This is a genomic window from Myxococcales bacterium, from assembly GCA_016720545.1.
In the GTDB taxonomy this organism is placed as follows: Bacteria; Myxococcota_A; Polyangia; order Polyangiales; family Polyangiaceae; genus JAAFHV01.
Window position 1 is genome coordinate 113,677 of record JADKKK010000010.1, and the last position, 57,065, is coordinate 170,741.

General features: G+C 72.2%; 48 protein-coding genes and 1 pseudogene (2 of these 49 only partly in view). 34 read left to right on the forward strand and 15 right to left on the reverse strand.

Annotated features, from left to right (window positions below):
- On the forward strand, positions 1-317 hold the final stretch of the coding sequence (locus IPQ09_19215; GenBank protein MBL0196311.1) for a hypothetical protein. Its footprint begins 376 nt before the window's first position; the window shows 317 of its 693 coding nt (coding positions 377-693); the start codon falls outside the window, past its left edge; it ends in the stop codon at positions 315-317.
- Positions 318-335: 18 nt separating this feature from the next.
- Here IPQ09_19215 and IPQ09_19220 read toward each other — a convergent pair whose 3' ends face one another.
- Positions 336-2,138 carry a glycoside hydrolase family 44 protein gene (locus IPQ09_19220; GenBank protein ID MBL0196312.1) on the reverse strand — a complete coding sequence of 601 codons (1,803 nt, stop codon included), beginning with the start codon at positions 2,136-2,138 and terminating at the stop codon, positions 336-338.
- A 188-nt stretch (positions 2,139-2,326) separates the two neighbouring features.
- Between IPQ09_19220 and IPQ09_19225 the strand changes: the two genes are divergently transcribed.
- Complete coding sequence (locus IPQ09_19225; GenBank protein ID MBL0196313.1) at positions 2,327-3,904, forward strand: hypothetical protein; 1,578 nt, start codon at positions 2,327-2,329, stop codon at positions 3,902-3,904.
- Between the two features lie 93 nt (positions 3,905-3,997).
- On the opposite strand, the gene IPQ09_19230 is transcribed toward IPQ09_19225, so the two are convergent.
- Together IPQ09_19230 and IPQ09_19235 are read right to left on the reverse strand one after the other, a co-directional pair.
- Entirely contained in the window at positions 3,998-4,726 is a 729-nt protein-coding gene (locus IPQ09_19230) for a DUF1109 family protein (GenBank protein MBL0196314.1), read from the reverse strand.
- On the reverse strand, positions 4,726-5,451 hold the full coding sequence (locus tag IPQ09_19235) for an RNA polymerase sigma factor (protein MBL0196315.1): 726 nt from the start codon (positions 5,449-5,451) through the stop codon (positions 4,726-4,728). Before IPQ09_19235 ends, IPQ09_19230 begins: the two co-directional genes overlap by 1 nt.
- Positions 5,452-5,516: 65 nt before the next feature.
- Here IPQ09_19235 and IPQ09_19240 point away from each other — a divergent pair, with 65 nt between their 5' ends.
- From IPQ09_19240 to IPQ09_19325, 18 genes are all read left to right on the forward strand, one after another.
- Positions 5,517-5,966 (forward strand): hypothetical protein, encoded by a 450-nt coding sequence (locus tag IPQ09_19240; GenBank protein MBL0196316.1) that lies wholly within the window; start codon positions 5,517-5,519, stop codon positions 5,964-5,966.
- Between the two features lie 48 nt (positions 5,967-6,014).
- Complete coding sequence (locus IPQ09_19245; GenBank protein ID MBL0196317.1) at positions 6,015-6,539, forward strand: hypothetical protein; 525 nt, start codon at positions 6,015-6,017, stop codon at positions 6,537-6,539.
- A gap of 299 nt (positions 6,540-6,838) precedes the next feature.
- Positions 6,839-7,465 (forward strand): cytochrome c3 family protein, encoded by a 627-nt coding sequence (locus IPQ09_19250; GenBank protein MBL0196318.1) that lies wholly within the window; start codon positions 6,839-6,841, stop codon positions 7,463-7,465.
- Positions 7,462-10,701 (forward strand): TAT-variant-translocated molybdopterin oxidoreductase, encoded by a 3,240-nt coding sequence (locus IPQ09_19255; protein MBL0196319.1) that lies wholly within the window; start codon positions 7,462-7,464, stop codon positions 10,699-10,701. The genes IPQ09_19250 and IPQ09_19255 overlap by 4 nt, the downstream gene beginning before the upstream one ends.
- A gap of 1 nt (position 10,702) precedes the next feature.
- A complete protein-coding gene (gene nrfD, locus IPQ09_19260; protein MBL0196320.1) occupies positions 10,703-12,160 on the forward strand; it encodes a polysulfide reductase NrfD in 1,458 nt (485 codons plus the stop codon).
- Complete coding sequence (locus IPQ09_19265; protein MBL0196321.1) at positions 12,160-12,744, forward strand: DUF3341 domain-containing protein; 585 nt, start codon at positions 12,160-12,162, stop codon at positions 12,742-12,744. Before nrfD ends, IPQ09_19265 begins: the two co-directional genes overlap by 1 nt.
- 14 nt (positions 12,745-12,758) lie before the next feature.
- Positions 12,759-13,412 (forward strand): cytochrome c, encoded by a 654-nt coding sequence (locus IPQ09_19270; GenBank protein MBL0196322.1) that lies wholly within the window; start codon positions 12,759-12,761, stop codon positions 13,410-13,412.
- Positions 13,409-14,827, forward strand: a complete 1,419-nt coding sequence (locus IPQ09_19275) for a hypothetical protein (protein MBL0196323.1) — start codon at positions 13,409-13,411, stop codon at positions 14,825-14,827. The genes IPQ09_19270 and IPQ09_19275 overlap by 4 nt, the downstream gene beginning before the upstream one ends.
- 17 nt (positions 14,828-14,844) lie before the next feature.
- Positions 14,845-15,666, forward strand: a complete 822-nt coding sequence (locus tag IPQ09_19280; protein ID MBL0196324.1) for an OmpA family protein — start codon at positions 14,845-14,847, stop codon at positions 15,664-15,666.
- Positions 15,667-15,694: 28 nt separating this feature from the next.
- The gene (locus IPQ09_19285) at positions 15,695-16,633 is read left to right on the forward strand and encodes an SCO family protein (GenBank protein MBL0196325.1); all 939 of its coding nucleotides are present in this window, start codon (positions 15,695-15,697) and stop codon (positions 16,631-16,633) included.
- 87 nt (positions 16,634-16,720) lie between these two features.
- A complete protein-coding gene (gene coxB / locus IPQ09_19290) occupies positions 16,721-17,674 on the forward strand; it encodes a cytochrome c oxidase subunit II (GenBank protein ID MBL0196326.1) in 954 nt (317 codons plus the stop codon).
- An 18-nt stretch (positions 17,675-17,692) separates the two neighbouring features.
- Positions 17,693-19,357, forward strand: a complete 1,665-nt coding sequence (locus IPQ09_19295) for a cbb3-type cytochrome c oxidase subunit I (protein MBL0196327.1) — start codon at positions 17,693-17,695, stop codon at positions 19,355-19,357.
- Positions 19,358-19,456: 99 nt separating this feature from the next.
- The gene (locus tag IPQ09_19300) at positions 19,457-20,188 is read left to right on the forward strand and encodes a cytochrome c oxidase subunit 3 family protein (protein ID MBL0196328.1); all 732 of its coding nucleotides are present in this window, start codon (positions 19,457-19,459) and stop codon (positions 20,186-20,188) included.
- A gap of 16 nt (positions 20,189-20,204) precedes the next feature.
- Entirely contained in the window at positions 20,205-20,588 is a 384-nt protein-coding gene (locus IPQ09_19305; GenBank protein ID MBL0196329.1) for a cytochrome C oxidase subunit IV family protein, read from the forward strand.
- A gap of 160 nt (positions 20,589-20,748) precedes the next feature.
- Positions 20,749-22,821, forward strand: coding sequence for a hypothetical protein (locus IPQ09_19310; GenBank protein ID MBL0196330.1), 2,073 nt, complete (start codon positions 20,749-20,751; stop codon positions 22,819-22,821).
- A gap of 104 nt (positions 22,822-22,925) precedes the next feature.
- The gene (locus tag IPQ09_19315; GenBank protein ID MBL0196331.1) at positions 22,926-23,933 is read left to right on the forward strand and encodes a hypothetical protein; all 1,008 of its coding nucleotides are present in this window, start codon (positions 22,926-22,928) and stop codon (positions 23,931-23,933) included.
- Between the two features lie 210 nt (positions 23,934-24,143).
- Positions 24,144-24,845 carry an iron-sulfur cluster repair di-iron protein gene (ric, locus tag IPQ09_19320; GenBank protein ID MBL0196332.1) on the forward strand — a complete coding sequence of 234 codons (702 nt, stop codon included), beginning with the start codon at positions 24,144-24,146 and terminating at the stop codon, positions 24,843-24,845.
- Between the two features lie 152 nt (positions 24,846-24,997).
- The gene (locus IPQ09_19325; protein ID MBL0196333.1) at positions 24,998-25,258 is read left to right on the forward strand and encodes a DUF2249 domain-containing protein; all 261 of its coding nucleotides are present in this window, start codon (positions 24,998-25,000) and stop codon (positions 25,256-25,258) included.
- A gap of 10 nt (positions 25,259-25,268) precedes the next feature.
- On the opposite strand, the gene IPQ09_19330 is transcribed toward IPQ09_19325, so the two are convergent.
- Positions 25,269-26,252 (reverse strand): sigma-54-dependent Fis family transcriptional regulator, encoded by a 984-nt coding sequence (locus tag IPQ09_19330; protein ID MBL0196334.1) that lies wholly within the window; start codon positions 26,250-26,252, stop codon positions 25,269-25,271.
- Between the two features lie 104 nt (positions 26,253-26,356).
- Entirely contained in the window at positions 26,357-27,649 is a 1,293-nt protein-coding gene (locus IPQ09_19335; protein ID MBL0196335.1) for an Ig-like domain-containing protein, read from the reverse strand.
- Between the two features lie 304 nt (positions 27,650-27,953).
- Between IPQ09_19335 and IPQ09_19340 the strand changes: the two genes are divergently transcribed.
- Positions 27,954-29,252, forward strand: coding sequence for a metallophosphoesterase (locus tag IPQ09_19340; protein ID MBL0196336.1), 1,299 nt, complete (start codon positions 27,954-27,956; stop codon positions 29,250-29,252).
- Positions 29,253-29,350: 98 nt separating this feature from the next.
- The gene (locus IPQ09_19345) at positions 29,351-30,397 is read left to right on the forward strand and encodes a hypothetical protein (protein MBL0196337.1); all 1,047 of its coding nucleotides are present in this window, start codon (positions 29,351-29,353) and stop codon (positions 30,395-30,397) included.
- Between the two features lie 70 nt (positions 30,398-30,467).
- On the opposite strand, the gene IPQ09_19350 is transcribed toward IPQ09_19345, so the two are convergent.
- Positions 30,468-31,292, reverse strand: a complete 825-nt coding sequence (locus IPQ09_19350) for an alpha/beta hydrolase (GenBank protein MBL0196338.1) — start codon at positions 31,290-31,292, stop codon at positions 30,468-30,470.
- A 63-nt stretch (positions 31,293-31,355) separates the two neighbouring features.
- On the opposite strand from IPQ09_19350, the gene IPQ09_19355 reads away from it, so the two are divergent.
- The gene (locus IPQ09_19355) at positions 31,356-32,813 is read left to right on the forward strand and encodes a DUF4403 family protein (GenBank protein ID MBL0196339.1); all 1,458 of its coding nucleotides are present in this window, start codon (positions 31,356-31,358) and stop codon (positions 32,811-32,813) included.
- Between the two features lie 69 nt (positions 32,814-32,882).
- Here the strand turns inward: IPQ09_19355 and IPQ09_19360 are convergent, their stop codons facing one another.
- Positions 32,883-34,157, reverse strand: coding sequence for a Glu/Leu/Phe/Val dehydrogenase (locus tag IPQ09_19360; GenBank protein MBL0196340.1), 1,275 nt, complete (start codon positions 34,155-34,157; stop codon positions 32,883-32,885).
- A 249-nt stretch (positions 34,158-34,406) separates the two neighbouring features.
- On the opposite strand from IPQ09_19360, the gene IPQ09_19365 reads away from it, so the two are divergent.
- Positions 34,407-35,777: a hypothetical protein gene (locus IPQ09_19365; protein ID MBL0196341.1), complete on the forward strand. Its 1,371-nt coding sequence runs from the start codon at positions 34,407-34,409 to the stop codon at positions 35,775-35,777.
- Here the strand turns inward: IPQ09_19365 and IPQ09_19370 are convergent.
- The 5 genes and pseudogenes from IPQ09_19370 to IPQ09_19390 all read right to left on the reverse strand — a co-directional run bounded on the left by IPQ09_19370 (position 35,752) and on the right by IPQ09_19390 (position 40,352).
- Positions 35,752-37,092 (reverse strand): Stp1/IreP family PP2C-type Ser/Thr phosphatase, encoded by a 1,341-nt coding sequence (locus IPQ09_19370; protein MBL0196342.1) that lies wholly within the window; start codon positions 37,090-37,092, stop codon positions 35,752-35,754. The two genes, IPQ09_19365 and IPQ09_19370, sit on opposite strands and share 26 nt — an antisense overlap.
- A gap of 92 nt (positions 37,093-37,184) precedes the next feature.
- Positions 37,185-38,571 (reverse strand): annotated as a pseudogene (locus tag IPQ09_19375) (sigma-54-dependent Fis family transcriptional regulator).
- A gap of 59 nt (positions 38,572-38,630) precedes the next feature.
- The gene (locus IPQ09_19380) at positions 38,631-38,888 is read right to left on the reverse strand and encodes a hypothetical protein (GenBank protein MBL0196343.1); all 258 of its coding nucleotides are present in this window, start codon (positions 38,886-38,888) and stop codon (positions 38,631-38,633) included.
- Positions 38,889-38,979: 91 nt separating this feature from the next.
- Positions 38,980-39,663 carry a hypothetical protein gene (locus IPQ09_19385; protein ID MBL0196344.1) on the reverse strand — a complete coding sequence of 228 codons (684 nt, stop codon included), beginning with the start codon at positions 39,661-39,663 and terminating at the stop codon, positions 38,980-38,982.
- Between the two features lie 116 nt (positions 39,664-39,779).
- On the reverse strand, positions 39,780-40,352 hold the full coding sequence (locus IPQ09_19390) for a hypothetical protein (protein ID MBL0196345.1): 573 nt from the start codon (positions 40,350-40,352) through the stop codon (positions 39,780-39,782).
- A gap of 2,893 nt (positions 40,353-43,245) precedes the next feature.
- Between IPQ09_19390 and IPQ09_19395 the strand changes: the two genes are divergently transcribed.
- The gene (locus IPQ09_19395; protein ID MBL0196346.1) at positions 43,246-44,124 is read left to right on the forward strand and encodes a hypothetical protein; all 879 of its coding nucleotides are present in this window, start codon (positions 43,246-43,248) and stop codon (positions 44,122-44,124) included.
- 8 nt (positions 44,125-44,132) lie between these two features.
- Positions 44,133-44,324, forward strand: a complete 192-nt coding sequence (locus IPQ09_19400) for a hypothetical protein (GenBank protein MBL0196347.1) — start codon at positions 44,133-44,135, stop codon at positions 44,322-44,324.
- Between the two features lie 104 nt (positions 44,325-44,428).
- Here IPQ09_19400 and IPQ09_19405 read toward each other — a convergent pair whose 3' ends face one another.
- A complete protein-coding gene (locus IPQ09_19405; protein ID MBL0196348.1) occupies positions 44,429-45,277 on the reverse strand; it encodes a hypothetical protein in 849 nt (282 codons plus the stop codon).
- 117 nt (positions 45,278-45,394) lie between these two features.
- Between IPQ09_19405 and IPQ09_19410 the strand changes: the two genes are divergently transcribed.
- Positions 45,395-47,203: a hypothetical protein gene (locus tag IPQ09_19410; protein MBL0196349.1), complete on the forward strand. Its 1,809-nt coding sequence runs from the start codon at positions 45,395-45,397 to the stop codon at positions 47,201-47,203.
- A gap of 934 nt (positions 47,204-48,137) precedes the next feature.
- Here the strand turns inward: IPQ09_19410 and tesB are convergent.
- Together tesB and IPQ09_19420 are read right to left on the reverse strand one after the other, a co-directional pair.
- On the reverse strand, positions 48,138-49,031 hold the full coding sequence (tesB, locus tag IPQ09_19415; protein ID MBL0196350.1) for an acyl-CoA thioesterase II: 894 nt from the start codon (positions 49,029-49,031) through the stop codon (positions 48,138-48,140).
- A 94-nt stretch (positions 49,032-49,125) separates the two neighbouring features.
- Positions 49,126-50,415, reverse strand: coding sequence for a homogentisate 1,2-dioxygenase (locus IPQ09_19420; GenBank protein ID MBL0196351.1), 1,290 nt, complete (start codon positions 50,413-50,415; stop codon positions 49,126-49,128).
- Positions 50,416-50,518: 103 nt separating this feature from the next.
- Between IPQ09_19420 and IPQ09_19425 the strand changes: the two genes are divergently transcribed.
- From IPQ09_19425 to IPQ09_19455, 7 genes are all read left to right on the forward strand, one after another.
- A complete protein-coding gene (locus IPQ09_19425; protein MBL0196352.1) occupies positions 50,519-51,331 on the forward strand; it encodes a hypothetical protein in 813 nt (270 codons plus the stop codon).
- Positions 51,332-51,421: 90 nt separating this feature from the next.
- The gene (locus tag IPQ09_19430) at positions 51,422-52,156 is read left to right on the forward strand and encodes a zf-TFIIB domain-containing protein (protein ID MBL0196353.1); all 735 of its coding nucleotides are present in this window, start codon (positions 51,422-51,424) and stop codon (positions 52,154-52,156) included.
- A 179-nt stretch (positions 52,157-52,335) separates the two neighbouring features.
- Positions 52,336-54,582: a protein kinase gene (locus tag IPQ09_19435; GenBank protein ID MBL0196354.1), complete on the forward strand. Its 2,247-nt coding sequence runs from the start codon at positions 52,336-52,338 to the stop codon at positions 54,580-54,582.
- Positions 54,583-54,725: 143 nt separating this feature from the next.
- Entirely contained in the window at positions 54,726-55,259 is a 534-nt protein-coding gene (locus IPQ09_19440) for a H(+)-transporting ATPase (GenBank protein ID MBL0196355.1), read from the forward strand.
- Positions 55,260-55,264: 5 nt separating this feature from the next.
- Positions 55,265-55,984 carry a hypothetical protein gene (locus IPQ09_19445; protein MBL0196356.1) on the forward strand — a complete coding sequence of 240 codons (720 nt, stop codon included), beginning with the start codon at positions 55,265-55,267 and terminating at the stop codon, positions 55,982-55,984.
- The gene (gene atpH / locus IPQ09_19450; protein ID MBL0196357.1) at positions 55,981-56,526 is read left to right on the forward strand and encodes an ATP synthase F1 subunit delta; all 546 of its coding nucleotides are present in this window, start codon (positions 55,981-55,983) and stop codon (positions 56,524-56,526) included. The genes IPQ09_19445 and atpH overlap by 4 nt, the downstream gene beginning before the upstream one ends.
- A 118-nt stretch (positions 56,527-56,644) precedes the next feature.
- Positions 56,645-57,065 carry the 5' portion of a F0F1 ATP synthase subunit alpha gene (locus IPQ09_19455; GenBank protein MBL0196358.1) on the forward strand. Its footprint extends 1,229 nt past the window's final position, so only the first 421 of its 1,650 coding nucleotides appear in the window; its start codon is at positions 56,645-56,647; the stop codon falls past the right edge of the window.

A 57,065-nucleotide genomic window follows, 5' to 3' on the forward strand; every position in this document is an offset into this window, starting at 1 on the left:
TCCAGCTCGCGCTCTCCTCCGGGCGGCGATCGTTCACGCTGTCGACCCGCGACCGCACCGAGCAGCGCGACGTGATGAACCTCATGGCTGGGGGCGTCGTCTACACGAACCTCTGCAACGCGACGACGTGCGCCTACGACGCCGCGACCAAGTCGTGGCGGAACGATCCGATCGAGGGCACCGTCAGCGTGAGCGCCTACGAGCCGCGAAAGGGCGCGCTCGAGGTGAAGCTCTCCGGCGTGGTGCTCCAGGCGGCGCAGGGGCGCGGGCTCTGTCGGCTCGACGGGACCGTGAAGGCTCGGCGGCTCGGCCGCTGATCGCGCTCACAGCCGCGCTCACTCGAGCGTCACCTCGAGCACGCTGAGCGCGTACGGAGCGACATCCGCCTGAACGGTCGGAGCCGCGCCCGTCGTGACGCGCACGCCTTGCCCCGCAGGGCGCGCGGTGAGGCCGGTCGTCGCCGCGTCGCGGTAGTCGAACACGCGCGTGGAGGCCACGCGCGCGGTCGCCGCGCAGCCCTCGAGCGCGAGCTCCGCGGTGAACGACGCGTCGACCGAGAAGTTCAGGAGCATGGCCACGAGCTTCTTCCCGGAGGCGTCGCGTGACACGTACACGCGCGCGCCCCGGTCCACGTCCTGGGCCACCGCCGCGAGCTCGTCTTGAAAGCGCGCCCCGTGATCGTCGAAGTCGCGGTAGGCGCGGAACGCCCAGTAGGCCGCCGAGCGATCCTTCGGGACGCGCCAGTAATACGCGGCGTCGACGCCGTACTCGGCGAACTTGCCGAGCGCCTCCGCCGCCGCGAGCGCGCCGCTCTGGTGGGGCTCGCCGCCGAAGTTCCACTCGCCGATCATGAGCCCTACACCGGGCGCGTTCTCGTCGACCCAGCGGCGCATGCGCGGCAGCAGCATCACCACGTCGCGGATCCACGACTCGTCGCGGTAGGTGGGGTCCCATAGTCCGCGGGTCTGCCGCAGGCGGAGCGCCGCCGTCGCCGGATCGGCCTTGTCGCTGAACACGCCGGTCGCCTGCGGGTAAACGTGCAGGTCGAACAGATCGAGGAGCTTCTTGCCCGTGCGCCGCTCGTGCTCCCGGACCTTGCGCAGGTAGTACGCGGAGAGCGGCACGTCGCCGTGCGCGAGCCTGTCGGGCTTTTGCTGGAAGCCGGCGACCGCGTCTTTCGCGGAGAACAAGTAGCCCGGCCACCCCCACTCGGCCGGGCCCGCGATGCGCGGCGTGGGGTCGGCCGCGCGCACCGCGTCGCCGTAACGGAACGTGCGGTCGAGCAGCTCGTCGTAGGTCACCGGCTCGGGGTGCACGTCGCGGTGGGTCGAGTTCCAGAGCGCCGGCTCGTTGTCGAGGATGTACATCGACACGTCCTCGCGGCCGGCGTCACGTGCGGCCTTGAGCTCGCTCACCCACTTGGCGACGAGCGCCGGCGGCGCGGCGAGGCTGGTGGTCTCGGGCGGTCCGGGCGCGAGGGGCTTGCCGGTCGGATCGAGGCCGTTGCCAGCGTCCGGCTTCTGCGGGTCGGCCTTCTGTTGTGGGCCGTGCTTGCGGACGGAGAACGTGTAGGAGGTCTTGTCCTTCGCCACCCACCCGAGCATCGGCACCGTGAACACCGACGTGAGGTGGTTGTCCTTGTTTTGCTTCAGGAATGTGTGGTGATTCGTGATGCCGTGGTTCTCCCAGAACCAGTCGTTCGCGCTGTTCCACGCGCCGATCTCGGGGTTGTAGCGAGAGGCCGCGTTGCCTCCCCAGCGCCGCGTGGTAGCGCCCATTCGGAAGCTCTGAGGCGCGGCCTCGCCGAGATCCCACGCGATGCCGAAAATCTGATCGCTGATCCTCCGCCCGGCCCGGTCGCAGCGCACCGCTGCGCGGACCGCGTGGCCCGGGCGCGGTGCGCTTGCCTCGGCGGACGCTGGCGCGGTCGCCCCGGGCTCTTGCGCAGGGGTCGCCGACGCTTGGAGCGCGGTGGAGCGGGCCGGGGTCGGTGCTGCCGTCGAGACGGCCGGCGCGACGTCCTGGGTGACGCGCGTCGGCGCGGCGTCCTGCGCGGCCGCGCGCGGCCTGCAAGCGCAGAGCCCCGCCGCGAGCAGGGGGAGCAGCAGGGCCACGGAGCGACGTCGCAGTGAGCGCATGACGGCGAGCATAGCCCGGCGCCCGCGGGGACGATCCGCGGGACGCCTCCCGCGCGCGTCGCCCCCAAAAAAATCGTCCGGAAAAGAAGTCGCGGGCGCAACGATCCCGGCTCGCCCGCCGAGAGCGAAACATTCCGAGGTAGGCCACCGCGAGCGGGTCGCGGGGTGCCGCCTCGCCGGAGGATGTCATGCGTCGATCGGTCGTTGCTCTCTTCACCCTCTCCACCCTGGTCGCTCACGTCGCCGTCGTCGCCGCCGCGCTGTCGGTCGCGGGATGCTCGAGCGCTCCGGAGGGACCCGAGGCGCTTGGAGTCCCCGCGTCGAGCGAGTCGGCTCCGGTCCCGGACGGGGGCGCGCAAGGGCGCACCGGGGAGCCGCCGCCCCCACCGCCGGCGGCGAAGGCCGACGAGCTCACCGAGGCGTTCGGGATCTTCGTCACCGAGAACGGCGCCGCGGACGCCGCTGGCACCCGCGCCGCGCCGCTCGCGAGCATCGGGGCCGCCCTTCTGAAGGCCAAGGCCGAGAAGAAGAGCGTCTTCGTCTGCGAGGGCAGCTACCCCGAGGCGCTCATGCTCGAGAGCGGCGTGTCGATCCGCGGCGGCCTCGACTGCTCGGGACCGGAATGGAAGCTCACGACTCGCCAGAGCACGCTCGCGGCGCCTGCGAGCCCCGCCGTCCGCGCCAGCGGCGTCGCCCTCCCCACGCGCGTCGACAACCTCGCCATCGTCGCGCCGAACGCGACGAGCCCCGACGCCGACCGGAGCTCCATCGGCGTGCTGGCGGTCGACTCGGCCGCGCTCACCTTCACGAACGGGCTCATTCGGGCGGGGGCTGCGCGGGCTGGTGTCGACGGCGTCGATCCAGCGAGGCTCTGGCCCCGGATCGTGCGCACCGCCACGACCGGTCTGCCGTCGGCCCCCATTTGTGTGGACTCCGGTCCGTTCAGCTTCTGCGACGCGCCTCGGTCGGGCGGCCTGGGCGCTCGCATCCAGTGCCTCGACGCTGCGGGCGCGCTGGTCTCCGAGTCGAGCGGAGACGACGGTGGCCACTCGGGAGTGTTCATCCCGCTCAGCGGGCACCCGTATTGGGCGAGCCAGAAGCCGGCGGGTGCCGCGACGGGCGGCTCCGGCGTGACGACCACCGTCCAGGGCACCGACGGGGCGCCGGGCGCGGGGGCGCTCACCGACGAAGGCTTCCTGCCGGGCGACGGGACCGCGGGCACCTCGGGAGGGCCAGGCGCCTGGGGTCGCGGCGGGCGGGGGCAGGGGCCGAGCGAGAGGGGGACGATGGGCGTGCGCTATTGGGGACGTTCGGGGGCGGGCGGGGGCGCGGGCGGCTGCGCGGGGCTCTCCGGGACCCCGGGGACCGGCGGTGGCGCGAGCGTGGGCGTGATGGCGCTGCGCAGCCCGCTGCGGCTCGTGTCGATGACCATCGAGTCGGGCGCGGGCGGCGCGGCGGGGAAGGGGACCTTCGGCAGCCCGGCCAGCTCGGGCCTCCGCGGGGGCGACGACCACGGCTCGAGCGTGCCGCTCCCGACCTCTCCAGGGTCGTTCGACGGTGAGGCGGGCGGCGTGGCGGGCGTGAGCGGGAACGGCGCGGCCGGCCCCTCCTACGGGGTCGTGCACCGCGGCGGCGCGCCGGTCCTCGTTGCCGTCCAGGTGAAGAACGGCGTGGGCGGCGCGGGAGTGCCGGCTCGCTCGGTGGGCGCGAAGACCCTCGCCGCGACCCCTGCGGGAGAGGCCGAGGGGGTCAAGGCGCTCCCGTAGTCGTTCAGCAGCGGGCGGCCATGTCGCGGTGTAAGTGTTCTAGATCGCTGTCCAATTCGACGAATGGCTCAGCGAGCCCGCGGCGTCCGGGCCTCAGGCCGGGCGCGGGCGAACTCGGAGCAGCGCGGCGCCGAGGCCAGCACCGGCGAGGGCGAAGAGCGCCATCGGGAGCACGTGCCCAATCGCCACGTGGGCGAACGTGTGGTGCGGGCAGAGCATCATCATCCCGGCGCCTCCCCACGCGCCCGACACCGCGCCAAACCCCGCGCCGCGGAGCCCCGGCGCGACCGGGTCGGAGCCCTGGAAGTACAGAAGCATCGCCCCTAGGGGCGCGGCCCCGAGCGCGCCCCCGAGCACCATGCAGGCCGTATGGGTCGACGAGGTGACCGCACCGGACCAGGTGTCGGGGAAGAAGAGCATCCCGATCGCCGAGACCGCGAGCGCGGAGAGCGGCGCCGCGGCGCCCAGGAGGCCGAGCGCGGGGCGCGACGGCCCGAGCGGCGAGCGACCCCAGAACGCGAGTGTGGTCGCCGCACACGCGACGAGCGCCCACCCCACGACCATGAGAACGGTGAGAGCGAGCGGTCGCCCCTTGGGCCCCACGCCGAGCGCGCCAAACAGCGCTACGGCGGGCAAGGCCGCGCCGAGCGCGAGCCGCCACCGCCGTCCGGCGCGCTCTCGGGTGGTCGAGGCGGGCTTCGCGCGTGCCGCGGCCAGCAGCTTCGCGCGCAGATCAGGGGCAGGGAGCGCGCCGGCGTGCTGGTCCCAGGGGACGGGGCGCGGCGGGGCCTCCTCGCTCGGCGCTCGCGATCGCGGGTCCATCACCGGCCCCCCTTGCCGACCTTGTCGACGTCGTCGAGGAGGTCGAACGGCGCGAGGGCTTCGCGGAGCCCTTCGTACGCCCGGTGGGTTCGGAGCTTCACGGCCGCGGGGGTCACGCCGAGGATGGCCGCGGCGTCCGCCACGCTGAGCCCCTCCTCGCGGATGAGCCGGAACGCCTCGCGTTGAAGCGGCGGCAGCTCTTCGAGCTTCGCGCGGAGGGCCTCCGCGATTTCCCGGGCCTCGGCGAGCGCTTGACCCGACGGCGCCGCGTTTTGCTCGGCCGATCGGCCCTCGTCGTACTCGTCGTGGAGGTGGTCGCGCTTTTGCCGCCGTGTCCCGTCGATGAACAGGCGCCGCGCGATGGCGTACGACCAGGGAAGCACGTCGGCGCCGGGCAGGAACCGACCCCGCGCGTCGTGCAGCTGTAGGAAGGTCTGCTGCAGCAGATCCTCGGCGCGAGCCTGGTCGCGGGTCAGCCGCAGTAGGTAGCGGTAGAGCCGCGGCGAGAGGTCGTCGTACACGTCGCCGAACGCGGCGTCGTCGCCGGCGCCGTAGCGGGCCATCGCGGCGCGCGCGCGCGCGCGACCCTCGTCCCCCGGCTCGTCCGTCGCCCCTCGCACGTCCCGCACGTCCCGCACGCGCCGCACCGTAGCGCCGGCGGGCTCTGCGAAGGGGAAAAAGGGGAGGCCGGCGCTCGAGGAGAGCGCCGGCGCGGGCGACCACATGCCCACGCTACGCACGCGCCTCCCAGCGGTTTCGCCCACACCGCGAGGTGCTAGGTTGCCGCGTCATGAGCGACCTCCGCGAACCGACCGCCTCGAACGCGTCGACCCCCCCGCTGACGCTGGAGCCCAAGGCCGCCGCGGTCGGGGCACCCCCGCGGGGGACCGCCAGGCGCGCGCGCCTCACCGGGCTCGACTGGGCGCTCACGCTGGTCGCCGGGAACACGTCTGTGTTCCTGCTCGGATTCTCGCTCGTCGCCGGACAGCGCCTTGGTGCGATGACCAGCGATCCCGCGCGCATCTCGTGGCTCACCTCGCTCGCGCTGCGCTGGTACGTGCCAACGGGCGCCGGTCTGGCGGTCGGGCTGTTGCTCCTCTCGGGGCTCTTCGCGCCCACCACGTCCGGCCGCCGGCCGCGGCTCGTCGGCGCGGCCACCGCCGGGACGCTGCTGTGCGGGCTGTGCGTGCTGGGCCTCTACCTGCCAATTCTCCAGCTCGCCGGCAGGGCCACGCCCTGAGGGCACACGGCGCTTGACGGCCGCGCGGGTGCCTCCTAACGAACCCGGGTGGTCAGCTTGCTCCCCTCGCGCCCCGACCGCCGCCTCGAGGGCGCGACGCGGCCGTCGGCCCTCGCCATCCTGGCCGCCCTGACGGCCCTCACCATCCTGGCCGCGCTGGCGCCGCTGGTCGGGTGCAGGCGCCGCGAGCCCGCGGAGACCTTCCACGGCGTCCGCCTGGGGATGACCCCTGGCGACGTCCGCGCCCGCTTCCAGCCGCCGACGACCCGGGCGGTCGCGACCTGGCGGTCCGTCCCCGGAGGCGAGGGCATGCTCGAGTACTCTGTGCCGGGTGGCGACGCCCCCAAGGTCCGCTTCGAGTTTCACAGCGGCATGCTCGTCGCGGTCCGCGCCAGCCTCGAGCCCGGCGACATCGCCAGCCGCGGCCCCCGTCGTGACCTCAACCCGGGGTCGGTCCTGGTGCGGGCGCCACGGGAACAGGGACAGGGGCAGGGTCGGACGGTCGAGGTGACCTGGCTGTCCCGCGACTGCCCTACCCACAAAATCGAGGCCGACCGGCTCTCGGAGCCCTGACCGGCGGGGCCCCGCGCCCCCATCCCGTCAGCGCGTCGCGGAGCGCCGCCACGAGGGCGCGCCCCAGCCCGGCGCGCGCAAACTTTGCGCGATCTGCGCAGCCATCTTTCACGAGTGCTTCTCGGCACTTGCAACTGCACGGCGGCACGTTCGATTTCCTTCCCGAACGCACTTGTACGTGGAGCCATGGCTCCTCTATAAGAGCGCCGCTATCCGGCGCCTCCGCGCCCGTGGGCGTACGCCCGTGGGCAGAAGGGCGCGAGCCTGGCCCTCCCCGCTCCCCGCAGTCTGGCACGCCTATGCAGATCTTCCCCCGATCGCTCAACAAGCTCCCGATGATCCTCGGCGCCGTAGGTGCCGTGGTCCCGGCGGTGCTGGTCCTCCTCGTTTGGTACTACCTCGGTCCCAAGCACTTCCAGGTGGGCTACGCGCCGGAGCAGCCGGTCCCCTACTCGCACCGGCTCCACGTCGGGCAGCTCGGCATGGACTGCCGCTACTGCCACACGAACGTCGAGAACGCCGCGAAGGCCATGATCCCGCCGACGCAGACCTGCATGGGCTGCCACGCGATGGTCAAGACCGACAGCGCGCGGCTCAAGCCCGTACGCGAGAGCTGGGAGAAGAACACGGCGGTGGAGTGGGTGCAGATCCACAAGCTCCCCGACCACGCCTTCTTCAACCACAGCGTTCACGTCGCGGTCGGCGTCGGCTGCGCCACCTGCCACGGTCGCGTCGACCGTATGGAAGTCGTCCGGAGCGAGGCCCCAATCAACATGGGCTGGTGCCTCGACTGCCACCGTAACCCCACGCCCAACCTTCGCCCGAAGGATCAGGTCACGAACATGGAGTGGACCCCCGCCGCGGCGGCCAACTGGACCGCGCCGCAAGTCAACCCGCCCACGCACTGCTCGGGGTGCCACCGATGAGCCGCCGTCCGCCTTTCCCCACCCCCGCCGCGACTGCCGACGGCACCAAGACCTTCTGGAAGAGCCTCGAGGCGAAGGCCGACCCTGCGGCGCGTGACGCGCGCGCCACCGCCGAGTTCCCCAAGGGATTCGACGAGGCCCGCGCCCTGGCGCAGGCCGCCGACGACCCTGGCTCGGTCGGGCGCCGCGGCTTCATGCTGTTCGCGGGGCTCTCGACCGCCGCGTTCGCGGAGGGCTGCGCCCGCCGCCCCGTCGAGAAGATCCTCCCCTACACGAAGGCGCCCGAGTACGCCCTCCCCGGCGTTTCGGAGCACTACGCCAGCGTGCGCGTGCAGCGCGGCGAGGCCCTCGGCCTCATCGTCGAGTCCCACGAGGGCCGGCCCACGAAGATCGAGGGCAACCCCGACCACCCCGCGAGCCGCGGCAAGACCGACCACTTCGCGCAAGCGAGCGTGTTCGACGTCTACGATCCCGATCGTATCCGCGCGCCGATGCACGCCCGCCGCGAGGGCACGCGCAACATCGGGCACGTCGCCGCGGGCTTCGCCGAGGCCGAACAGGCGCTCCAAGACGCCGTCAAGCTGCAGATGGCCGACGGCGGCCAGAAGCTCCGTGTGCTCTACCAGCCCGCCTCGTCGCCCACGTTCACGCGGCTCCGCGACGCCGTGAAGGCGCGCTTCCCCAAGGCGAAGCTCATCGCCTACTCGCCCGTCAACGACACCTCCGCCCGCGAGGGCGCGAAGCTCGCGTTCGGCGAGGCCCTCAACGTGGTCCACGACCTCTCGCAGGCCGAGACCATCCTCTCGCTCGACTCGGACTTCCTCGGCCTCGAGAGCGGCGCGGTCCGCAACGCACGCGGCTTCTCGGCGGGTCGTCGGCCGAAGTCGCCCACCGAGGGCATGAACCGCCTTTACGTGGTCGAGCCCGCGCTCACCGTCACCGGCTCGAACGCCGATCACCGCCTCCGCCTCGCGGCTCGTGACGTGGAGGGCTACCTCCTCGCGCTCGCGAAGGAGCTGAAGGCGCTCGGCGCCGGCGGCGACGCCCTCGCGCCGATCGCGGCCGAGTCCGACAAGGTCGACGCGAAGTCGATCCCCGCGAGCTGGCTCAAGGCCGTCGCGAAGGAGCTCTTCGCCAACAAGGGCAAGAGCGCGGTGCTCGTCGGCGCGCGCCAGCCCGCGCGCGTCCACGCCGCCGCCTGCGCGGTCAACGTCGCCCTCGGCAACGTGGGTCGCACGGTGAACTACTTCGCCGCCCACGACGAGGTCGAGAGCCTCGACGAACTGAAGACCCTCGCTGCCGACATGGAGGGCAACCGGGTCAACCTGCTCGTCGTGCTGGGCGGAAACCCGGCCTACGACGCGCCGGCCGACCTGAAGTTCGGCGAGAAGCTCCACGCGGTCCTCAACACGTTCGCCTACACCTCGCACATGAGCGAGACGGCGCTCGCCTGCAGCTGGGCCGTCCCTCGCGCGCACGAGCTCGAGACCTGGGGCGACGCCCGCGCGCTGGACGGCACGCTCGCCGTGCAGCAGCCGCTCATTCAGCCCATCCACTCGGGCCGCAGCGACCTCGAGATCCTCGCCCTCATCGCGGGCGAGGCCAGCCGGAAGGGCCACGACCTCGTGCGCGACACCCTCCGCGCCATGCCCCTCGAGGGCGGCAAACCCTGCGGTGCCGCGGCCTTCGAGCAGGTCTGGACCCGCGCCCTGCACAAGGGCGTCGTGGCCGGCGCCGAGCAGCGACCGAAGGGCAACCTCACGCCGAAGGGCGCCGAGATCGCCCAGGCGGTCGCGAAGGCGACCCGCTCCGCGAAGCCGCTCGGCCAGGACAACCTCGAGCTCACGTTCGCGCCCGACGCGCGCATCTACGACGGGCGCTACGCCAACAACCCCTGGCTCCTCGAGCTCCCCGAGCTGGCGAGCAAGATCACCTGGGACAACGTGGCGTCGGTGTCGCCGGCGACCGCGAAGGCCCTCGGCCTCGAGAGCGGCGACATGATCCGCATCACGCGGGGCGCCGACTCCGCCGCGATCGCCACATGGATCCAGCCGGGCCAGGGCGACAACACCGTCGCCCTCACGCTCGGGTGGGGTCGGCAAGAGGCGGGTCGCTACGGCGACAAACACGGCTTCAACATCGGCCCGCTGCGCACCACCGACGCGATGGGCTTCGCCGAGGGCGCCACCATCGCGAAGATGACCGCCGACGAGCGCGAGAAGCTCGCCGACAAGCTCCGGCGGCCTGGCATCTCCGGGAGCGACTCGCCGGGGCCCGGCCGGGTGGAGCCCAACGGCGCCTACGACGTCGCCACGGGCCGCTTCAAGATCGCCCAGACGCAGGACCACCACGACATGGAAGGTCGCCCGGTGGCGATCGACGCGACCCTCGAAGAGTACCGCAAGCTCCCGAATTTCGTGGAGTTCCCCAGCGACGCGCGCAAGCGGAAGGCTGGCTCGCCCGACCCCAAGGTGCTGCCGCTCTGGAAGCAGGCCGACTACTCCAAGGGCCACAAGTGGGGCATGAGCATCGACCTGTCGGCGTGCACGGGTTGCAACGCCTGCGTCATCGCCTGCCAGGCCGAGAACAACATCCCGGTGGTCGGCAAAGAGCAGATCATGCGCGGCCGCGAAATGGCCTGGATCCGCATCGATCGCTACTTCGTCGGTGACGACATCGACAACCCGGAGGTCACCATCCAGCCCGTCGCCTGCGTGCAGTGCGAAGAGGCACCCTGCGAGAACGTTTGCCCGGTCAGCGCCACGACGCACACCCCCGAGGGGTTGAACGACATGGCCTACAACCGCTGCATCGGCACTCGCTACTGCGCGAACAACTGCCCTTACAAGGTGCGCCGCTTCAACTTCCTGAACTACCACGGCGACCTCGGCGAGATCCCCGAGGTCGAGAAGCTGAAGTACAACCCGAACGTCACGGTCCGCATGCGCGGCGTGATGGAGAAGTGCAACTACTGCGTCCAGCGCATCGAGGAGGCGAAGATCGCCGCTCGCACCCAAGGGCGGGAGGTCCGCGAGGGCGACATCGTCAGCGCGTGCGCGCAGGTCTGCCCCGCGCAGGCCATCGTCTTCGGTGATCTGAACGATCCCAAGAGCCGTGTCGCGCAGCTCGACCAGCAGCAGCGTGCCTACCACCTCCTCGCCGAGCTCGGCACGCACCCGCGCACCAAGTACCTCGGAAAGATCCGGAACCCGAATCCCGAAATGGGGAAGGCTTGAAATGAGCAGCCCGCATCTTCCCATCAAAGAAATCGGTGAAGTCTCGCTCGTCGGCGAGGGCACCACGATCAAGTCGATCAGCGAGACGGTCTGTCGGGTCACCGAGAACCCCGCGCCGCGCGGCTGGTGGATTGGCTTCCTCCTCGCCTTCAACTTCACCGGCATCATGGGGTTGGCCATTGGCTACCTCTTCTGGACCGGCATCGGCGTCTGGGGCAACAACGCCCCGGTCTTCTGGGCCTGGGACATCACGAACTTCGTCTGGTGGATCGGTATCGGTCACGCCGGCACGCTCATCAGCGCGGTGCTCTTCCTGTTCCGCCAGAAGTGGCGAACGAGCATCAACCGCTTCGCGGAGGCGATGACCATCTTCGCCGTGCTCTGCGCGCTCGTGTTCCCCGGCATTCACGTCGGGCGAATTTGGTACGCGTACTACATGCTGCCAATCCCGAACGAGATGCAGATGTGGCCGAACTTCAAGAGCCCGCTCATCTGGGACGTCTTTGCGGTCTCCACGTACGCCACGGTCTCCGCGCTGTTCTGGTACGTCGGCCTCATCCCCGACCTCGCGACCCTCCGCGACCGCGCGCGCACCGCGATCCGCCGCCGCGTCTACGGCGCGCTCGCCCTCGGCTGGCGCGGCGCGAACCGCCACTGGCAGAACTACGAGCGCGCGTACCTCATTCTGGCGGCCATCTCGACCCCGCTGGTCTTCTCGGTGCACTCGGTCGTTTCGTTCGACTTCGCCACGTCGCTCATGCCGGGCTGGCACACCACGATCTTCCCGCCCTATTTCGTCGCCGGCGCTGTCTTCTCGGGCTTCGCGATGGTCATGACGCTCATGCTCATCACCCGCGCGGTGTACGGCCTGCGCAGCATCGTGACGATGAAGCACCTCGAGCTGATGAACAAGATCATGCTCACGACGGGCAGCCTCGTCGGCTACGCCTACGCGATGGAGTTCTTCATCGCCTGGTACTCGGGCAACGAGTACGAGCGCTACATCTTCTTCGTCAACCGCGCCACGGGCCCCTTCTCTTGGGCCTATTGGATCATGGTCTCCTGCAACGTGCTCTCCCCGCAGGTGTTCTGGTCGAAGAAGATGCGCACCAGCATCCCGGTGATGTTCGTGGTGTCGATCCTCATCAACATCGGCATGTGGTTCGAGCGCTTCGTCATCATCGTGACGTCGCTCCACCGCGACTTCCTCCCGTCCTCGTGGGGATACTTCCGGCCCACCCTGGTCGACATCTTCATCTACCTGGGCACGCTGGGGCTCTTCTTCACGCTGTTCCTCCTCTTCATCCGCTGGGTGCCCATGATCGCGATCGCCGAGGTCAAGGCCACGCTCCCCGAGGCGGACGCCCACTATGACCCCAACGCGCCTGGCGATACCGGCGGCGAGCACGACGACGAGCACGGCCACGGCGGCGAGCCGGTCGCCGCGGAGGCTGAGTGATGTCGGACAAAGACAAGAAGCCCGCCCTGATCCTCGCCGAGTTCGGCACGGCCTACGCCGTGCTGCACGCCGCCGAGCGGGTGCGCGACGCAGGCTACAAGACCTGGGACACCCACACGCCGTTCCCCGTGCACGGCATGGACAAGGCGATGGGCCTCGAGCAGAGCAAGCTCGGCCCCATCGTGTTCGGCGCCGCCATGACGGGCACGACGGTCGCCTTCTTCATGATGTGGTGGATGAACGGCGTCGACTACCCGCTCGTCATCGGCGGGAAGCCGGGGTACTCGCTCCCCTCGCAGATCCCCATCATGTTCGAGCTCACGGTCTTGTTCTCGGCGTTCGCGTCGGTGTTCGGGATGTTCGGGCTCAACAAGCTCCCGCGGCACCACCACCCGATCTTCAACTCGGAGCGCTTCTCCTCCTGCAGTGACGACAAGTTCTTCATCGGCATCGAGGCAGAGGACCCCAAGTTCGATCTCGAGAAGACCCAGAAGTTGCTCGAGCAGTGCCACGCCGACCACGTCGAGCTCGTGTATGACGACAACGAGGGCGGCCTGCCCTCCGAGGAGGAGGCGCACGGATGAAGCGCTCGAACCGCATGCCTCGCACTCAGCCTCGCCCGCTCGCTCGAACCGCGGCCGCCGCGCTCGCCCCGCTCGCCCTGGTCGCCCTCGCCGCCGGCCTCGCCGGCTGCCGCGGCCAGACCAGCAAGGAGTCGCCCATCGTAGGTATCCGCAACATGTACGACCAGCCCCGGTACGACGTGCAGGAGGAGAGCCCCTACTTCGACGACAAGCGTACGATGCGCCCCATCCCCGAGGGCACCGTGCCGCGTGAGCGCGACCCCGATCGCACCGTCACCACCGGCCGCACCGACGACAACATGGGCTATCTGCTCACGGTGCCGAAGTCGGTCGTCGAGGCCCACGGCGGCATGGAGCAGACGCTCCTCCGTGGACAGGAGCGCTACGGCATCTTCTGCACCCCATGCCACGATGCCACCGGCAGCGGGCAGGGCATGGTGAAGAAGCGCGCCGTCGCGGGCGGCGCGGGCGCCTTCGCGCCCCCCACGTTCCACCAAGACCGCATTCGCCACATGCCCGACGGTCAGCTCTACGCGACCGTGGCCAATGGCAAGAACAACATGCCGGCCTACCCGCAGATTCAGGTCAACGACCGCTGGGCGATCGTCGCGTACGTGCGCGCGCTCCAGCTCAGCCAGGCGAAAGTGCCGCAGGAGCCGACGCTGTGAGCGAGAAATCCAAGAAGTCCTCCCCCAAGAAGGACGCGGTCTACACCATCGAGGGCACGCCTTGGGCGAACGCCTGGAAGATCGCCGCTGGCGTGGGCGGGGCGGGCCTCGCCGCGTCCCTCGGCGGGCTCGCGATCGACGCGAAGCGCTTCGCGTTCTCCTACTTGTTCGCCTTCGTCGCGTTCCTCCTCGTGGGGCTCGGCTCGGTGTTCTTCATCCTCATCAACCGCATGACCAGCGCCGGCTGGAGCGTGACGGTCCGCCGGGTCGCCGAGTTCTGCGCCGCCGGGCTCGTCGCGTTCCCGGTGCTGTTCGTCCCGGTGCTCCTCTCTGCCGGCCACCTCTTCCCGTGGTGGAACGGCGCCGGTGAGCACGGCGGCGGCGGCGAGCACCACGCCTCGATCGCCCTCGTGGCCGAGGCGCAGGCCGCGCAGCACGGCGCGGCCCCCGAGCACGCCGCGCCGGCGGCCGCCGGGCACGGCGCTGCGGCGCCCGCGAAGGAGCATGCCGCGTCGGCCCCTGCCCACGGCGAGCACGGCGCGGGCGCTCCGGACCCGCACCACGTCGCCCACGCCGCGACCCTCGCGGCCAAGACCGCGTTCCTCCAGAAGCCCTTCTTCCTCGTGCGCGCCGCGGCCTACCTGGCCATCTGGTGCGCCCTTGGGCTCGGCTTCCTGCGCATCTCCACCCGCCAGGACACGACGAAGGACCCCTCGGACACCGTCGCTGCGGCGCGCGTGTCGCCCCTCGCGGCCTGGGCCTTCGGGCTCAGTCTCACGTTCGCGATGTTCGACTGGGTCATGGGCCTCGACCCGGCCTGGTTCTCCACCATCTTCGGTGTGTACCTCTTCTCGTGTTCGACCGTGGCGGCGTTCGCCGTGCTCATCTTCCTCACCATGTCGCTCCGCGACTCTGGTCCGCTCAAGGGCATGGTGAACGTCGAGCACTTCCACGACATGGGGAAGCTCCTCTTCGGCTTCAACGGCTTCTGGGCCTACATCGGCTTCTCCCAGTACATGCTCATCTGGTACGCCGGCCTCCCCGAAGAGACCACCTACTACCACACGCGTGGTCTCGGCCAGGCGGACAGCTCTTGGCGAATCGTGAGCATTGGCCTCATGGCAGCCCACTTCGTGATCCCCTTCTTCATGCTCATCTCCCGCCACGCGAAGCGGAACCTGGGCATTCTGAAGATGGGCACCGTGTGGCTCTTCGTGGTTCACCTCATCGACATCTACTGGTTCATCCTGCCGAACCTCACCAAGGAGGTCTCGCCGCACTGGCTCGACCTGACCTGCGTCGCCGGCGTCGGCGGCGTGTACTTCGCGGCGGTGTTCTACTTCATGGGCAAGCACCAGCTCATCCCGGTCGGCGATCCGCGCCTCAAGCGCGCCCTGGCCTTCGAGCAGGCCTGAAAGCGGGAAAGCGAATCATGGCATACGACAGGTCAGAACCCCGCAACGCGCTCATCTTCAAGATCGGCTCCATCGTCGTGCTGTGCCTCATCGGCGTGAAGCTCGGGCTCGACTCCTACTTCGTGTCGGTGAACGAGGCCGTCGCGGCCGAGAAGCTCCCCGCCACGCACGAGCCCCTGGTCCAGCTCCGCGAGGGCGAGCAGAAGCACCTCACTCAGACAGGGATGCCGATCACCGCGGCCATGGCGGAGCTCGCAAAGTCGCGCCCCGCCGACCTCGCCCCGCAGCCCTCCGAGGACCTCGGCCCGCTCACGGGCTGGTCGAAGGCCCCCAAGAAGGCGCTCGCGGTGCCGTCCTCGGGCGAGCTGGCCGCGTGCAAGGCGTCGGCCGGGCACGAGGCGCGCCTCGCGCAGGAGAAGGAGCTCCAGAAGCACGGCGGCTCGCTCAGCTTCAACGACATCGACTTCGTGCCTGGCACGGACAAGGTCGACGGCACGAAGCCGAGCAGCGCTGCCGCGCTCCAGGAGCTCGTCGCCTTCTCGCAGGGCTGCCCCGAGCTCACGTTCGACATCACCGGGCACACCTCGAAGGAGGGCGCAGCCGACAAGAACCTGAAGCTCTCCGAGCAGCGCGCGGTGGCGGTCAAGAAGGCGCTCGTCGCCGCGGGCGTCCGGGAGTCGGCCATCGGCGCGACCAGCGGCGCGGGCTCCACCAAGCCGGCGGTCGCCGAGCCCGACCCCGACTCTGAAGAGGCCAAGAAGCTCGGCCCCGAGAAGCTCGAGGCCCTACGCAACGTGAACCGCCGGATCACGATCAACGTGACCAAGCACTGCCCCTGAGGCGCCCAGAGCGCTCGCCATAGCCCGCATGCCCTCCGCCCCCTCCACCTCCTCCCTGCTCCGCCGCGGCCGCGCGCTCCTCGCGGCGTTCGCGTTCGCGTTCGCGATGAGCGCGGCGGGGCCGGCGCGGGCGCAGGGCTTCATGGAGCAGGGGCCCACGGCGCCGACGCCCGAGGGCATGCCCGAGGAGCTCAAGCACGTGGCCGTCAAAGAGCACCTCGACCAGGGGCTCCCCCTCGACGCCAAGTTCCGTGACCTCGCCGGCAAGCCGGTGGAGCTGCGGCAGATGTTCGACGGCAAGCGGCCCGTGGTGCTGCTCTTCGCGTACCACTCGTGCCCCGTCCTCTGCAGCATGATCCTGAGCGCCACCTCGCGCGCGCTCCAGGGCGTGCAGTGGTCGGTCGGCGCCGAGTTCGACATGGTCGTCATCAGCATCGACCCGAACGACACCGCCGCGCGCGCGGCCGCCAAGCGCGACAGCATCGTGAGAGACTACGGCCGCGGCGACGGGCGAGGGTTCCACTTCCTGCTCGGCGACAAGGCCAACATCGACCGCGTGGCTGAGGCCACGGGCTTCACTTACCAGTACGACGAGCGCCAGAAGCAGTACGCGCACCCGTCGGTCATGATGCTCGTGAAGCCGAATGGCCAGATGGCTCGCTACCTCTATGGCCTCGAGTTCGACCCGAACGACGTGCGCCTCGGGCTGTTGGAGGCGTCGGAGGGGCGGAGCATCTCCACCGTCGAGCAGATCATCCTCTACTGCTATCACTACGATCCCCAGGGCGGTCGGTACGTGCTGGTGGCCACTCGCGTGATGCAGGTGGGGGGCGCGCTCACGGCGCTCCTCCTCGGCGGTATGCTGTCCCTCTTCTGGCTCCGCGAGCGAAACAAGGGCGGCCTGCTCGCGGCTCTCGAGCCCACGCACACCCGGCCCCCCCGCGAGGCGGCTGCCACGCCCTCCTAGGTCTCCCCGCGGTCTCCCCGCGGTCTCCCCGCGCTCTCTCCGCGATCTTTTGCAGGTGCGGACCCGTCACGCCCCCGAGAACGAACGATGATTGTACCCCAAGAAAGCTTCCAGCTGCCTCCAGCCATGTCGACCGGCGCCGCCGAAATCGACTGGCTCTACAACTTCACCTACTACTTCTCGCTCGTGTTCACCGTCGTCATCACGGTGGCCACGGTCGCGTTCACGGTGAAGTACAGGCGCCAAAAGGGCGTGAAGGCGGAGCCCACCCAGGACTACACGAAGCTCGAGTTGTTCTGGACGATCACCCCGCTGATCTTCATCGTCTTCCTCTTCCACTGGGGCTACGAGGTCTTCGCGCGAAACACCATGGTGCCCGAGGGTGCCCGCGAGTACCGCGTCCGCGGCAAGCGGTGGAGCTGGAGCTTCGAGTACCCCACCGGCGACAACGAGCCGAACGAGCTCACCCTCGAGGTGAACAAGCCCGTGAAGCTCATCCTCTCCTCGGAGGACGTGCTTCACAGCTTCTTCATCCCCGCCATGCGCGCCAAGCGCGACGCGGTGCCCGGCCAGTACAGCTACGTCACCTTCACCCCGAACGAGATCGGTGACGCTCCGGTGTTCTGCGCCGAGTACTGCGGCAAGGATCACTCCTACATGCTCGCCAAGATCCACGTGGTGAGCGCGCAGGACTACAAGGCCCACCTCGACGAGCTCAGCAAGATCCCGAATGAGTACGCCAAGTTGGGCGTCGAGGGGCCGGCAAAGTGGGGTGAGGCGCTCTTCAAGAAGAACGGCTGCAACGCCTGCCACTCGATGAACGGAACCAAGATCGTCGGCCCCTCGCTGAAGGGCATCGCCGGTACGATGCAGCCCACGACCGCTGGGCAAATGATGGCCGACGACAACTACCTCCGTGAATCCATCGCGAAGCCGCAGGCCAAGATCGTCTCCGGCTACGAGTCGGTGCAGATGCCGCCCTTCGTCTTCAAGGACGCCCAGATGGACGCCATCATCGCCTACATCAAGTCGGTCAAGTAAGGGGACTCGGAGAACGCCATGGCAGCCGTCACTACACCTCACACCGGCGATCACGGACACGCGTCCGACGACGAGAAGAACTACCTCGAGGTCAAGCGAGGTATCGGGAGTTGGCTCGTAACCCTCGACCACAAGCGGATCGGGGTCATGTACCTCGTCGCCGTGCTCATCGCCTTCCTGGCGGGGGGGATCTTCGCGCTCGTGCTGCGCGTCGAGCTCCTCACCAAGGGGCGCACGATCATGGACCAGGACACCTACAACAGGATGTTCTCGCTCCACGGCGTCGTGATGGTCTTCCTGTTCATCATCCCGTCCATCCCGGCGGCGATGGGCAACATCATCCTCCCCATTCAGCTCGGGGCCAAAGACGTCGCCTTCCCGAAGCTGAACCTGCTCAGCCTCTACGTCTACATCTTCGGCGCCTGCTTCGGCCTCTACAGCATGGTGAACGGCGGCGTAGACACCGGCTGGACCTTCTACGTGCCGTACAGCTCGTCGTCGCTCGTCGGCTCCCAGAGCGCCGTCGTTCCTATGACGCTCGCCGCGTTCATCATGGGGTTCTCGTCGATCCTCACGGGCGTGAACTTCATCGCGACGGTGCACAAGATGCGCGCGCCGGGCATGTCGTGGCGCCGCCTATCGCTCTTCACGTGGGCGCTCTACGCGACCTCGATCATTCAGGTCCTCGCGACCCCGGTGCTCGCCATCACGCTGCTCCTGCTCACCCTCGAGCGCGCGTTCGGCCTGGGCATCTTCGACCCGCGCCTCGGCGGTGATCCCGTCCTCTACCAGCACTTCTTCTGGTTCTACTCGCACCCCGCCGTCTACATCATGATCGTCCCGGGTATGGGCGTCGTGAGCGAGCTCATCGGCACCTTCAGCCGCCGCGAGCCGGTCGGCTACATGTTCATCGCGATGAGCTCCCTCGGCCTCGCGCTCCTCGGCTTCCTCGTGTGGGGTCACCACATGTTCGTCGCCGGCATGAGCCAGTACGCCAGCATGGTGTTCTCGGCCCTCACCTTCCTCATCGCCATCCCGTCGGGCGTGAAGGTCTTCAACTGGGTGGCCACGCTCTACAAGGGCTCCATATCGCTCCAGTCGCCCATGTTGTGGGCGCTCTCGTTCATCTTCCTCTTCACGATCGGCGGCCTCACGGGCCTCTTCCTCGGCATCCTCGCCGTCGACGTCCACCTCCACGACACCTACTTCGTCGTCGCGCACTTCCACTACGTCATGGTGGGCGGCACGGTCATGGGCTTCGTCGGCGGGCTCCACTACTGGTGGCCCAAAATCACCGGCAAGCTCTACGACGAGAAGCCGGCCATCGCCGGGTGGGCGCTCGTCTTCATCGGCTTCAACATCACCTTCATGTCGCAGTTCGTGCTCGGCTCGCGCGGCATGCCGCGCCGCTATTACGACTACCTCCCCGAGTTCCAGGGGCTCCACCAGATCTCCACGATGGGCTCGTGGGTGCTCGGCGTCGGCTTCGTCATCCTCCTCATCAACTTCGCCCGCTCGCTCTTCGGCGGCGCGAAGTCTCCGCGCAACCCGTGGGGCTCGGCGGCCCTCGAGTGGCAGACGGCGACGCCGCCTCCGCTCTACAACTTCACCGAGACGCCCGTCATCACGCGCGGCCCGTACGAGTACCACCTTGCCACCGACGAGGAGCTGAGCGAGGACTGAGCGTCGCGGCGCGACCCCCGTCGCGCCGTGGCGTACGCCCCGCCGGATCCCCGACCTCTCGCCACTCTCGACTCACGCTCGCCTCGGAAAATAACACTCATGAGCACCGAAGCCGCGGCCGCAGAAGGCCACGAAACGCCCGGACACGATGGGCACGGTCACGACGACCACGGGCACCACGGCCCGAAGTGGCTTCAGCACCACTTCGACACGCCGCTGCAGCAGTTCGAGACGGCCAAGCTCGGAATGTGGGTCTTCCTGGTCCAGGAAATTCTCTTCTTCAGCGGGCTCTTCGTCGCCTACGGCGTCTTCCGGAACTGGTATCCGGAGATGTTCGTCGCCGCGTCGCACCAGCTGAACAAGGAGATGGGCGCGACCAACACGGTGGTGCTCCTCTTCTCGAGCTTCACGGCGGCGCTCGCGGTGCGCTCGTCCCAGCTCGGCAAGCGCGCCGAGACCGGGCGCTACATCGTGATCACCATCCTCTGCGCGTGCATGTTCCTTGTGATCAAGTACTTCGAGTACACGCACAAGTTCCACGCGGGTCTGCTCCCCGGCGACCTCTTTCACCCGAACGCCGAGCACCTGAAGCAGGGCGCGGAGCCGCTGCCCGAGAACGCCCACATCTTCTTCTCGCTCTACTTCGTCATGACCGGCATCCACGGTCTGCACGTCGTGATCGGGATTGGCATCTTCATCTGGATTTACATCCGCAACTGGCGCGGCGACTTCTCGAAGGAGTTCTTCACGCCGGTGGACCTGGCCGCCCTCTACTGGCACCTCGTCGACCTCGTGTGGATCTACCTCTTCCCCCTCATGTACCTCATCTGAGCGAGCGAGAACGACCATGAGCGCACACGAAAATCACGATGACGGCGCCGTTCACACGCACGTCTCCTCAGTTCCCTTCTACATAGGGATCTTCGGAGCACTGCTCACGCTGACCGCTCTCACGGTGGGGCAGTCGTACGTCGACCTCGGCCGGCTGAACCTGGCCGCCGTCGTCATCATCGCGAGCATGAAGGCTTCGCTCGTGGTGATGTTCTTCATGCACATTCGCCACGACGCCAAGTTCAACGGCCTCATGGTGCTCGCGTGCGTTGGGTTCATCGGCATCTTCTTCGCCTACACGTTCAACGACGTCGGCCACCGGGGGGAGTACGACAAGGACGAGAACGTGACGGTCAACCCTCGCACCGGCGAGATTGCCCCCGGCTCGATGAAGAAGTAGTCGAGCCGCTTCGACGGCTTCTGCGAGCCCGGCCCCCCTCGGCGCCGGGCTCGCCATTTTTGTCGTGGCGTTGCCCCTGCGGGCGCTCCTCCAGCGGCCCGAGGTGTGTTGTCGCGCGTGCGTGTGCGCGTGCGCGCGTGTGGTAGCGTGCGACGCTTCCATGGCGGTCGATGCGCTTGACCTCGAGGGGCGCGTTCAGCGTCTCCTCACCCGCGCCGCGCCGACGGCGCTGCCGACGTTGGTCGTGGCGTTCTTCACGCTGCGGGCCGTCCTGCGCCGTACGGGGCACGCCGCCGCCTCGCTGGACGACACGTACATCCACTTTCAGTACGCGCGCGCGATCGTCCAGGGCCACCCCATGCGCTTTCAGGCCGGCGAGCCCATCTCCACCGGGGCGACGAGCCAGCTGTGGCCGGCGGTGCTCGCGCCGTTTTACGCGATGGGGTTTCGCGGCGACGCTCTCATGTGGCCGGCGTGGGTCTTGTCGTTCGCGTGCCTCGCGGCGCTCGCCTACGAGACCGCGAAGCTCGCGCGAGGGCTCGTGTCGGAGACGGTCGCGGTGGGCGCGGGCGCGATGGTGCTCACCTTCGGCGGGCACGTGTGGTGCGCCGCCAGCGGCATGGAGGTCATCCCGTTCGCGTGGCTGCTCGCGCGCTCGGCGCGCCGCGGGGCGGAGTGGTGCGAGGCGGGCCCGACCGGGCGCACTCGGTCGGCGTGGCTCGAGCTGTGCGCGCTGGCGATCGCCGCGCCGCTCATGCGGCCGGAGGGGGCGCTCGCGTCGGCGCTGCTCGCCCTCGCCGTGGTGTCCAACCCGCGCCGCTCCGGTCTCGTCGGACGGCTCGAAGGGCTGCTCCCACTCATCGGCCTGGCGCTCACCCCGCTGCTCCTCCTCGCGCTCACGGGGAAGGCCACGTCGAGCACCACGCAGGTCAAGCTCGCCATCGGCAACCCGTACCACCCGCTCGGCGCCACCTTCAGCGCCAACGCGCGGGTGCTATTTCGCACGATCTTGAACGGGGAGGTGTGGTCGTCCGAGTTTCTCCCCCGCGGCGGCGCCGGGATCGCGGTCGCGGGGCTCCTCGCCGTGTCGATCCGTGGCGTGATGGCGCGCAAGGTCGATCGCGCGATGGCGGTGCTCGCGCTCGCCCTCGCGATGTTCGCGCCGTGCGCCTACGTGACGTTCCTCGCCAATCGCCTGCGCTACCTGTGGCCCTTCGCGTCCGGCTGGCTCGTCGGGATTGCGTGCCTGGCGGAGCTCGTGGGCGCGCTCCTCTCGCGGGCGGGGCGCGGCTACGCCGTCGCCGGTCCGGCCCTCGCGTTCGGCGTCGCGGGCATGTTCGCGATGAGGCTCGATTGGGTCATCGACGACGTGGCCAACTCCGCGAGCGCCATCGCGCGGCAGCACGGTGAGGTCGCCCGCCGCGTGCGCGAGCGCCTCCCGCCCGACGCGCGCGTGGGTCTGAACGACACGGGCGCGATAGCCTACTTCGGAGAGCGAAAGACCTTCGATATCGTGGGGCTCACCACGCCGAGCGAGGCCCGCTATTGGGTCGCTGGGCCGGGGTCGCGCTTCGAGCACTACGAGCGGCTCGCGCGTGATCCCGCGACGCGCGTCGCGCTGCCCTCCCACTTCGCCGTGTATCCCGAGTGGCTCTCGTGCCCCCCCGTGCTCGGGGAGCGGCTCTTCGAGGCGACCGTGCGCGACGCGTCGATCCTGGGCGGCCCGAGCATGCAGCTGTTTCGTGCAGACTACACGCTGCTGGGCACCGGCGAGGCGCCGGTCTCCGGGTTCCCTCCGGTCGTCGACGCGCTCGACGTGGGCGACCTCGAGTCCGAGTCCGAGCACCACTACGCGCTCCTCGGGGCCGCCGAGGGCGAGCAGGTCGCGGAGTCGGGGGGGCTCGGCGAGGGCGCGGCGGCGCGGCGCGTGGCCGACGGAGCCCGCACGAACCGGAGGCGCGAGGCGTTCTGGGCGAGGCTCGCCGCGGGGCGCCGCCACGTGGGGCTCGTGCGCCTGCGCGCCGCGAGCGACGGCGACGGCGACGTGACTGTGCGCGTGCTCGCGGGCGGGCGCGACGTGGGCGGCTTCACCGCGAGCACCGGCGAGTGGACCGAAGAACCCTTCGAGATCCCCGCGGAGGCCGCGACGGCGCACACCGAGCTCACCCTCGTCGCCGCGCACGGCGCATTGACCGTGTTTCACTACTGGTTCGCCGAGGCACGCACGCCCTAGCTAGGAGCTGGCGACCGCACCGCGCACGCCGCCTGCGGCGGGAGACGCGTCGTGCGACAACATGCCACGCTGCCCGGGGGCTCATCGCGTGCCAAGTTGCGCGCATGAAGCTACGTTCCACCACGCTCCCTGTCCCTGCCGCGCTTGCCGCGTTTGCCGCGCTCGCGCTCCTCGCCTGCTCCAGCACCCCGGTCGCGACTGACGGCGGCGCTTTGCCCGACGGTGGCTCCTCGCCCGACAGCGGCTCCTCGCTCGACAGCTCCGTGGCCGAGGTCGGGGCCGACGCCGCCGCGCCGGGGTCCAGCTACGACGTCGAGTATGTCCAGGTCGGCGCCGGCCTCGTCGTTGGAAAGAGCACCCTGCAGCTGCGGCTCAAGGCCCGAGCGAGCGGCGCGCCGGCCCCGGGCCTCGCCGACTCGATCGCGGTCGCGCCGCTCATGACGATGCCGATGATGAAGCACGGCGCCCCCGTGCCCGCAGACGCGGTGAAGGAGAGCTCCACGCCGGGGACCTACGACGTGACGCTCTTCTTCCCGATGGCGTCGGTCGACGACAAGGGAGGCGCGATGGGCCAGTGGTCGCTCGGCGTCGCGGTCGGCGCGCAGGCGCAGGCGACGCTCGACCTGATGGTGAGTCCGCCCAAGGGCGCGGACACGACCCACAAGGCGCTGCAGAGCGACGCCGACAAGATGATGTCGATGGGCAAGCCGACGAACCGAAAGTACATGCTCTTCCGCGACCGCTTGAGCACGAGCGCCAGCGGCGCCGAGCTCGGCCTCTTCCTCTCCACGATCCAGGAGGGCGGGATGGTGTGGCCGCCCGTCGTGCCCGGGCTCCAGCTGAAGGACATGAACGGTGCCCCGCAGCTCGCCATCGCGGGGGTCGAGGTGGTGGGCTCCACCGACGGAATCACGTGGACCCCGATGCCCTGCGACGCGCGCGCGCGCTGCGCGGCGACGCTGCCGGGCCTGCGCGCGGGCGTCACGGCGAACGCCTACGTGAAGCTGAAGGTGAACGGCCGCGACTACACGACCGACGGCGCGTCGCCCGACGGCAAGCCGGAGCCGACGATGACCAACGCGTTCGCCACGTTCGCGGTCACGCCTCCGTGACGTGAGCGTCGTGGCTTGGTGCCGGGCGTCGCGGCGAGCTCGGGGAGGACCGTCGCGAGCGCCATCCGGGCAGCCTCGGCCGTGGACATGTTTCAAGATGAGACACTGTTGGGCGCTCAAATAGGCGAGCGCCCGCCGGATCGCGCGATTTCGTATTCGGCACGGCGCGTGCTTTGGGGGGGCGCCCTCTGAGCTGGAAGGAAGCGCGTCATGCCCATCGATCGAGAGTCCACCATCGCCGAGATCGTGCTCGAGCACTCCGAGTGCGCGAAGGTCTTCTGCGACCACCGCGTCGACTTCTGCTGCCGCGGCGACCGCAGCTTGACCGTCGCATGCGCGGAGAAGGGGCTCGACCTCGAGGTGGTCTGCGGAGACCTAGAGCGCGCGATCGCCGGGCGCGAGGAGCGGCATGAGCCCGATCCCCGCGCGATGTCGACCGCCGAGCTCGTCTCGTTCATCGTCTCGCGTCACCACGCGTACCTCTACGAGGCCCTTCCGTTCCTCGAGCCGCTCGCCACGAAGGTGGCGCGCGTGCACGGCGAGCACAACCCGAAGCTGCTCGGCATCCGCGACACGTTCCGCGAGCTCGCCGAGCGGCTCGAACCACACCTGCGCGAAGAGGAGGCCGTGCTGTTCCCCGCGCTCACCGCGCAGCAGCCCGACGACCGCCTCGTGGCGTCAGAGCTCGCGAGCGCGCAGCAGGATCACCTGCAAGTAGGGGACCTCTTGGCTCGCCTACGTGCGCAGGCCGACGACTACACCTCGCCCGCCTGGGCCTGCGGCAGCTATCGCACGCTGATGCGCGAGCTCGCGGCGCTCGAGATGGACACGCTGCGCCACGTGCACCTCGAGACCCACGTCGTCGCGCCGCGCTTCAAGGCGGCCCGCGCGAGCGCGCCAGCGTCGACGTGACCCCGAGCACGCGCTCCTGCTCGCGCCCCATCGCGACTCGGAGCCGGTGAGCACGCGATCACGTCGCCCCCCGGCCGAGCTTCCTCGCGCAGGCGCGGATCTTGGACGGTGACACGAGACCCGAACACCCGAACACGACAGGAGAACTTCACGTGGCAAGCCCCCATCTGCACCTGCAAGCCGACCAGCTTTATCCCTTCGACGCGCGCGGCATCGCCAAACGCTTCCGTCACTCCGCCATCTTCGGGGCGCTCGACGCGCTTCGCCCCGGCGAGACGATGCGCTTCTGCAACGACCACGATCCGCTGCCGCTCCTCGACCAGCTCCAGGCGCGCTACGGATCGAACGTCGAGATCGCCTACGTGAGCCGCGCTCCAGGCGAGATCGTCATCGACTTCGCGAAGAAGGGCTGACGGCGGCCGCTCACTCGCGCAGCTTCCTCCAGAGTGTGCTGCGGCCGATCCCGAGGAGCCGCGCGGCCTCGACCTGCGAGCCGCCGCACGCCTCCACGACGTGCAGGATGTGCGCCCGTTCCACTTCGGCGAGGGTTCGTAGATCGGGGGTCGCCGCGCGGGCGGCGGGCGGCTCCGAGGACCGCGGGGTCATGAGCTCCTCCGGGAGGTGCTCGACGTCGATCACGCCGTCGCGAGCTAGCGCGATCCCGTGCTTGACGGCGCTCGAGAGCTCCCGGACGTTGCCGGGCCACGTGTGGCGCGCGAGCGCATTCTTCGCTGCGGCCGTGAAGGCCAGCTGGCCCTTCCCTTCGTGGGCGAGGAACGTGCGCGCGAGCGGGAGCACGTCCTCCGGCCGAGCACGGAGCGGCGGCACGCGCAGCCTCAGCACGTTGAGCCGGTAGTACAGGTCCTCGCGGAAGAGCCCGCGCTCGACGAGCCCGGCAAGATCGCGATGAGTTGCGCACACGACGCGCGCGTCTACGCCGAACGAGTGGGTCTCGCCCACGCGCCGGATCTCGCCATCCTGGAGCACGCGGAGGAGCTTCGCCTGCAACGGCAGCGGCATCTCGGCCACCTCGTCGAGAAAGAGCGTCCCGCCATGAGCGACCTCGAAGAGTCCTTGCTTCGCGGTCGCTGCGCCGGTGAACGCTCCACGAGCGTGACCGAAGAGCTCGGACTCGAGCAGCTCGGCGGGGAGCGCGGCGACGTTCACGGCGACGAAGGGCGCGTCTCTGCGCGAGCTGCTCCCGTGCAGGGCGCGCGCCACGACCTCCTTGCCCGTCCCGCTCTCACCGAGGATGACGACCGGCGCGCTGGCGTCCGCGAAGCGGTGGGCGCGGCTCAACACCGCCTGCATCGCGGCGCTCTGCGCGACGATGCGCGACGGTCGCGACGCGGAGCCGACGACCGGGTCGAGCCCGCACACAGAGCAGATCTCTTGCGCTCGTCTCATCGTGCTTCACTCTGAAACATAGCCCGGGTACCCGCGTTCACCCAGCCTCCCGCGGGGCTCGGGCGGGGTCGTGCAGCGCGGGCGGCGGCCGTCGTCACCCTGTCCTACGATGCCCTGCGTCGCTTGCGCCACGCGAGCGCGAGCGGCAGGCCGAGCCACGCGAGCGCCCCGAGGCTCGGCTCCGGCGACGCCACCGCGCAGCCCGACGAGGGGTTCGTGCCGTTCGCCGCCGGAGGGGGGCCCGCGTCGGCGGGCTCGGCGGGCGCCTCGGGCTCCTGCCCGGGCCGGGTCTTGAAGCTCGCGTCGAGCTTGGGGCAGGCCGACGCGGGGGCGGGGTAGTCGGGCTCGCCGCAGTCGCCCCCCGGAGTCTTCGGGGCGCAGGTCTCGAAGGTGAGCTCGAGGTCCTTCGTCGGCGACGCGCCGTTCAGCGTGCGCACGGTCTTCGCGACACGGACCGTGTAGCGCGTGGAGGGCTGCCACTTGCTCGTGGGCGTCACCGTCAACACGTTGGGATAGGTCGAGCCGCGGAACGGCGCCACCTTCGCGGGCACCACGGCGCCCGCGCCGTCGGTGACGACGACGCTCTCCCCGATCGACGCGCGGTCGAGCCCGTGCCCGAAGAACAGCACCACGCGGCCATCCGCGCGCGTCGGGTCGAGGGTCGCGAGGCGGCGGTGCTCGTCGGGATACGTGCCAATGAGCAGCCCGTCGGCGGACGTGTCGCCCTCGAGCCGCTTCATGAGCTCGCGGTAGTACCCGGCCACCACCGCCGCGCCGTGCGGGTAGCTGCCGCCGGTGCGGGGCTCGAACACGTGAGCGCGCGCCCACGGGTAGCGCTTGCCGTAATCGTTGGCGCCCGCGTAAAGAAGGCCCGCCACGGCGCTGAGCCCGGTGCGCGCCGTGGTCATCGCCTGCGTGATGTTCTCCGTGGGGACCGGGTGGGGCACCCTGCCGAACACCGCCGACAGGTATTGCGCGTCGTACGCGTATTCGGGCACGAAATAGCGAGGCTTGTCGTGCGCGATGAACACGTCCATCGAGAGGTCGAAGCTGTCGAAGTCGCCGCCGTCGACCTGCTCGGCCCGCGCGTAGAGGAGCGAATCGAACGTGGAGTCTGTGATCCCGTGCGCCGCGAGGCCCATGAGGAACGCGAGGTGCTGCGAGGCCTCGGGCGTGAACGGGGGCTTGTAGCGCTCGCGAAATACCTGAATGTACGCCTGCACGAACGGCTCCCAGTGCGCCACCTCGCCCTGGTCGTGGTCTCTCGCGGTGTAGCCGGAGTCGGGGAAGTACCCGCCGTTCGCGAGGTGCATCGGGTGCGCGTCGAGCACGGCGCGAAGGCGCGGATCGGTCGTCTGCTCCGCCGCGCACTGGGCCATGTAGATGTGGCCTTGCATGCCGGTCGCGCCCGCGGAGGGGGCGATCGTTAGGGTGAGTCCCAGCGCCGCGGTGCCTGCGAGAAGGGACAGCGCGTGCCGCGGCCGTTTCGGCGCGGGGGGGGGACGGAGCCGTGGCGGTGATGCGGGCATGGAACGCGGCCTCGTGAGGGTGGCGGGAGCAGGGCGACCGTCGGACGCACGGGCCAGTGTACCTCCCAGGCGCTCGCACGCGGCGCGGATCGTCCCAAGCTCGGGGAGCGGCGGGCACGCCGTGGTACTGTCCCCGGTGCTCGCCGCGCCGCCGCCGCTCCCGAGGATCGCCATGTCACGTCTCTTCCGCGCCCGCCTGGTCTCTGCCATGGTCTCCGCCGCCCCGGCGCTCTTCATGCTCGCCTGCGGCTCCGCTACGCTCGCCGGTCCGGCCTCCTCGCCGCCGGAGGAGGCCGGCGCGCCTGCCCCCGAGGAGGACGCCGACGCGGGTATTCCCTGTCCACCCTCGGGCGTGAGCAAGGGGCCGTGGGTCGTCGGCGTGACCGGCAGCGCGGCGAGCATCCGGTTCGAGGCGTGCCGCGCGGGCGTCTCGGGCGCGGTTACGCTGGCTCCGGAGGCGGGCGGGGAGAGCCGCACGCTCTCTTCGAAGGAGTCGACGTCAGTGATCACCGTCACCCACACGGCCCCATTGAACCCCAAGGCGACTCCCGACTTCGCCGGCACTTGGTACAACCACGAGGTGAGCGCCGCGTCGCTCCTGCCTTCCACCTGCTACCGCTACGAGCTCGCCGCCGACAAGGCCGCGACCGGGCGTTTCTGCACGGCGCGCAAGAGCGGCGAGCCGCTGCGCTTCTTCGCGATCGGCGACACCAACCCGAACCTGGGCGACACCACCGAGCAGGTGCTCGCGCGCGCGATTCCCCGGGGCTTCGACTTCACTCTCCATCTCGGCGACATTCAATACTACGACTCCACGCTCGAGACCTGGGCGTCGTGGAGCCCGCGCGTGGCGCCCATGCTGCGCCAAGGCGCTTTCTTTCCGTCGATTGGCAATCACGAGTACGAGAAGCCGTCCGAATACGAAGATTACGTTCGTAGGTACTTTGGTCGCACGGGCCTTCCGGGGAACGACACCGCGTATCGCTTCGAATCGGGCGGGGTCCACTTCTTCGTGTTGGCCACCGAGGAGGCGATCGGCCCGGGGTCGACCCAGTCGAAGTGGTTCGAGGAGGAGAGCGCCAAGGTCACGACGCTCCCCGGGTTTCGGTTCTCCGTCGTGTACTTCCACCGCCCCTTCGTGAGCTGCGGCGACGAGGGCGACAACCCCGTCGCGCGGACGTTCTACGAGCCGCTGTTCGTCCAGAACAAGGTCCTGCTCGTGCTCCAGGGGCACCTCCACGCCTACGAGCGCTTCGAGCTCGGGAGCGTCACCTACGTCACCTCCGGCGGAGGCGGCGGGCGACCGGGCGATCCCAACAAGAACCTCGGGCGCGACTACTGCGCGTCGCGGAAGAGCGCAGGTGCCTTTCACCACGGCGTGCTCCTCGAGGTGGAGGGGCCCTCGCTACGCGGCACGGTCATCGACGCCGCGGGCGGCGTGCGCGACACGTTCGAGCGCGCCGTGCCCTGAGCCGGGCACGAAGCTCGGCACACGCGCCCCGCGCCGCGCCGTTTGGCTCCGTCGCCGTATTTGGGCACGGGGTGTGCTGCGACTGGTACCCTTCATCCATGGAGACCTGTCCCCGCTGCGCGACGCCGCTCTCGGCGCCAGGCAGCCCATGCCCGCGCTGCGCGGTCGGCCCCGTGGGCGAGACCGCTCGTCAGATCGTCTATGAGGTGGATCCGGCGTCGCCTGGCATCTCGCTCGAGCTCGACATTCAGCACAAGCCCATCGTTGCGGCGTCGCCCGGGGTCGCGATGGCGACCGGCACGGTCGACCGCAAGCGCCCGAAGCCCACGGCCGATCCGCTCGAGGCCCGCCTGCTGGGTGGGTTTGGTCTGCCGCCCGAGAAGATCTGGGACACTCCCGCGTATGCGCGCCGCGTGAAGGTGCGTACGGCGGAGCTCGAGGTCCTCACGGCCGAGTGTCGCGGGGGGCTCGAGCGCGCGGAGGCCGCCCTCGACGAGGCGCTGATTCGCATGGCGACGCGGGGCGCGGCCACCGCGCAGGCCGCCACCCGCGCCGCGCGCGCCCCCTACGAGCGCACCATCGAGCGCCTCCGCTCGGGCGCCGAGCAGCTGAAGGCGTTCGAGGGCGATCGGCGGGCCGAGACCGAGGCGCAGAACGATCGACTCATCGAGATCGACCGGCGGGCCACGGAGTTCAGGCGCGAGCTCAACCTCGCCTTGAACGAGCTGCGGAAGCGTGGCGAGCGCGCCACCCCCGAGGATCGTCGGCGGGTCGACGACGCGCGGGCGAAGTTCGCCATCGCCACCGAGGGGCGCGAGGCCATCGCGAGCCGCCTCGAGGCCGCGGCCCCGCTCAGCCCGAAGGCGGCGGCCGTGCGCAAGGACTACCTGCTCGTGTGCGCCGACTTCGCGCGGTTCGTCATGGACGACACCACGACCTTCGGTGACGACTTCGATGAGCCCCGCGGCGAGGTGATTCGGCTCACCGCGGAGCGCGAGAACGCGCAGAAGGCGCTCGAGCTTCACCGCGCCGCCCTCCAGACCTTCGACGCCGAGGCCGTGCAGCGGGGGAACATGCTGGTGATCGGCGGCGTGGTCCTCGCCGCGCTCTTGCTCCTGGGGCTCGTCGCGCGCGTCGTCTTCTAACGCCGCACCGTAGGCCGCGACGAGCCGCGAGGGAACGAAACGCCGGCGAGCCCGAAGCGAACGGTGGGGGTCAGGCGCGCGCGTCGGTGAGCGCGCCCTCGATGAAGGGGAGCAGCTGCGCGTTCACCGCGTCGGGCTGCTCGAGCGGTGTCATGTGCCCCGCGCCCTCGATCACCACGAAGCGGGCGCCCGGGATTCGCGACGCGATGTTCTCGTTCTTCGCCACCGGGGTGGAGCGGTCGTCGCGTCCGCAGAGCACGAGCGTGGGGCAGGAAATCTGGGGCAGGGAACCGAGCACGTCGGTGCGGTTCACCGCGACCGCCATCGCCGCGCGCGCCACCCCGCGGCGGTTGAAGCCGAGCAGCGTGCGGCCCGTCTGGCTCACCAGATCGGGCGCGCGCTCGCGCGTGCGGCGGCAGAACATGCGCGGGGCGATCTCACGCTCGTACAGAGAATACGGCATGCCCACGTACTGATGAAACGTCGCGAAGGCGCGGAACCGGGCGCGCAAGGCGGGGAGCTCGCGCTCGGCGCTGGTGTCGAGCAGCGCGAGCCCCCGCGTGTTCGTCGCGTGGCGCACGGCGAAGCGCATGGCCAGCATGCCGCCCCACGAGAGGCCAACGAGCACCGACGCGTCGACGCCCAGCTCGGCGAGGGCGTCGGCGAGGGCGTCGGCGTGCTCGCCGAGCGTGAAGAGGGGCGGCACCTCGCTCTTTCCGTGGCCCGGGCCGTCGAACACGATGACGCGGCCGAGCGCGGCGAGCGGGCCGAGCTGATTTCGCCACATGCCCCCGTCGAACAAGAGGCCGTGGAGGCACACGATCGCCGGGCCGGCTCCGGCCCCGCCGCGCTCTTCGTAGAACCAGCGCCCGATGCGCGTAGAGACGTACGGCATGGTGCGAGCCTACCATGCGCCACGGCGGAAGACGGCGCGGCGGGGACGCGGTACCGTCGCGCCGTGCGCGAGAGGTCTTTCTCACACGGTCATCGCCGGCTCGCGGTGCTCACGGCCCTCGCGGCGATGGCTTGCGCGGCGTGCGCGGGCTCTCCGCCGACGCCGCGCGCGCCGGGCGCGCAAGGCGTGGCCGACGCCGCGGGGCCACGCGAGTGCGCTGCGGCGCTCGCGCCGGCGGGCGACCCCGAGCCGCTCGCGCCGCCAGTCGCGTCGAGTGGCCTGGACGATCCCGCGCGGCGGCCGCCCTCGCACGTTCTGCTCGAGGTCGATCTCCCTTTCACCCGCATCGCGAGAGAGCTCGAGGCCTCGGTCCCCCGCCGCGTCGCCGAGGAGCGAGGTCGCGACCTCGGCCTCGCGGGCTCGCTCGACATGACCGTCGACCGGGGCCCGCTCCGTGTGGCGTACGACGCGGCGAGCGACGCCCTGGTGGTCACGACCTCGCTCCACATCGAGGCGCGCGCCTGCACGAGCCGGCGGGGCTGCTACGCGTCGTGCTCCCCGGAGGCGGTCGCGCGGGTGTCCGCTCCGCTCGCGCTCACGCCCGACTACGGCCTCCCGCGCCCACGGGTCGCCGTGTCGCTCGTGCGAGGTTGCAAGCTCGCGGCGCTCGGCGGGCTCGTGCAGGTGGACGTCACGCCGATGCTCGAGCAACGGCTCGGGCCCGAGGCGCGCCGCGTCGAAGCGGAGATCGCGCGACGGCTGCCCGACCTCCGGCCCCCGCTGGTCGCGCGCTGGGCCGAGCTGTCCGCGCCCCGTGCGTTGCCGCTCCGGGCTGGCTGTCTCCGCGTCCATCCCTCCGGGCTCTCGCAGGGGCCGTCGTCGGCCTCTGCGAGCGGCGTGCGCCTCCACTTCTCGCTCGAGGCCTCGCCCGAGCTCCGGCGCGCGTGCGACGAGCCGCCAGGCCCCAAGCCGGCCTTGCCGCCGCTCGTCGCGGCGCCGGTGGCCACGGACGCGGCCGAGGTGTCGGTCGGTGTCGAGGTGCCGCTCGCAGACCTCGAGCGAGCCCTCACGGGGCCGCCTGCGATGGCCCTCGGGGCGGGCAGCGCGCGCGTCGTGAGCGCACGCGTAGAACCCGACGGCGGCGAGGTGCGCGTGACCACGGCGCTCGCAGGCGGCGTGTGCGGCGAGGCGAGCGCCCACGCGCGCCTCCAGTGGACCGGCGACTCCCTCGGGTACACGCACGCGGTCGTCGGCCCGGCGGAGCGCGCCCGTCTCGCGGCGAGCGGCGTGTCCGCCGAGGGGCTCGAGGCGGCGATCGAGGCCCGCGGGCGTGTCTCGCCGCGCCTTACGCCCACGCTCGCGCGCGACGCGCTCCCTGCGCTCGCCGCCGCGCTCTCCACGGACGACGCCGAGGTGCGCGCGCACGTCCCTGGGGCGCGCGCCGGCGCGGTCTGGCTCGAGGCGGGGGCTGCGTTCGCAACTGTCCGAATTCAGAACAAAATCACCGTGACCGTTCACTGACGCGGCGCACAAACGGCGCGAGGCCCGCGCCGTTGGACGCGGGCCTCGACGTCGCCGAGCGGCGCGGGACTACGGGAAGATCTCGCGCTCCTTGTACACCGCCTCGATGCGCTGGAGCGCGAGGGCGTACGCGGCCACGCGGAGGTCGAGCTTGTGCGCGCGCGCGAAGTCGGACACCTCGCGGTACGCGCGGACCATCGCGCGCTCGAGCTTCTCGTCGACCTCTTCTTCGGTCCAGCTCTCCGAGCGCTTGTTCTGCACCCACTCGTAGTAGCTCACCGTGACGCCGCCCGAGTTCGCGAGCACGTCGGGGAGGATCACGATGCCGCGGTCGAGGAGGACCTTCTCGCCCGCCGGGGTGGTCGGGCCGTTCGCGCCCTCGACCACGAGGCGCACGTCGAGCGCCTTCGCCTCGGCCTCGCCGATCTGGTTCTCGAGCGCGCTCGGCGCGAAGATGTCGGCCTTCAGCGAGAAGAACTCCTCGCGAGTGATCGCCTTGCCGCCCGGATAGCCCTTGATGCTGCCGTTGCGGGCGACGTGCTCCTGGAGCTTGTGCGTGTTGAAGCCCTCGGGGTTGGAGAGATATCCGGAGTGATCACCGACGGCGATGGTCGACACGCCGAGGCGCGAGAGGATGACGGCGCAGTGCGAGCCCACGTTGCCGAAGCCCTGCACCGTCATGGTGGCGCCCTGCAGGTTGAAGTCGTTCGCCTTCGCCCACTCGACGATGCAGTAGACCATGCCCTGGCCGGTGGCCTTGTTGCGGCCGAGCGTACCGCCCGAGGCGATGGGCTTGCCGGTGACCACGCCCTTGACGCTCTGCTTGTTCCCCGCGCCCACCATGTTCGCGTAGGTGTCCATCATCCACGCCATGGTCTGGGCGTTGGTGCCCATGTCGGGCGCCGGGATGTCGTAGTCGGGCCCGATGTTCTCGCCCAGCGCGTGGGTGAAGCGCCGGGTGATCCGCTGCAGCTCGCCGCGCGACACCGAGGTGGGGTCGAACTTGATGCCGCCCTTGCCGCCGCCGTAGGGCAGGCGCATGAGCGCGGCCTTCCAGGTCATCATGCTCGCGAGCGCCTTCACGTCGTCGAGCGTGACGCTGGAGTGGTAGCGGATGCCGCCCTTGAAGGGTCCGAGCAGGTTGTTGTGCTGGACGCGGTAGCCCTTGAAGAGCCGCACCTCCCCGTTGTCCATCCTGACCGGGAAGTTGATGATGATCTCGTTCTTCGGCTGGCTCAGGATGGTCTGAACGTAGGGCTCGAGGTTGATCGCCTTCGCCGCGCGGTCGAGGTAGTCCTGCACGACCTTGAAGAAGTCGTACTCCTTGTGGGAGCGCTGCGGCATCACGGACTCTTTCGAAGCTTCTGGTTTCATCGGGACATCGCCTCGTTGCTAGCGGTCGAAGGTGCGTTGCTCCTCGCGGGCGGGCGTCCTCCTCCGGGCGTCCTACCCCTCGAGCGCGGCCCGTTCTAGCACCACTTTCGGCTGGTCAACGGAGGCAGACGCGCAAATCGGACGGCGCGCCGCGTCGCGTTTTCGACCGCACCCGCCGTCGTGGCGCGGCGCGCTTCGGCTGCGAGTACACTCGAGGGTATGGCGCGTCCGCACCACCTCACGGGCCTCCTGGCGCTGCCGCTGGTTCTGCTGCTCGCGCCGGGCTGCCGTTCGACCGGAAGCGAGGGCGCGGCCGCGGGCTCGTCGTCGTCGGCTCCTCCGCCGGCCTCGCCGGCCGCGCTCGCCTCGGGCGGCCCCGACGCGGCGCCCACCGTCGATCCCGCGCACCTCGCGGAGCGCCGGAGGCTCGCCGGGGCCGCCGCGCCCCGACCCGCGCTCGACGGGGTCACGACGCCGGCCATCACCGCCGCCCTCCGCGAGCCCGAGCGCGCGTGGTCGCTCCTCACCGCGCCCACGACCCCATACCTCGAGCGGCGAGCGCTCGCGTATCAGTGGAAGTCCACGTTCCAACTCGACTACTTGCCGCGGCTTACGCGGGCCCTCACCCAGCTCCGGCCCGAGGCCGCCGCGCACGGCTGGGGCCTCGACCCGCACCCTGACCCGCTCGCCGACCCGCTCGCCGCCGCGCTCGCGAGGGGGCGCGGGGGGCCGACTGACGCCGACGGCTCCCGCGTCACGAGCGTGTTTGGCGTGCCGTGGACGGCGCGCCGGCTCCCCGACGGCCGCCGGGACTACCCGCTCACGTGGGAGGAGGAGGCCGCGGCGCCCTGGCCCTGGCAAGTGCACCGGACCCTCGAAGAGCTCTTCACGTCGCTGTTTCCTCGCTCGACTGGCTCCTCGCAGCTCGCGGCCGAGCGCGCGTGGCTCGAGGCGTGCGCCACGCTGCCTTGGGCGAGCGATGACGACGCGTCGATCTTGGTCGAAGCGAGCCTCGGCGCGCGGCGCGTGAAGACCCAGCTCGTGATGGGGCTGTGGCACGCGATCTCGGTCTCCGCGGCCCACCCTCGAGCGGCCGTGCTGGTCTCGCGGTCCGTCGCGGACGCGGCGTACGCGTGGGACGCGCCCGAGAGCCAGGTCGTCGCCGAGGTGATCACGGTCGATGTGATGGCCAGCTCGAACTGGGCCGCGCGAGAGCACGCGGCCTACGGCCTGCGGCGGCTCGCCCGTCGATCGCGCGGCGGGGTGGACGAGAAGCTCCCGCCGCCGTCCACCGCGATCCTCGCCGCTCTTGTGCTCTCACAAGACCCGGCCGCGGGGGACTCGTGGAAGCGCCTCTACGTGTATGGGTTCAGCGCGCTCGAGGCGATGGCGGCGCCGCCGTTCGTGCCCGACCGCACGATCGCCCCCTCGGGGCCCGCCGCCGCGGCGCGCGCAGACGAGCTCGCCCGCTGGTTCGTGACCAACCGCGCGAGCCTCGAGGCCGAGTCGACTGCCCGCAAGAAGACGCTCGACCCCGCACGGAGGGCCCTCCAGCAGCTGGTCTTCAACGCCTCGCGGCGTGGGAGGTGAAGGTGGGGAAGATCTCGACCGTCGCGTCGTCGATCTCGATCTCCTCGCCCTCGTCGTCGATACCTTTCCTGCGCGCGTCGCGGAGCTCTTGGTTGGTCTGATCGAGCCGATCGGCCAGCACTCCCAAGAACTGCCACAAGATCTTCACCGCGGTCTGGTGCTCGTTGCGCAGGATCTCGAAGAAGTCGCCCCGCTTGATGACCATCAGCTCGCTCGCGCCGTCGCTCACCACCGTCGCCGAGCGCGGCACGGCGCGAATGAGCGCCATCTCGCCGAAGTGGTCGCCCACGCCGAACCTCGCGAGCTCGTCGTTGCCTCGGAGCACGTTCACGGCGCCCTTCAGCACGATGAAGAGCTCGTCGCCCTTCTCGCCCTCCGTGATCACGGTCTCGCCGTGCCGGAAGAGGCGCACCTCGACGCTCTGCATGACGTGCATGAGCTCGCTGTCGACGAGGCGCGCGAAGATGGGCATCTTCGCGAGGATCTCGCGCTTCTGCGCCACCCGCGCCGCGCGCTCTTTCGCGTCGTCGATCTCGCCCGTGATGTGGACGAGGATGCAGGTGATGTTGTCCTTGCCGCCCCGCTCGTTGGCGAGGGAGATCAGCCCCTTCACCGCGCTCGCGCCGTCCTCCGCGAGGAGGTAGTCGGCGAGCTCCTCTGGGCCGTCGAGGTAGCCGGTGAGGCCGTCGCTCGAGAGCAGGAAGCTGTCGCCAGGGAGCAGCTCGAACGTGAGGGTGTCGACCTCCACGCGCTGGTACACGCCGACCGCGCGGGTGATCGCGTTCTTCTGCTTCACCCGGGAGATCTGGTCTTCGGTGAGCTTCCCGCGCCGAATGAGCTCGTTTATCACCGTGTGATCTTCGGTGATCTGCTTCACGATGCCGGAGCGCTCCATGTAGATGCGGCTGTCCCCGACGTGGGCGATGAAGCCCGTGTTGCCGAGGATGAGGAGCGCGCTCAACGTGGTGCCCATGCCGCGCTTGCCGTCGTCGTTCTGCGCGGCCTCGTGGACCTTGGCGCACGCGCGCAGCACGGCGGTGTCGAGCAGCGCGAGCACCTCCTTCTTCGTGACGCGGCTCGACCCTCGGGAGCCACGGGCGAAGTCTTGGAGCATCTCGCGCTCCTTCTTCACCTCCTCGTGGACCGCGCGCACGGCGATGGCGCTCGCCACCTCGCCGGCGGCGTGCCCCCCCATGCCGTCGCAGACGATGAAGAACTGGAGCTTCTTGTCGACGAGGAAGTTGTCTTCGTTGTGCTCGCGGACTCGCCCAACGTCCGTGGCGGCGAAGAACTGGATGGGATCGGTGGTGGCCATGATGAAGCTGAAGGGAGCGGTCGCGAGCAGACGCCAAACGACGAAAACCCCGGGGCGAGACTAGCCCACTCCCCGGACCGGGGGAAGGGGCGCTATTCGTCGTCCGCGTCCGCGTCGGCCTCGGTCTTGCGCAGGCCCAGGGCCCGGGCCTTCTTGTAGAGGTGGCTCCGTTCGAGCTCCAGCGCGCGCGCCGTCGCGGCCATCTGGCCCCCGTGGTGGGCCATCGCGCCCATGAGGATGACGCGCTCGGCCTCCTCGACGAGGACGCGGAACGGCACGCCGGGCCGGTAGAGCGCTGCCTGGCCCCGGGTCTGCGCCCCGCCGTGCAGGCAGTCGCGGACGTCGGCCTCCTTGATGACGTCGTCTGGGGTCAAAATGACGAGCCGTTCCACGAGGTTACGAAGCTCGCGTACGTTCCCGGGGAACGAATGCGCGGCCAGCGCGTCCAGCGCTCCAGCATCGATCGTCATGCCGCGGCGATCGTTCGCCTTCGTGGCGAGCTGCAGGAAGTGCCGCGTGAGCACGGGCACGTCCTCCCGGCGGGCGCGCAGCGGGGGGATGGCGAGCGGCACCACGTTCAACCGGTCGTAGAGATCGGGGCGGAACAGGTCCTTCTCGCACGCCGCGATCAGATCACGGTTGGTCGCCGCGACGACGCGCGCGTCGACCTTGAGGGTCTCGCTGCCGCCGACACGCTCGATCTCGCGCTCCTGCAGCACGCGGAGCAGCTTGGCCTGCATCGCGAGCGGCATGTCGCCCACCTCGTCGAGGAAGAGCGTGCCGCCCGAGGCGCGCTCGAACTTCCCACGACGCTGCTTCGTCGCGCCGGTGAACGCGCCGACCTCGTGGCCGAACAGCTCGCTCTCGATGAGCTCGCTCGGCAGCGCGGCGCAGTTGAGCTTCTCGAGCGGCCCCTTGGCCCGAGGCGACATCTGGTGGATGGCGCGCGCCACGAGCTCTTTTCCCGTGCCGCGCTCGCCCGGTGACCAGCACGCTCGCGGCGCTCTTCGCCGCCCGGGCGATGGTCTCGACGAGGCGCTTCATCGCGGCGCTCTCGCCCACGAGCTCGCCGAACGTGGCCGCGCGCAGCTCGCTCGCCTCCTTCTCGGCGCGATCGAGGCGAAGGCTCGTCTCGATCGCGATGAGGAGCGCGTCGGTGTTGATCGGCTTCTCGAGGAAGTTCTGGGCGCCGTGCCGCGTGGCGCGGACCGCCGTGTCGATGGTGCCGTGACCGCTCATCATGATGACCGGGGTCTCGACGCTCGCCGCGCGGACCCGCTGGAGCAGCTCGATGCCGTCGCCGTCGGGGAGCATGACGTCGAACAGGCAGAGATCGTAGGTGCGCTTCTTCAGGCGCTCCTCCGCGATTTTGACGCCGCCGGCCACGTCGACCGCGTACCCCTCGAGGGTGAGCGCGCGCTGGAGCGTCGTCAGGATCGCGGGCTCGTCATCGACGACGAGGAGGTGCGCTCGGGCCATGCCACGGTTGTAGCATCGTGGCCGGGGCGCGGGCCGGCGCGTTGGTCTCGCGCGCGTGCCTACCTTCGCGTCTTCGCCTTCAGCTCCTTGGCGTTCCCGTAGGCGACCTGCGCGTCGGTGCGGCTCGCGACGAGAACGGGCGCGCCGGCCGCCATCGCCGGGCGCACGCTCGCGAAGCCCTCTTGCGCCGCGAAGCCCTTGAGATCGCCCTTGTGCTCCTCCATCCACGCGCTGAAGCGCAGCCAGAGCGCGCGCGCCTGCTCGGCGGGGAGCGGGGCGCCGTCGACGAGGACCTGGAGGGCGGGCTCCGTGGGCATGCACGTCGCTTAGCGGAAGGGGGCTCGGCGGCGCAAGGGGCGCGGCGCGGGCAGACACCTGGGCGGGCTCCCGCGCCACCCGCGCCGACCCTCACGTTCGCTCGACCGCGTTGGCGACGCCCGCGAGATCGGTCACCCACGCGAGCAGCGCGGCCGGGGTGGTCGTCGTGAGCACATAGCCCGAGACGAGCAAGATCACCTCGCCGGGGGTGATCTTGAGATACCGCACTTGGCCCATCGTGGGCGCCTGGGTGACGCGGTACGCGAGCTCGCCTGCGGGACCGCGGAGGAGCGCCGTGGCGAACGCCGGGTCCTCGGCGCTGACGCTGCGCGCGAGCCACGGCCCGCCGAGCGGCACGTCGACCCGATCCGTGAGGTGAGACACGACGCCCGCGAGAGCCTGCGCCACCGCGCCCTTCGCAGGGCCGACCACGAGGTTCTGCGATGCGCGCACCGCGAGCTTCACCTCGAGCATCGCGGGCGTGCGCCGCGCGTCCGGCAGCGTGCGCACCGCGATGGGGCGCCCTTGAAATGTCCCCTGCGCCTGGAGCCCGCGGAGCATCCACGCGACCGGCGCAAGACCGAGCGCGGCGATGGCGCCCCCGAGCGCGCGCCGAAACGCCTGCACACGCCGGACGGCGAAGGCGATGGAGAGCACGACGGCGAGGAAGCACAACGCCAGAATCGCAAAGGCGGGCAGGAGTGAGACCTCCTTCGTCGGAGGGCTGCCTCGTCGGGGTCCGCTCGTGGCGATCGTGACATGGCCGGCGTGCATCGCTTCGAACCCTCCCGCGCCCGCTCGACCTCCGAGCGCCTCGCAGGCCGCAGTGTGCCTCACTTTCGCCGGCACATGCGACGCGATCCGCGCTCGTACTCGCGCCGGCGTCGCGCCTACATCGGCCGCAGGAGCACGAGCCCGGCGTGGTCGGCGCTGCCGGCGACGCCACGCTCTGGGTCCGGGGCGTTCGCCGGGCTCGACGCGCTCCCCGCGGAGGTCAGGCCGCCGGGGACGGTGCTCCCGGAGCCGCCGGCGCCGACCCCCGCAGACCACATGTCGCTTGCGCCGCCGCCGCCGCCCCCGAACAGGCCGCCGCCGCCGCCGCCGCCGCCTCGCCCACGAGATCCCGACGTGTCCGAGCCGCCCTTTCCTCCGCTCAGGGGGCCGCCACGCATTCCGTTGCCCTGGTCCTTGAGCCCGTCGGCGCAGCCCACGCCGCCCGCTCCTGGCTCCACCTGAGTCGCGCCGGCCCCGGCCCCTCCTCCGCTCCCTGCCTGGTTGCCCGCGTAGCAGGCCGCCACCTGCGAGCCAGCGCCTCCGACGGTGCCGCCGCCCGCGCCCACCGTTCCGGTCGCGCCTCCCCACCCGGGGCTTCCCCCGCCGCCGGCGATGATCTTTCCATTGTTCGCGGTGACCTGCGAGCGCCCGCCGCCCCCGCAGCCGCCGTTGTCGGCCCAGTTGAACACCGCGTCCCCGCCGTCGCCGCCGCCACCGAAGCCGCCGCGTCCACCGCGTCCATTGGACGGTTTGCCGCCGGTCTCGCCGAGGGGGGGGGGGGGGGCCCGGCCGGGGGGGGGCCGGGGGGGGGGCCGGCCGGCGGCGGCCGCCGCGGCCCGCGGGCGGGCCGGGGGGCCCCCCCCCCCGCGGCGGGGGGGGGGGGGGGGCCGGGGGGGGGGGGGGGGGGGGGGGGCGGCGGGGCGGGGGCGGCGGGGGGGGGGGGGGGGGGGGGGGGGGGGGGGGGGCGGGGGGGCGGGGGGGGGGGGGGGGGGGGGGGGGGGGGGGGGGGGGGGGGGGGGGGGGGGGGGGCGGGGGGGGGGGGGGGGGGAGGGGGGGGGGGGGATCGGGGGGGGGGGGGGGGGGGCGCCCCCTCCCCGCCCCCCCGCGGCGGCCCGGGGGGGCGCCCCCGCCCCCCCCGCCCCCCCCGGCGCCCCCGGGGGCGCCCCGGGGCCGCCGGGCCGGGGGGGGGGGGGGGGGCCCGGGGGGGGGGGGGGGGGGGGGGGGGGGGGGGCGGGGGGCGGCGGGGGGGGGGGGGGGGGGGGGGGGGGGGCGGGGGGGGGGGGGGGGGGGGGGGGATGGGGGGGGGGGGGGGGCGCGGCGCGGGGGGGGGGGGGGGGGGGGGGGGGGGGGGGGGGGGGGCGGGGGGGGGGGGGGCCGGGGGGGGGGGGGGGGGGTTGGGGGGGGGGGGGGGGGGGGGGGGGGGGGGCCCGGGGGGGGGGGGGGGGGGGGGGGGGGGGGGGGGGGGGGGGGGGGGGGGGGCGGGGGCGCGGGGTCGGGGGGGGGGGGGGGGCCACCCCCCCCCCGCGGGGGGGGGGGGGGGGGGGGGGGGCCCGGGCGGCGGGGGCCCCGCCCCCCGCGGGCCCCCCCCGGGGGGGGGGGGGGGGGGGGGGGGGGGGGGGGGGGGGGGGGGGGGGCGGGGGGGGGGGCGGGGGGGCGGGGGGGGGGGGGGGGGGGGCGCCGCCGGGGCCCCGGCGGGCGGGGGGGGGGGGGGGGGGGGGGGGGGGGGGGGGGGGGGGGGGGGGGGGGGGGGGGGGGGGGGGGGGGGGGGGGGGGGGGCCGGGGGGGGGGGGGGGGCGCCCGCCCCCCGCCCGGCGGGGGGGGGGGGGGGGGGGGGGGGGGGGGGGGGGGGGGGCCCCCCCCCCCCCCCCCCCCCCCCCCCCCCCGGGGGGGGGGGGGGGGGGCCCGGCCCCGCGCCCGGGGGGGGGGGGGGGGGGGGGGGCGGGGGGGGGCGGGGTGGGGGGGGGGGGGGGGGGGGGGGGGGGGGGGGGGGGGGGGGGGGGGGGGGGGGGGGGGGGGGGGGGGGGGGGGAAAGGGGGGGGGGGGGGGAGGGGGGGGGGGGCGGGGGGTCGCCGGGGGGGGGGGGGGGGCCCCCCTCCCGGCGGGGGGGGGGGGGGGGGGGGGCGCCTCCCCCCCCCCCCCCCGGGGGGGGGGGGGGGGGGGGGGGGGGGGGGGGGGGGGGGCGCGGGGGGGGGGGGGGGGGGGGGGGGGGGGGGGGCCCGGGGCGGGGGGGGGGGGGGGGGGGGCGCCGTGCCGCGCGTCGCAGCCCGCACCGCCCGACCCGCCAAGCTCGTTCCCGGGACACGCCGGGACGGTCTACCCCGGCGAGCGCGGGAAACCCCCCGGCGGGCCCCCCCCCCGCCCCCGGCCGGGCCCGGGGCGCGCCCCGGGGGGGGCCCGCGGGGGGGGGGGCCCCCCCCCCGGGCCCCCCCCCCCCGGGGGGGCCCCCCCCCCCCCCCCCCCCCCCCCCGCCCCCCCCGCCCCCCCGGGGCCCCCCCGCCCGGGGGGGGGCCCCCGGGGGGCCCCCGGGGGGGGGCGGCCGGGCCCCCCCCCCCCCCCCGGCCCCCCCCCGGGGGGGCCCCCCCCCCCGGGCCGGGGGGGCGCCCGCCCGGCCCGGGCCCCCGGCCCCCCCCCCCCCCCCCCCCGGCCCCCCCCCCCCCCCCCCGGGGGGGCCCCGGCCCCCGGGCGGGGGCCCGGGGGCGCCCCCGGCCCGGGGGGGGCCCCCCCCGGGGGGGGCCCCCCCCGCCCCCCCCCCGGGGCCCCCCGCCCCGGGGGGGGGGCCCCCCCCCCCCCCCCCCCCCCCCCCCCCCCCCGGGCCCGGCCCCCCCCCCCCCCCCCCCCCGCCCGCCCCCGGCGCCCCCCCCCCCCCCCCCCCCCGCCCCCCCCCCCCCCGCCCCCCCCCCCCGGCCCCGCCGGCGGCGGCCCCCCCCCCCCCCCGCAAGGGGGCCGGAACCCCTCCCCCCCCCCCCCCCCCCCGCCCCCCCCCCCCGGCCGGCGGCCCCCCCCCCCCCCCCCCCCCCCGCCCCCCCGCCCCCGGCCCCCCCGGGCCCGGGGGGGGGGGGGGGGCCCCCCCCCCCCCCCCCCCCCCGGGGGGGGGGGGGGGGCCCCCCCCCCGCCCCCCCCCCCCCCCCCCCCCCCCCCCCCCCCCCCCCCCCCCCCCCCCCCCCCCCCCCCCCCCCCCCCCCCCCCCCCCCCCCCCCCCCCCCCCCCGCCCCCCCCCCCCCCCCCCCCCGGGGCCCCCCCCCCCCCCCCGCCCCGTCCCGCCCCCCGCCCGGGGGCCCGGGGCCCCCCCCCCCCCCCCCCCCGCCCCCCCGGCCCCCCCCCCCCCCGCCCCCCCCCCCCCCCCCCCCCCAGGGCCCCGGCCCCCCCCCCCCCCCCCCGGGCCCCCCCCCCCCCCCCCCCGGCCGGCCCCCCCCCCCCCCCCCCCCCCCCCCCTCCCCGGCCCCCCCCCCCCCCCCCCCGGCCCCCCCCCCCACCCCCCCCCCCGCCCCCCTCCCCCGCACCCCCCCCCCCCCCCCCCCCCCCATTAGTGTGGATGTCGCGGCCCGAGGACGCAGGGTATGCCCCGCCCGGAAAAGGGGCTTCATGCACAGAACGTCGTCGTTGTTTTCTTCTCTCGTGGTTGGGTTCTTTGGCGCGATAGGCGTCGTCGCTTGTGTCGGCGCAGAACCCGCGCCGTCCGCGCCCGACGCGGGCGCGCAGCCGCTCGACGGCGCGACACCGGTCGACGCGTCGCCTGCCCTCGACGCGGGGGCCGGCGACGCCAAGGCGGACACGAGCCCCCCCGTCGACGCCGCGCCGCCGGTGGACGCCGCGAACCCGTGCCCGTACTCCAAGCTCGGCACGAACGGAAAGTGCGAGCCCGTCTGCGGGGTGAGGTTCACGCTCGGCACGGACATCGCGTCCGGGCCTGCGGTGTCGCCCTCCGTCGTCAGCGTCGTCGGCCAGGGGGAAGGCAGCTACGGCCTGGCCAACGACGGCTCGCTCATGTTCGCCAGCGCGCGCACGGGCGCGCCGCTGTCGTACGCGTTCGCGAAGAAGAACGGCGCGGCGTACGCCGTCGTCGACGTCCCGGCGGCCGATCTCGTCGACGTCGACATGGCGCGCGCCGGCCAGCTCCTGAGCGACGGCCTCCACGTGATCTTCGTGAAGCCGAACAACACGCTCGTTTACGGCGACGCCGACCTCGCGACCGGTCGCGTCACCGCCTTCCGCGACGGGCCGTTCTCCGCGTTGAACCCGCTCGTGCCTGCCCCGGCGAACGGCCGCATATCGCAGCCCGTCATGTCGGGAGACGGCCTCGTCCTCGCGTACGTGGTGAGCTCCTCGAACGCCGGGCTCGACGGCAACTACCAGTCACGTCGTGCGAGCACCGGCGTTCCGTTCCCGCAATCAAGAAGCTCGCCGGGGGGCTCGCGGACTTTGCCAAATATTCGATTCAGGGGCTCTCGTACGACGGGCTGACCGCCTTCGTGTTCGACGCCTTCACGACGCGCGTCTTCACGCGGGCCGACGCCGGCGACGAGTTCACCACCGATCTCACGCGCTCGGCGATCCCCGGGTGGCAGGTGGGCGTCGCCGACAGGTGCGACACGCTCATCACGACGCGCTCCATCGGCGGTTCGCAGAACCAGCAGATCGCGACGCTCCTCGCGACCCCCTGAGCCTCTCGCGCCGCAGACGCACGCGCCGCGGCCGAGGAGCGTCGGCGGCGGTCCGGACGTTCGCGGAGTCCCGCCACCGAGACGGGGGAAGCCGCGCGACGGCGTCAGCCGCGACGTGTGTCCTCTTCTTCTCGGGCCGCGGCGCGCAGCACCCGGACCAACGCGCGCCGCGGGTGCTTCGCGTTGGGGCTCGCCGCGTCGAGGAGCGCGCGAGAGAACGTGCGCGACGCGGAGGACTCGATGGCACGCGCGATCACGAGGTCTTCTTCTTCGTTCTCCGGCTCTCCCAGGGCGACGGCTGCGGCGGTGCGGAGCACCAGCGGGAGCGACGGCGTCGCGACGATCGCGAGGAGCCGCTCGCGGGGGAGGCTCGCCGCTCGGTAATCGTTGCCCGCGTGGCCGAGCCGCCGCAGTTGGGCCTCCCACTCCACGAGAGATGCGCTGCTTCCGGCGTTCGCCGGCTGCGCGAGGAGGCCCGCGTCCGCGGCCAGGGCCTCCTCCGCGAGCAGCCCGGCGGCGCTGCTCGCGAAGCCCGCGCGAGCGCTCACGGCTCTGAGAATGCGGTCGCTCTCGGAGGTGCGAAGCTCGAAGGTCCGCCCTCCGCGCGCGCGGAGCGTGACGCCATGCAGGGAGCGCTCCCAGCCGTCGATCGAGGCGTGCGGGACGAAGACGCGCAGCCCGAGCCAGGACACCGCGAAGCCGTCGCTGCCGACGACGAGCTTCGCCGGGACGTACATCAGCAGAAACGCGATGAAGAGGCCCCCGGCGGCGATGAGGCCGGCGCCTACTCCGATCAGCGGCGCGCCGCCTGCCGTGAGCACCACCGCCGCGCCCGCGAGCCGAGTCAGCACCGCCCCCGTGAGAAAAGGGGGCGGACCCACGCGGAACGACACGCGCGCGGGGAGCGCCGCGGGGTCTGCCACAGGGTCTGCGAGTGGGGGGGCGAGAGACACCGCGCGAGCGTACCGCACGTCGAACCTGCGTCGGCCAGCCGACGCAAGAAGTGCACGTTGTTTTTGTCGTCTGGAAACGTGCATCCGGCCGGCGTCGGGTGCACCCTGTGAGCAGCCATGAACGCCCTGAGATCCCCCCTTCACACGTGCCTGCTCGTCGCGCTCGCCACCGCCTGCGGCTCCACCACCGTCGTGCCCGACGGCGAAGACGCGGGGCCGCCCGTCGAGGACGCGTCGGTCGTCGACTCTTCGAAGCCGAACGACTCTGGCGTGGCCGACGCGCGTTCCGACGCGGCGGACGCGGGAGACGCCGCCGACGCGTCGGACGCGGCGGACGCCGCCCCGGTGGCGCGTGTCGACGTGTCCGCCCCTTCGGGTCCGGCCACGAACGAGGCGGGCGGCACGGTCACCTTCACGGTGAGCCTCACCGTGGCGCCGAGGGCCGACGTGGTCGTGCCGCTCGCGGTGTCGAAGCCCACCGAGGCCTCGGTCGACGTGCCCCAGCTCACCTTCACGCCCGCGAACTGGAACACCCCTCAGAAGGTGACAGTAAAGGGACTTGACGATGTCGTGGTCGACGGCGATCAGGCGTACACGGTGAGCGTGGGGCCCGCGACGGGCGCGGGCTCGGGCTACGAAGGGCTGAGCGGCGCGCCGGTCTCCCTCAAGAACGAAGACGACGACTCGGCGGGCTCGTTCGTCGGCGCGGTGGCGGGCACGGCCACGGAGGCCGGGGGCACGGCGACCTTCACCGTGCGTCTCCGCACGAAGCCCACGGCCGACGTCACGATCCCCGTGGTGAGCTCCGACCTCACCGAGGGCACGACCGACGTCGCCTCGCTCACGTTCACTCCGCTCAACTGGGACACGCCGCAGACGGTGACGGTGACCGGCGTCGACGACCGCTACGTGGACGGCCCGATCACCTACCCGGTGACCCTCGGCGCGGCCACGAGCGCAGATCCGCTCTATCAGGGCGTCGACCCCGCCGACCCCATGGTGACCACCACCGACGACGACGTGCCCACGCTCGTCCTCGGCGCGCCGAGCGGCACGCGCACGAACGAGCGCGGCGGCGCCGTGACGTTCGACGTGCACCTTGGCGCGCGACCCACGGTGAACGTGGTCGTGCCGGTGCGCGTGTCCGACGCCACCGAGGCCCGGGTGTCCGCGGCGTCGCTCACCTTCACCACCGCCAACTGGGAGACCCCGCAGACCGTCACGGTCACCGGCCTCGCCGACGCGATCGCCGATGGCCCGCAGCCGTACGACGTGCTGCTCGGCGCCACCACCAGCGCCGACGCCCCGTTCGCGGGGCTCACGGGCATGGTCTCGCTCGTGAACGACGAGGACGTCCTCACGGCGTACACCGACTTCTCCATCAACCACGTCCTCGCGGCCGGCCAGAGCAACGCGATCGCCAGCGGCGGCACGCGGAACGACGCGAACCAGGGCTTCCCACAGTTCACCTTCACCGGCCCGCACGCGACCTACACGAACCTCGCCTTCGACACCGGGGGCGCGGCGGTCGGCGCGGTCGGCCCGTTCACGGCGCTCGGCTGCAACGGCAGCGGCTGCGCGGCCTCCACGCGCCGCGTGCCTGTGGGCTTCGCCGCGCTGCAAGAGGGTGACCGCCACATGAGCTACCAGGTGGAGACCCACGCCACCGCGATGGCCAACCGCATCAACGACATCGCGCTGGCGGAGTACTTCCCCGGCACCCCGTACACCAAACACGACGTGCTCGTGAGCAACCACGGCCGGTCCGGCTACAATTACGCGTGCCTCCGCAAGGGGGCTGCGGCTACAACGCGTTCTCGCTGCCCGCCACCGGCTACCCGCCCTTCACCGAGGGCATCGAGCAGGCCACCTGGGGGGCGCAGTTCGCCGCCGCCGACGCGCGCTCGCACGTCGTGCGCGCGGTGACGTTCATCCACGGCGAAGACGACCACTACAACTACGGGGACCTCTACCCCGTCGCGCGGCGGGCGGGTGGCGGCAACCTCGCGGACTACGCGGCTGCGCTCGGCGAGCTGCAGACCGACTACGAGACCGACATTCGCGCGGCCACCGGCCAGGCGCAGGGAGTGCCGCTCTTCCTGTCGCAGATGCAGGGCTGGACCAGCACCAACGTGTTGCCCGCCGATCCCGACTACATCCCGCCGACGTCGAGCCCCATTCCGGTGCAGCAGTACCGGGCGCACAAGGCGAACCCGATGATCGTGCTCGTGACGCCGGGATACAACCTGCTCTTCAACGACTGCCTCCACTTCAACGGCTTCGGGCAGCGGAAGCTCGGTGAGTACTTCGCGAAGGCGTACGCGAAGTGGGTGTTCGAGGGGACGAAGTGGGAGCCCACCGGGCCGACGTCGATCACGCGCGCGGGCGCGGTCGTCACTGTGAAGTACCACGTGCCCGTGCCGCCGCTCGCGCTCGACACGACCAACGTGAGCAACCCGGGCAGCTTCGGCTTCCGCTACCTCACGGGCGGCTCGAGCAAGATCGCGAGCGGTACGGCGCAGACCATCCAGAGCGTGGCCGTCACCGCGCCCGACACCATCACCATCACGCTCGCCGCCGTTCCCACGGGCGCGAACCAGCGCCTCGAATACGCCAACTTCTTCAACTACAACGGCACAGGCCGGCCCGGCTGCCCCGGACCCACGCAGGGCGTGCGCGGCAACGTGCGCGACTCCGACCCCGCGACGAGCAGCACCGACGGCAAGCGCCTCTACAACTGGGGCGTCACGTTCGAGCTGCCCGTGCCCTACGCCGGCCCGTAATCGGCTCGCACGGTCGCAGGGTCCACGCTCGCGCGAGGTCGGTCAGGGAATGTCCGACCTCGCGGCTCTGCGCTCCGCTATGGCGTGGAGGGGGTGCGCGCGGAGCGGAGCCGGATGAGCCCCTCTTGCGCGGTCGACGCGACCAGTCGGCCGTCTTGCGTGAACACGCGGCCGCGGACGAGCCCGCGCGAGCCGCTCGCGCTCGGGCTGTCCATGACGTGAAGGAGCCACTGATCGACGCGGAAGGGCCGATGAAACCACATGACGTGGTCGAGGCTCGCGACCTGCATGCCCTGGGTGAGCCACGACACGCCGTGAGGGAGCAGCGCGGTCGTCACGAACGCGTAGTCCGAGGCATAGGCCAAGAGGTACGCGTGGAGGGCCGGGTCGTCGGGGAGGGCGTCGGTCGCGCGGAGCCACGCCATCCGCGCGGGCGGCCGCTCGGCCGGGGCGAACGGATCGTCGTCTTGGGGGTTCAGCCCGACGATGCGGATCTCGATCGGGTGCGGCGCGAGGAGGCGCTCGCGAAGCAGCGGCGGGAGCTGCGCGCCGCGCCCGGCGTAGCGCTCGCGATCGCTCGGGCACTCCTCCGGGGGCGGCGCCGACGGCATGGGGTCTTGATGGTCGAAGCCCTCTTCCCGCCGCTGGAACGACGCCGCCATGTTGAAGATGGCCGCGCCGCCCTGGATGGCGACGATGCGGCGAGTGGCGAACGACTTGCCGTCGCGGATTCGGTCCACCTCGTAGACGATCGGCCGGGTCACGTCGCCGGGCCGCAGGAAGAACGAGTGGAGCGAGTGGACCTGGAGCTCGCGGCCGACGGTCTGCACGGCGGCGGAGAGCGCCTGCCCGAGCACCTGCCCGCCGAACACCGCGCCCCACCCGAGGTCCTGCGACTGGCCCCGGAAGAGGTTCTCCTCGAGCCGCTCGAGGGCGAGGAGCGTGACCAGCTCGTTCAGCACATGCGACATCGTGCCACCATACGCCGCCGAATGGCGCGCGTCGCCGCTCCGCGCGAGCGCTCCGTCGTGTGCTCCGTCGTGTGCGAGAGACGTGCAGAATACACTATGGCAGCTTGGCCTTGGTGAAGCCGGACCAGCACGCGTCGTAGTCGGTCTCGAGGGTGGGGCTGTGGCTCGCGAAGGCCGTCGGCGTCACGACCCAGCGGGTCTCGAACATGAAGGCGAGGGTCTCTTCGAGCTTGTGGGGGGTGAGCTCGGCCGCGACGGCCCGCTCGTAGCTCGCGTGGTCGGGGCCGTGGCCGCTCATGCAGTTGTGGAGCGAGCTGCCGCCGGGCACGAAGCCGCCCACCTTCGCGTCGTAGGCGCCGTGGACGAGCCCCATGAACTCGCTCATCACGTTCCTGTGAAACCACGGCGGACGGAAGGTGCGCTCGGCCACCATCCACCGAGGCGGGAAGATCACGAAGTCGCAGTTCGCCGTGCCGGGCGTGTCGCTCGGCGAGGTCAGCACAGTGAAGATAGACGGGTCGGGGTGGTCGAAGCTCACCGTGCCGATCGTGTTGAAGCGGGCGAGGTCATACTTGTAGGGTGCAAGGTTCCCGTGCCACGCGACGACGTCGAGCGGGGAGTAGGGGAGCTCGGTGCTCCACAGGCGGCCTTGGAACTTCTGCACGACCCGCGTGGGGCGCTCGACGTCTTCGAAGGCGGCGGTGGGAGCGAGGAAGTCGCGCGGGTTGGCGAGGCCGTTCGACCCGAGCGGCCCGAGCTCGGCCAGGCGGAACGCGGCGCCGTAGTTCTCGCACACGTAGCCGGTCGCCACCGCGTCTTGGAGCTCGGCGCGGAACCGCACGCCGCGCGGCACGACGCCGATCTCTCCCGGCGCGAGCTCGAGCACGCCGAGCTCGGTCACGAGGCGCAGCCGCCCGGCCTGCGGGACGAGCAGGAGCTCGCCGTCGGCGTTGAAGAACACCGCGTCGACCATCGAGCGGTTGGCGGCGTAGAGGTGGATCGCGACGCCGCTGCCCACCGCCGGGTCGCCGTTGCCGCCCATCGTGACGAGCCCCTGGAGGAGGTCGGTGGGCGAGGTCGGCGCGGGGAGCGGCGCCCAGCGGAGGCGGTTCGGCGAGGCGGCTTGTTCGGTGAACGGGCCGCTTCGGAGGAGGCTCTCGCCGACGTGGAGCCGGAACGGAGGGTGCGCTGCCGTCGGCCGGAGCCGGTAGAGCCAGCTCCGCCGGTTCTCGGCGCGCGGCGCGGTGAAGGCCGTGCCCGAGAGCTGCTCCGCGTAGAGGCCGTACGGCGTCCGCTGCGGCGAGTTCTGGCCCACCGGGAGCGCGCCGGACACCGCCTCGGTGGCGTGCTCGTTTCCGAAGCCCGACAAGTATTCGAGTGGCATGCCCGCAATCTACATGAATCCGGGCGCCGGCTGCCCGCGCTCGTCGCGCCGACGTGACGGCAAGTTTCACCCCGCGCTGCCCAAAGTTTCGTATCTTCTCTGCGTGCCCCGTCCGACCGCCTTCGCCTATGCCGCGCACGCAGGGAGCAACACCTTCCTCCTCGACGACGACGGCATCTGCCGGCGCATCCTCACGCGCGGCAAGAACAGGCAGTCGACCAACAAATCGACGCAGCGCTGCCTCGGCGCCCAGTACGTCGCCAGCCTCGATTTCGACAGCGAGAGCGGCCTCGTGGAGCGCCCGAAGGAGGGGTGCCCGCTGCTCTTCGCGCGGGTCGACGAGCACGGCCGCGTGTCCCTCGTGCGCACCGCGCCGCTGGAGCGCTTCGAGGAGGTCGACCGCGACCTCGACACCGAGGAGCACCTCGCCCTCGAGAGCCTCGGGTTCGAGGAAGATCGACGGCGCACCCGCCCGCCGCCGCCCACGCGCCGGGAGCCCGCGCCGCCCACGCGCCGGGAGCCTTCGCCTGCCGCGCGCCGCGAGCCCGCCCCCTCGCAGCGGAAGGACGCGCCGCCGACCACGCGCCGCGATCGCCCCGTCGTCCGCCCCCGAAACACCGAGATCCCGGCCACGCGGCCGCTCGACATCGACTACGGCGGCCAGCGCCTGCGCACGCACGACCCGCGCGCCGAGGCGCGGACCGACGAGGTGCGCGCGCACGACGGGCGCCGCGATCTCCCGGGTCTCGACGAGGAAGACGACTTCGCGACCACGGTCGTGGCCGAGCGTCCCGCTCCCTTCTCGAAGAAGCGCGGGATGCTCCCGAAGGGGCGCTCGGACGCGCCTCCGCCCCACGAGCGCGCCGATCGCCGACCGACCTTGGCGCCGCCTCCCGGTCGGCGCGGCGGGCGCTGAGTGGCCTCGGGGGCGGCCTCTGCCCAGGGCGCGCCCGTCGCGGCGCCGGTGTCGTACTGCTACTTCTGCGGGCGCCCTGGACGTGCTGACATGCCTTGCGGGGGGTGCCTCGTCGAGATGCCCAACGTGGCCTGCGCGCGGGCCGGGTGCGGGGTGCGCAACTCCCCGACCGCGGACGCGTGCCAGCGCTGCCACGACCCGCTGCGAGAGCCGGAGCTCGGCGCCATCGCGTGTCCCGCCTGCGCGGTGGCCCGGCGCGGGGCGGGGCCGCTCGAGCGCTTCGCGGCGGGGCCCATCGCGCTTCACGGCTGCGCCACCTGTCGGGGCGTGTTCGTCACCGCCAGGGCGTGGTGCCTGCTGCTCGCCGCGCCTGAGCGGTCGACCGAGGTCACTCAGATGTTGGGCGCGCTTGGCGCGAGCGGCGCGGTGCTCGACCTCGTCAAGTGCCCGGTGTGCGCCAAGCCCCTCGAGCGAGGCAGGTTCGCGGGCCGCTCCGCGGTCGTCGTCGATCTTTGCGACCGGCACGGGCTCTGGCTCGACGCGGGCGAGCTGACGCAGATCCTCGCCTTCACGGCTGAGACTCGGCAGCGGCCCCCGGCACTCGAGGCGGGGCCCATGCTCATGGCGGCACCGCCCGCCGCGCCCGCGGCGTCTGCGCCTCCGTCGCGCGGCGCAGGAGGGGTCTTGGTGCTGCTCGGCGCGGTCCTGCTCGCGGGCTCGGCGCTCGCCGGCTACGCGATGCTCCGCGGAAAGCTGGGGGCGCGCGGCGAGGACGTGAAGCGCGCCGCCGAGCAGACCGGGCAGGCGGTAGGGCACGGGCGGTAGGGTACGCTCGCCTCCGCGTCCTCGGGCACATCCCGGGGAAGTCGTGGTCGCCCTGGTTTCCTTGCGCACCCGGGTGCTAATGTAGGCTGCGACCTCGACGCCCACCTGATCGCCCCTCCGGCGACCGCGCCCGCTCGCACGAAGAGCCCGGGTCTCCGAGGGGGGTGGAGAGACCCCCGATGCGCTCCGAAGGCCGCACGGCCGCGAAGAAACCTGGCACGTTGATCTGCGAAAAGTGGCGGGTCGAGCGCGCCATCCGCACGACCGACCAGCTCGCGATCTACGAGGCGAAGGATCTGTCCGGCGCTCGCGTGCTGCTGAAGGTCATCCACCCTTACAAAGCCGACGACGCGACCCTCGCCGCGCGCATGAAGCGCGAGGCCTACGTGGGCAACCGCATCAAGCACCCCGCGATCGTGAAGGTGCTCGGCGACGGCGTGACGCCGGAGGGCTCGGTGGCCATCGCGCTCGAGTGGGTCGAGGGTGAGAGCCTCGAGGAGTACCGGGTGCGCCGCGGCGGCCTGCTGCCGCCGGACGAGGTCACGGGCTTCGGGATCACCCTCTGCGACGCGCTCCAGGCGGCGCACGACGAGCGCGTCATTCACCGCGACGTGCGCCCGGAGAGCTTCGTCGTCACGAAGAAGGGGGAGCTGCGGGTGTCCGAGTTCGCGTCGGCCCGCGTGATCGGCGAGGCCGTGGGCGACGAGGAGCGCACCGCCGTGGGCGCGACGATCGGCGGGCCCGCGTTCATGTCGCCCGAGCAGGCGCGCGGCCAGCGCGAGCGGGTCGATATGCGCTCCGACGTGTTCAGCCTCGGCGCCACGCTCTACATGTTGGTGACCGGCAAGACCGTGCACGTCGCGGACAACTCGCTGGCGACCTTGCTCGCAGCGTCCCGCGAGAAGGCGAAGCCCGTCCGGTCCGTGGTTCGTGCCCAGCTCCCGGACGTCCTCGCCGACGCGATCGACCGCGCGCTCAAGTTCGAGCCCAGCGACCGCTTCCCCAGCATGCGGACCATGAAGAACGCCCTCGCGAAGAAGGAGGGGGCCGCCCCGGCCGCCCGCCCGCCGGGCCTCCGCAGCACGGGCCCTGGGGGCGCGAGCCACGGCAGCCAGGCGCCGCCCGGGCTCTCGCCGTCGCAGCGGCCTCCGCCGCCCCTCGCCGGCCGCGCCGCGCTCCCGCGAACGCAGGCTTCACCCATGAGCCCGTCGCGCTCGGTGCCGCCCGCGGCCGCGGCGGCGTTGCCCGCTCGCGTCCCCGCGGCCGCCCCATCCTCGCCTGCCGTCGCGCCCGCGCCTTCCGCACCTTCCGCGCCTTCCGCACCTTCTGCGCCGCCGCCCGCGCGCCCTGCGCTCCCGCGGGTCGAGCCCGACAGCGGGGTAACGGCGCTCATGCCGCTCCTCAACGCCGCCGCGCAGCACGCCGCGCAGCAAGCCGCGCAGCAAGCCGCGCAGCAGGTCGCGCAGCCCCCGCCGCCGCAGCGATCCGCGGGGCACCCCATGACGCAGCCGTCGCCGGCGATGCCGTACCCAGGGGCGCAGGAGCGCGATCCCCACATGGCCGCACATGGCGTGCAAGGTGGGTGGGGTCAGGGCTCTCTCGGCCAGGGCCCTCACGGGGGATCTCAGCCTCAGGGAGGGGGCGCGTGGGGCGGCGGCCAGCCCAGCCCCCACGAATTCGCGGGAATGCAGCCCATGCAGCAGACCGTGCAGCCGGCGGGGATGCATGGGATGCAGCCGATGCAGCAGCCCGGCATGCAGGCGGGGGCCCAGGGGATGCAGGCCGGAATGATGCAGCAGCCCGGCATGATGCAGCAGCCCGGCACGGGACCGGGCATGGGCCAGCAGCCCGGCATGGGACCGGGCATGGGCCAGCAGCCCGGCATGCCCGGCGCGATGCAGTCAGGGATGCAGCCCGGCATGGGGATGCAGCCCGGCACGGGGATGCAGCCCGGCATGGGGATGCAGCCGGGCATGCAGGTGCAGCCGGGCATGCAGATGCAGCCGGGCATGCAGATGCAGCCCGGCATGGGGATGCAGCCCGGCATGGGGATGCAGCCGGGCATGCAGATGCAGCCGAGCATGCAGCTGCAGCCGGGCATGCAGATGCAGCCGGGCATGGGGATGCAGCCGGGCATGCAGATGCAGCCCGGCATGGGGATGCAGCCGGGCATGCAGATGCAGCCGGGCATGCAGATGCAGCCGGGCATGCAGATGCAGCCGGGCATGCAGATGCAGCCCGGCATGGGGATGCAGCCCGGCATGGGGATGCAGCCCGGCATGGGGATGCAGCCCGGCATGGGGATGCAGCCCGGCATGATGCAGGCCCAGGCCGGGTCGAGCCGCACGATGATGATCGTGGTCGGGGTGGCCGGCGGTCTCCTGGTGGTCGCCGCCCTGGTCTACGCCTTCGTCTTCATGGCGTGAGGCTCGCGCGGCGCAGACGCTCGCGCACATCCCATGGACAACGCACACCGACAATGATAGTCGGCGCCCGTCTCTTTTCACTTCGCCCTTCGTCCTCTGCGGCCCGCTCCTCGCGGCGCTTGCCGCGATCGCTTCGAGGCCCCATGTCGCTCTTCGCAGTGAGCACGACCGACCTCTCCAGCCACGGTGTTACGACCGGTCTTACCGGAAGCCTCGCCGGGGCCTTCGCCGCCGAGGGCGCCGTGAACGTCGACGCCGACGGCACGATCATCGTGCACATCGCGCTGTTCTTGGTGCTGCTCTTCGCGCTCAAGCCGCTCCTCTTCGACCCGCTCATGAAGCTGTTCGAGGAGCGCGAGAAGCGCACGATGGGCACGAAGGAAGCGGCGCGCAAGGAAGACGCGCGCAGCGCCAAGGCCAAGTCCACCTACGACGCGGAGCTCGCCAAGGCCCGCGCCGAGGGAAACGTCGAGCGGGAGAGGCTGCGCGGCGAGGGGCTCAAGCGTGAGGCCGAGCTGCTCGCGAAGGTGCGGGCCGAGGCCGCCAAGACCCTCGAGGAGGGGCGCGCGAAGGTCACGGCCGACGCGCAGGCCGCGCGGTCCGGGCTCGAGCGTGACGCCGCGAACCTCGCCCGCGAGGTCGCTTCCCGGGTGCTCGGACGAGAGGTGCGAGGATGAGGCGCATGAACCACGTATTCGCGCGATTCACGCTGTTTCCCGCGGTCGTCGCGGGAGCGCTGGCGCTCGCCGGCGCGGCCTGGGCCCAGGAGCACGGAGCCGCGCCGCACGGGGCCGCGCCGCACGGGGCCGGCGGCGAGCACGCGATCCAGCCGCACCACGGGGGCGGTGAGCACGGCGGCCCTGCCGCGCACGGCCCGAAGCCCATCAACTGGACCGACTTCTCCAACAAGGAGACGCCTCCCTACCTCGCGCTCCTCATCAACTTCGGTGTCCTCGCCTTCGGCTACTACGCGCTCGGCAAGAAGCCGATCGCGGCGGCCCTGAAGCAGCGCAAGGAGGACATCGGCAAGGAAATCGAGGACGCGCGCCGGCTCCTCGAGGACGCCCAGGAGCGTTCGAAGAAGCACACCAAGGACCTGAAGAACGTCGCCGCCGACGTGAAGACCGCCCGAGAGGCGCTCATCGAGGCCGGCGAAGGCGAGCGCGATCGCCTCATCCGCGAGGCCGAGGAGAAGGCCGCGCGGGTCGGTCGCGACGCCGGGTTCCTCGTCGAGCAGGAGGCCAAGCAGCTCCACCTCGACCTCACCCGCGAGGCGGTAGACGACGGCGTGGCGCGCGCCGAGGCGCTGCTCCGCGCGGCCGTCACGCAGGCCGATCACGAGCGCCTGGCGGAGGAGTTCCTCGCCGAGCTCTCGTCCAAGTCCGTAGGAGGTGCGTCATGATGGTGCCCGCAGCGGTCGCCCAGCGCTACGCCAAGGCCCTCTTCGCCCTCGGCGAGGAGACCCGCCAGCTCGACGGCCTCGTCGCCGAGCTCACCCGCGCCGCCGGGGCGTACGATGGTTCGGCCGACCTCCGCGCGGTGCTCGAGAACCCGCTCGTGCCGCACGTGGCGAAGCGCGAGATTCTGAAGGAGCTGGCGACCAAGCTGTCGCTCGGCGCCTCGGCGCGCAGCACGCTCCTGCTCCTCAGCGATCGTCGCCGCTTCCGCGCGCTCCCCGCGATCGTGCGCGAGCTCCGCACCCTCTCCGACAAGAAGCGCGGCGTCGTCCGCGCTCAGGTCACGTGCGCGAAGCCGCTCACGCCGGCCTACCTCGAGCGGCTCCGCGTGCAGCTCGAGCGCATGACCGGCAACAAGGTCGAGCTCGACGTCGCCACCGACCCCGAGCTGCTCGCGGGCGTGGTGGCGCGCATCGGCGACCGCGTCTACGACGGCTCGCTGCGGACCCGCCTCCGCGAGATCCGCGCGCAGCTCCTCCCTAACTGAAATCGTACAACAGCCCGTACCTACTGGCTATTTTGAGCACCGCCGGGAGGCCCTCGACGGCCTCGCCGCCCGCCTCGCCCGCCACGCATCACGAGCGACTCGCAGACAAGGAAGACCCATGCAGCTCCGCGCCGAAGAGATCTCGCAGATCATCAAGAAGCAGATTCAGACCTACGAGAAGGCCACGCTCACCACCGAGACGGGCACGATTCTCTCAGTCGGCGACGGTATCGCGCGCATCTACGGGCTCGAGGGCGCCATGGCCGGCGAGCTCGTCGAGTTCCCCGGCGGGTTGGTCGGGCTGGTGCTGAACCTCGAGGCCGACAACGTCGGCGCCGCGCTCTTCGGCGACACGACGACCATCAAGGAAGGCGACATCGTCAAGCGCACCGGCCGCATCATGGACGTGCCCGTGGGCGAGGCGCTCATGGGGCGCGTGGTGAACGCCCTCGGACTGCCGATCGACGGCAAGGGCCCCATCGAGACCCCGCACCGCCGCCGCGTGGAGATCAAGGCGCCCGGCATCCTCCAGCGCCAGC

What these genes read in the sequence shown, in the direction of transcription:
- IPQ09_19310 (MBL0196330.1), top strand. Translation starts at nt 20,749, where the DNA reads ATGGCGGTCGATGCGCTTGACCTCGAGGGGCGCGTTCAGCGTCTCCTC.
- IPQ09_19330 (MBL0196334.1), bottom strand. Translation starts at nt 26,252, where the DNA reads ATGAGACGAGCGCAAGAGATCTGCTCTGTGTGCGGGCTCGACCCGGTC.
- nrfD (MBL0196320.1), top strand. Translation starts at nt 10,703, where the DNA reads ATGAGCAGCCCGCATCTTCCCATCAAAGAAATCGGTGAAGTCTCGCTC.
- IPQ09_19350 (MBL0196338.1), bottom strand. Translation starts at nt 31,292, where the DNA reads ATGCCGTACGTCTCTACGCGCATCGGGCGCTGGTTCTACGAAGAGCGC.
- IPQ09_19365 (MBL0196341.1), top strand. Translation starts at nt 34,407, where the DNA reads ATGGCGCGTCCGCACCACCTCACGGGCCTCCTGGCGCTGCCGCTGGTT.
- IPQ09_19410 (MBL0196349.1), top strand. Translation starts at nt 45,395, where the DNA reads ATGAACGCCCTGAGATCCCCCCTTCACACGTGCCTGCTCGTCGCGCTC.
- IPQ09_19385 (MBL0196344.1), bottom strand. Translation starts at nt 39,663, where the DNA reads ATGCACGCCGGCCATGTCACGATCGCCACGAGCGGACCCCGACGAGGC.
- IPQ09_19250 (MBL0196318.1), top strand. Translation starts at nt 6,839, where the DNA reads ATGCAGATCTTCCCCCGATCGCTCAACAAGCTCCCGATGATCCTCGGC.
- IPQ09_19220 (MBL0196312.1), bottom strand. Translation starts at nt 2,138, where the DNA reads ATGCGCTCACTGCGACGTCGCTCCGTGGCCCTGCTGCTCCCCCTGCTC.
- atpH (MBL0196357.1), top strand. Translation starts at nt 55,981, where the DNA reads ATGATGGTGCCCGCAGCGGTCGCCCAGCGCTACGCCAAGGCCCTCTTC.
- IPQ09_19370 (MBL0196342.1), bottom strand. Translation starts at nt 37,092, where the DNA reads ATGGCCACCACCGATCCCATCCAGTTCTTCGCCGCCACGGACGTTGGG.
- IPQ09_19285 (MBL0196325.1), top strand. Translation starts at nt 15,695, where the DNA reads ATGCCCTCCGCCCCCTCCACCTCCTCCCTGCTCCGCCGCGGCCGCGCG.
- IPQ09_19345 (MBL0196337.1), top strand. Translation starts at nt 29,351, where the DNA reads ATGGAGACCTGTCCCCGCTGCGCGACGCCGCTCTCGGCGCCAGGCAGC.
- IPQ09_19305 (MBL0196329.1), top strand. Translation starts at nt 20,205, where the DNA reads ATGAGCGCACACGAAAATCACGATGACGGCGCCGTTCACACGCACGTC.
- IPQ09_19435 (MBL0196354.1), top strand. Translation starts at nt 52,336, where the DNA reads ATGCGCTCCGAAGGCCGCACGGCCGCGAAGAAACCTGGCACGTTGATC.
- IPQ09_19300 (MBL0196328.1), top strand. Translation starts at nt 19,457, where the DNA reads ATGAGCACCGAAGCCGCGGCCGCAGAAGGCCACGAAACGCCCGGACAC.
- IPQ09_19420 (MBL0196351.1), bottom strand. Translation starts at nt 50,415, where the DNA reads ATGCCACTCGAATACTTGTCGGGCTTCGGAAACGAGCACGCCACCGAG.
- IPQ09_19335 (MBL0196335.1), bottom strand. Translation starts at nt 27,649, where the DNA reads ATGCAAGGCCACATCTACATGGCCCAGTGCGCGGCGGAGCAGACGACC.
- IPQ09_19430 (MBL0196353.1), top strand. Translation starts at nt 51,422, where the DNA reads ATGCCTTGCGGGGGGTGCCTCGTCGAGATGCCCAACGTGGCCTGCGCG.
- IPQ09_19360 (MBL0196340.1), bottom strand. Translation starts at nt 34,157, where the DNA reads ATGCCGCAGCGCTCCCACAAGGAGTACGACTTCTTCAAGGTCGTGCAG.
- IPQ09_19270 (MBL0196322.1), top strand. Translation starts at nt 12,759, where the DNA reads ATGCCTCGCACTCAGCCTCGCCCGCTCGCTCGAACCGCGGCCGCCGCG.
- IPQ09_19395 (MBL0196346.1), top strand. Translation starts at nt 43,246, where the DNA reads ATGCACAGAACGTCGTCGTTGTTTTCTTCTCTCGTGGTTGGGTTCTTT.
- coxB (MBL0196326.1), top strand. Translation starts at nt 16,721, where the DNA reads ATGATTGTACCCCAAGAAAGCTTCCAGCTGCCTCCAGCCATGTCGACC.
- IPQ09_19315 (MBL0196331.1), top strand. Translation starts at nt 22,926, where the DNA reads ATGAAGCTACGTTCCACCACGCTCCCTGTCCCTGCCGCGCTTGCCGCG.
- IPQ09_19340 (MBL0196336.1), top strand. Translation starts at nt 27,954, where the DNA reads ATGTCACGTCTCTTCCGCGCCCGCCTGGTCTCTGCCATGGTCTCCGCC.
- IPQ09_19280 (MBL0196324.1), top strand. Translation starts at nt 14,845, where the DNA reads ATGGCATACGACAGGTCAGAACCCCGCAACGCGCTCATCTTCAAGATC.
- IPQ09_19255 (MBL0196319.1), top strand. Translation starts at nt 7,462, where the DNA reads ATGAGCCGCCGTCCGCCTTTCCCCACCCCCGCCGCGACTGCCGACGGC.
- IPQ09_19225 (MBL0196313.1), top strand. Translation starts at nt 2,327, where the DNA reads ATGCGTCGATCGGTCGTTGCTCTCTTCACCCTCTCCACCCTGGTCGCT.
- tesB (MBL0196350.1), bottom strand. Translation starts at nt 49,031, where the DNA reads ATGTCGCATGTGCTGAACGAGCTGGTCACGCTCCTCGCCCTCGAGCGG.
- IPQ09_19380 (MBL0196343.1), bottom strand. Translation starts at nt 38,888, where the DNA reads ATGCCCACGGAGCCCGCCCTCCAGGTCCTCGTCGACGGCGCCCCGCTC.
- IPQ09_19295 (MBL0196327.1), top strand. Translation starts at nt 17,693, where the DNA reads ATGGCAGCCGTCACTACACCTCACACCGGCGATCACGGACACGCGTCC.
- IPQ09_19240 (MBL0196316.1), top strand. Translation starts at nt 5,517, where the DNA reads ATGAGCGACCTCCGCGAACCGACCGCCTCGAACGCGTCGACCCCCCCG.
- IPQ09_19265 (MBL0196321.1), top strand. Translation starts at nt 12,160, where the DNA reads ATGTCGGACAAAGACAAGAAGCCCGCCCTGATCCTCGCCGAGTTCGGC.
- IPQ09_19440 (MBL0196355.1), top strand. Translation starts at nt 54,726, where the DNA reads ATGTCGCTCTTCGCAGTGAGCACGACCGACCTCTCCAGCCACGGTGTT.
- IPQ09_19230 (MBL0196314.1), bottom strand. Translation starts at nt 4,726, where the DNA reads ATGGACCCGCGATCGCGAGCGCCGAGCGAGGAGGCCCCGCCGCGCCCC.
- IPQ09_19235 (MBL0196315.1), bottom strand. Translation starts at nt 5,451, where the DNA reads ATGTGGTCGCCCGCGCCGGCGCTCTCCTCGAGCGCCGGCCTCCCCTTT.
- ric (MBL0196332.1), top strand. Translation starts at nt 24,144, where the DNA reads ATGCCCATCGATCGAGAGTCCACCATCGCCGAGATCGTGCTCGAGCAC.
- IPQ09_19445 (MBL0196356.1), top strand. Translation starts at nt 55,265, where the DNA reads ATGAACCACGTATTCGCGCGATTCACGCTGTTTCCCGCGGTCGTCGCG.